General features: G+C 56.1%; 72 protein-coding genes and 1 pseudogene (1 of these 73 only partly in view). 38 read left to right on the forward strand and 35 right to left on the reverse strand.

All coding sequences use genetic code 11. The features are described 5' to 3' along the window. Positions 1-290: 290 nt before the first annotated feature. A complete protein-coding gene (locus tag AC50X9_RS16135; protein ID WP_494894999.1) occupies positions 291-1112 on the reverse strand; it encodes a hypothetical protein in 822 nt (273 codons plus the stop codon). 509 nt (positions 1113-1621) lie between these two features. Here AC50X9_RS16135 and AC50X9_RS16140 point away from each other — a divergent pair. Next, positions 1622-1792, forward strand: coding sequence for a hypothetical protein (locus tag AC50X9_RS16140; RefSeq protein WP_494895001.1), 171 nt, complete (start codon positions 1622-1624; stop codon positions 1790-1792). A 490-nt stretch (positions 1793-2282) separates the two neighbouring features. Here AC50X9_RS16140 and AC50X9_RS16145 read toward each other — a convergent pair whose 3' ends face one another. Continuing rightward, a complete protein-coding gene (locus AC50X9_RS16145) occupies positions 2283-2687 on the reverse strand; it encodes a hypothetical protein (RefSeq protein ID WP_494895003.1) in 405 nt (134 codons plus the stop codon). Positions 2688-2906: 219 nt separating this feature from the next. Beyond that, the gene (locus tag AC50X9_RS16150) at positions 2907-3494 is read right to left on the reverse strand and encodes a hypothetical protein (RefSeq protein WP_494895005.1); all 588 of its coding nucleotides are present in this window, start codon (positions 3492-3494) and stop codon (positions 2907-2909) included. Positions 3495-3793: 299 nt separating this feature from the next. Between AC50X9_RS16150 and AC50X9_RS16155 the strand changes: the two genes are divergently transcribed. From AC50X9_RS16155 to AC50X9_RS16165, 3 genes are all read left to right on the forward strand, one after another. Further along, the gene (locus tag AC50X9_RS16155; RefSeq protein WP_494895007.1) at positions 3794-4150 is read left to right on the forward strand and encodes a YraN family protein; all 357 of its coding nucleotides are present in this window, start codon (positions 3794-3796) and stop codon (positions 4148-4150) included. Positions 4151-4313: 163 nt separating this feature from the next. After that, on the forward strand, positions 4314-4910 hold the full coding sequence (locus AC50X9_RS16160) for a DUF4365 domain-containing protein (protein WP_494895009.1): 597 nt from the start codon (positions 4314-4316) through the stop codon (positions 4908-4910). 41 nt (positions 4911-4951) lie between these two features. Continuing rightward, the gene (locus tag AC50X9_RS16165; RefSeq protein ID WP_494895011.1) at positions 4952-6076 is read left to right on the forward strand and encodes a hypothetical protein; all 1125 of its coding nucleotides are present in this window, start codon (positions 4952-4954) and stop codon (positions 6074-6076) included. A gap of 108 nt (positions 6077-6184) precedes the next feature. Here AC50X9_RS16165 and AC50X9_RS16170 read toward each other — a convergent pair whose 3' ends face one another. From AC50X9_RS16170 to AC50X9_RS16215, 10 genes are all read right to left on the reverse strand, one after another. Beyond that, complete coding sequence (locus AC50X9_RS16170) at positions 6185-6466, reverse strand: hypothetical protein (RefSeq protein ID WP_494895013.1); 282 nt, start codon at positions 6464-6466, stop codon at positions 6185-6187. Between the two features lie 236 nt (positions 6467-6702). Then, positions 6703-6987, reverse strand: a complete 285-nt coding sequence (locus AC50X9_RS16175; RefSeq protein WP_494895015.1) for a hypothetical protein — start codon at positions 6985-6987, stop codon at positions 6703-6705. Next, the gene (locus AC50X9_RS16180) at positions 6987-7358 is read right to left on the reverse strand and encodes a terminase (protein ID WP_494895017.1); all 372 of its coding nucleotides are present in this window, start codon (positions 7356-7358) and stop codon (positions 6987-6989) included. Before AC50X9_RS16180 ends, AC50X9_RS16175 begins: the two co-directional genes overlap by 1 nt. Before the next feature lie 154 nt (positions 7359-7512). Continuing rightward, the gene (locus tag AC50X9_RS16185) at positions 7513-7905 is read right to left on the reverse strand and encodes a hypothetical protein (protein WP_494895019.1); all 393 of its coding nucleotides are present in this window, start codon (positions 7903-7905) and stop codon (positions 7513-7515) included. A 596-nt stretch (positions 7906-8501) separates the two neighbouring features. Next, positions 8502-9326 carry a hypothetical protein gene (locus AC50X9_RS16190; RefSeq protein WP_494895021.1) on the reverse strand — a complete coding sequence of 275 codons (825 nt, stop codon included), beginning with the start codon at positions 9324-9326 and terminating at the stop codon, positions 8502-8504. A 285-nt stretch (positions 9327-9611) separates the two neighbouring features. Beyond that, positions 9612-9878 (reverse strand): hypothetical protein, encoded by a 267-nt coding sequence (locus AC50X9_RS16195; RefSeq protein WP_494895023.1) that lies wholly within the window; start codon positions 9876-9878, stop codon positions 9612-9614. A gap of 87 nt (positions 9879-9965) precedes the next feature. Beyond that, on the reverse strand, positions 9966-10937 hold the full coding sequence (locus AC50X9_RS16200; protein WP_494895025.1) for a major capsid protein: 972 nt from the start codon (positions 10935-10937) through the stop codon (positions 9966-9968). Positions 10938-11430: 493 nt separating this feature from the next. After that, positions 11431-11847, reverse strand: coding sequence for a hypothetical protein (locus AC50X9_RS16205; protein ID WP_494895027.1), 417 nt, complete (start codon positions 11845-11847; stop codon positions 11431-11433). Positions 11848-12364: 517 nt separating this feature from the next. Then, positions 12365-12508: a hypothetical protein gene (locus tag AC50X9_RS16210; RefSeq protein WP_494895032.1), complete on the reverse strand. Its 144-nt coding sequence runs from the start codon at positions 12506-12508 to the stop codon at positions 12365-12367. Beyond that, positions 12501-14015, reverse strand: coding sequence for a recombinase family protein (locus AC50X9_RS16215; RefSeq protein WP_494895036.1), 1515 nt, complete (start codon positions 14013-14015; stop codon positions 12501-12503). The genes AC50X9_RS16210 and AC50X9_RS16215 overlap by 8 nt, the downstream gene beginning before the upstream one ends. 16 nt (positions 14016-14031) lie before the next feature. On the opposite strand from AC50X9_RS16215, the pseudogene AC50X9_RS16220 reads away from it, so the two are divergent. Beyond that, positions 14032-14961 (forward strand): annotated as a pseudogene (locus AC50X9_RS16220) (ATP-binding protein); the annotation flags it as partial. On the opposite strand, the gene AC50X9_RS16225 reads toward AC50X9_RS16220, so the two are convergent. After that, complete coding sequence (locus AC50X9_RS16225; protein ID WP_494895038.1) at positions 14951-15193, reverse strand: hypothetical protein; 243 nt, start codon at positions 15191-15193, stop codon at positions 14951-14953. The pseudogene AC50X9_RS16220 and the gene AC50X9_RS16225 overlap by 11 nt on opposite strands. Positions 15194-15275: 82 nt before the next feature. On the opposite strand from AC50X9_RS16225, the gene AC50X9_RS16230 reads away from it, so the two are divergent. From AC50X9_RS16230 to AC50X9_RS16245, 4 genes are all read left to right on the forward strand, one after another. After that, a complete protein-coding gene (locus AC50X9_RS16230; protein WP_494895040.1) occupies positions 15276-16214 on the forward strand; it encodes a TIR domain-containing protein in 939 nt (312 codons plus the stop codon). A 205-nt stretch (positions 16215-16419) separates the two neighbouring features. Then, the gene (locus AC50X9_RS16235; protein ID WP_494895042.1) at positions 16420-17139 is read left to right on the forward strand and encodes a DUF8548 family protein; all 720 of its coding nucleotides are present in this window, start codon (positions 16420-16422) and stop codon (positions 17137-17139) included. A gap of 53 nt (positions 17140-17192) precedes the next feature. Then, positions 17193-18107 (forward strand): toll/interleukin-1 receptor domain-containing protein, encoded by a 915-nt coding sequence (locus AC50X9_RS16240; protein WP_494895044.1) that lies wholly within the window; start codon positions 17193-17195, stop codon positions 18105-18107. Positions 18108-18364: 257 nt separating this feature from the next. Continuing rightward, the gene (locus AC50X9_RS16245; protein WP_494895046.1) at positions 18365-18685 is read left to right on the forward strand and encodes a hypothetical protein; all 321 of its coding nucleotides are present in this window, start codon (positions 18365-18367) and stop codon (positions 18683-18685) included. A gap of 141 nt (positions 18686-18826) precedes the next feature. Here the strand turns inward: AC50X9_RS16245 and AC50X9_RS16250 are convergent, their stop codons facing one another. From AC50X9_RS16250 to AC50X9_RS16330, 17 genes are all read right to left on the reverse strand, one after another. After that, entirely contained in the window at positions 18827-19312 is a 486-nt protein-coding gene (locus tag AC50X9_RS16250; RefSeq protein ID WP_494895048.1) for a DUF3846 domain-containing protein, read from the reverse strand. A 65-nt stretch (positions 19313-19377) separates the two neighbouring features. Continuing rightward, the gene (locus AC50X9_RS16255; RefSeq protein WP_494895050.1) at positions 19378-19776 is read right to left on the reverse strand and encodes a VRR-NUC domain-containing protein; all 399 of its coding nucleotides are present in this window, start codon (positions 19774-19776) and stop codon (positions 19378-19380) included. A gap of 583 nt (positions 19777-20359) precedes the next feature. Further along, entirely contained in the window at positions 20360-20977 is a 618-nt protein-coding gene (locus AC50X9_RS16260; protein WP_494895052.1) for an HNH endonuclease, read from the reverse strand. A gap of 92 nt (positions 20978-21069) precedes the next feature. Beyond that, positions 21070-21867 carry an ArdC-like ssDNA-binding domain-containing protein gene (locus AC50X9_RS16265; RefSeq protein WP_494895054.1) on the reverse strand — a complete coding sequence of 266 codons (798 nt, stop codon included), beginning with the start codon at positions 21865-21867 and terminating at the stop codon, positions 21070-21072. Then, positions 21857-22228 carry a hypothetical protein gene (locus tag AC50X9_RS16270; protein WP_494895056.1) on the reverse strand — a complete coding sequence of 124 codons (372 nt, stop codon included), beginning with the start codon at positions 22226-22228 and terminating at the stop codon, positions 21857-21859. Before AC50X9_RS16270 ends, AC50X9_RS16265 begins: the two co-directional genes overlap by 11 nt. Beyond that, on the reverse strand, positions 22225-22482 hold the full coding sequence (locus tag AC50X9_RS16275; protein ID WP_494895058.1) for a hypothetical protein: 258 nt from the start codon (positions 22480-22482) through the stop codon (positions 22225-22227). The genes AC50X9_RS16270 and AC50X9_RS16275 overlap by 4 nt, the downstream gene beginning before the upstream one ends. Then, complete coding sequence (locus AC50X9_RS16280) at positions 22457-22783, reverse strand: hypothetical protein (protein WP_494895060.1); 327 nt, start codon at positions 22781-22783, stop codon at positions 22457-22459. The genes AC50X9_RS16275 and AC50X9_RS16280 overlap by 26 nt, the downstream gene beginning before the upstream one ends. After that, on the reverse strand, positions 22776-23300 hold the full coding sequence (locus tag AC50X9_RS16285) for a hypothetical protein (protein ID WP_494895062.1): 525 nt from the start codon (positions 23298-23300) through the stop codon (positions 22776-22778). Before AC50X9_RS16285 ends, AC50X9_RS16280 begins: the two co-directional genes overlap by 8 nt. Beyond that, on the reverse strand, positions 23297-23515 hold the full coding sequence (locus AC50X9_RS16290; RefSeq protein ID WP_494895064.1) for a hypothetical protein: 219 nt from the start codon (positions 23513-23515) through the stop codon (positions 23297-23299). The genes AC50X9_RS16285 and AC50X9_RS16290 overlap by 4 nt, the downstream gene beginning before the upstream one ends. Further along, on the reverse strand, positions 23512-23673 hold the full coding sequence (locus tag AC50X9_RS16295) for a hypothetical protein (RefSeq protein ID WP_494895066.1): 162 nt from the start codon (positions 23671-23673) through the stop codon (positions 23512-23514). The genes AC50X9_RS16290 and AC50X9_RS16295 overlap by 4 nt, the downstream gene beginning before the upstream one ends. Further along, positions 23670-23807: a hypothetical protein gene (locus AC50X9_RS16300; RefSeq protein ID WP_494895068.1), complete on the reverse strand. Its 138-nt coding sequence runs from the start codon at positions 23805-23807 to the stop codon at positions 23670-23672. Before AC50X9_RS16300 ends, AC50X9_RS16295 begins: the two co-directional genes overlap by 4 nt. Beyond that, on the reverse strand, positions 23800-24177 hold the full coding sequence (locus AC50X9_RS16305; protein WP_494895070.1) for a hypothetical protein: 378 nt from the start codon (positions 24175-24177) through the stop codon (positions 23800-23802). The genes AC50X9_RS16300 and AC50X9_RS16305 overlap by 8 nt, the downstream gene beginning before the upstream one ends. A 1251-nt stretch (positions 24178-25428) precedes the next feature. Further along, positions 25429-25863, reverse strand: a complete 435-nt coding sequence (locus AC50X9_RS16310) for a hypothetical protein (RefSeq protein WP_494895072.1) — start codon at positions 25861-25863, stop codon at positions 25429-25431. Beyond that, positions 25864-26130, reverse strand: a complete 267-nt coding sequence (locus AC50X9_RS16315) for a hypothetical protein (protein WP_494895074.1) — start codon at positions 26128-26130, stop codon at positions 25864-25866. It abuts the gene before it with no gap. A 102-nt stretch (positions 26131-26232) separates the two neighbouring features. Then, positions 26233-27018: a Rad52/Rad22 family DNA repair protein gene (locus tag AC50X9_RS16320; protein ID WP_494895076.1), complete on the reverse strand. Its 786-nt coding sequence runs from the start codon at positions 27016-27018 to the stop codon at positions 26233-26235. Beyond that, positions 26981-27250, reverse strand: coding sequence for a hypothetical protein (locus tag AC50X9_RS16325; RefSeq protein WP_494895078.1), 270 nt, complete (start codon positions 27248-27250; stop codon positions 26981-26983). The genes AC50X9_RS16320 and AC50X9_RS16325 overlap by 38 nt, the downstream gene beginning before the upstream one ends. 392 nt (positions 27251-27642) lie before the next feature. Beyond that, positions 27643-28284 carry an HNH endonuclease gene (locus AC50X9_RS16330; RefSeq protein WP_494895080.1) on the reverse strand — a complete coding sequence of 214 codons (642 nt, stop codon included), beginning with the start codon at positions 28282-28284 and terminating at the stop codon, positions 27643-27645. A 214-nt stretch (positions 28285-28498) separates the two neighbouring features. Between AC50X9_RS16330 and AC50X9_RS16335 the strand changes: the two genes are divergently transcribed. The 5 genes from AC50X9_RS16335 to AC50X9_RS16355 all read left to right on the forward strand — a co-directional run bounded on the left by AC50X9_RS16335 (position 28499) and on the right by AC50X9_RS16355 (position 32176). Then, a complete protein-coding gene (locus AC50X9_RS16335; protein WP_494895082.1) occupies positions 28499-29212 on the forward strand; it encodes a replication-relaxation family protein in 714 nt (237 codons plus the stop codon). A 104-nt stretch (positions 29213-29316) separates the two neighbouring features. After that, positions 29317-29454: a hypothetical protein gene (locus AC50X9_RS16340; RefSeq protein ID WP_494895084.1), complete on the forward strand. Its 138-nt coding sequence runs from the start codon at positions 29317-29319 to the stop codon at positions 29452-29454. Between the two features lie 1127 nt (positions 29455-30581). After that, a complete protein-coding gene (locus AC50X9_RS16345; protein WP_494895086.1) occupies positions 30582-31334 on the forward strand; it encodes a hypothetical protein in 753 nt (250 codons plus the stop codon). Next, positions 31331-31618: a hypothetical protein gene (locus tag AC50X9_RS16350; RefSeq protein WP_494895088.1), complete on the forward strand. Its 288-nt coding sequence runs from the start codon at positions 31331-31333 to the stop codon at positions 31616-31618. The genes AC50X9_RS16345 and AC50X9_RS16350 overlap by 4 nt, the downstream gene beginning before the upstream one ends. 3 nt (positions 31619-31621) lie before the next feature. Continuing rightward, positions 31622-32176, forward strand: coding sequence for a GIY-YIG nuclease family protein (locus AC50X9_RS16355; RefSeq protein WP_494895090.1), 555 nt, complete (start codon positions 31622-31624; stop codon positions 32174-32176). Positions 32177-32199: 23 nt separating this feature from the next. Here the strand turns inward: AC50X9_RS16355 and AC50X9_RS16360 are convergent, their stop codons facing one another. Then, positions 32200-32586 carry a hypothetical protein gene (locus AC50X9_RS16360; RefSeq protein WP_494895092.1) on the reverse strand — a complete coding sequence of 129 codons (387 nt, stop codon included), beginning with the start codon at positions 32584-32586 and terminating at the stop codon, positions 32200-32202. 969 nt (positions 32587-33555) lie between these two features. Between AC50X9_RS16360 and AC50X9_RS16365 the strand changes: the two genes are divergently transcribed. The 3 genes from AC50X9_RS16365 (at position 33556) to AC50X9_RS16375 (ending at position 34782) form a co-directional block, all read left to right on the forward strand. Further along, positions 33556-33768, forward strand: a complete 213-nt coding sequence (locus AC50X9_RS16365) for a hypothetical protein (protein WP_494895094.1) — start codon at positions 33556-33558, stop codon at positions 33766-33768. Positions 33769-33956: 188 nt separating this feature from the next. Continuing rightward, positions 33957-34160 (forward strand): transglycosylase SLT domain-containing protein, encoded by a 204-nt coding sequence (locus AC50X9_RS16370; RefSeq protein WP_494895221.1) that lies wholly within the window; start codon positions 33957-33959, stop codon positions 34158-34160. A gap of 274 nt (positions 34161-34434) precedes the next feature. Then, positions 34435-34782: an HNH endonuclease signature motif containing protein gene (locus AC50X9_RS16375; protein ID WP_494895223.1), complete on the forward strand. Its 348-nt coding sequence runs from the start codon at positions 34435-34437 to the stop codon at positions 34780-34782. A 35-nt stretch (positions 34783-34817) separates the two neighbouring features. Here the strand turns inward: AC50X9_RS16375 and AC50X9_RS16380 are convergent, their stop codons facing one another. Then, positions 34818-35072, reverse strand: coding sequence for a hypothetical protein (locus AC50X9_RS16380; protein ID WP_494895096.1), 255 nt, complete (start codon positions 35070-35072; stop codon positions 34818-34820). A gap of 76 nt (positions 35073-35148) precedes the next feature. Between AC50X9_RS16380 and AC50X9_RS16385 the strand changes: the two genes are divergently transcribed. Then, the gene (locus AC50X9_RS16385; protein ID WP_494895098.1) at positions 35149-35715 is read left to right on the forward strand and encodes a hypothetical protein; all 567 of its coding nucleotides are present in this window, start codon (positions 35149-35151) and stop codon (positions 35713-35715) included. 2 nt (positions 35716-35717) lie between these two features. On the opposite strand, the gene AC50X9_RS16390 is transcribed toward AC50X9_RS16385, so the two are convergent. Continuing rightward, on the reverse strand, positions 35718-36506 hold the full coding sequence (locus tag AC50X9_RS16390) for a biosynthetic peptidoglycan transglycosylase (protein WP_494895100.1): 789 nt from the start codon (positions 36504-36506) through the stop codon (positions 35718-35720). A 356-nt stretch (positions 36507-36862) separates the two neighbouring features. On the opposite strand from AC50X9_RS16390, the gene AC50X9_RS16395 reads away from it, so the two are divergent. The 3 genes from AC50X9_RS16395 to AC50X9_RS16405 are packed head-to-tail and all read left to right on the forward strand — an operon-like array spanning position 36863 to position 38019. Further along, on the forward strand, positions 36863-37270 hold the full coding sequence (locus AC50X9_RS16395; RefSeq protein WP_494895102.1) for a YopX family protein: 408 nt from the start codon (positions 36863-36865) through the stop codon (positions 37268-37270). Next, positions 37263-37775: a CAP domain-containing protein gene (locus AC50X9_RS16400; RefSeq protein ID WP_494895104.1), complete on the forward strand. Its 513-nt coding sequence runs from the start codon at positions 37263-37265 to the stop codon at positions 37773-37775. Before AC50X9_RS16395 ends, AC50X9_RS16400 begins: the two co-directional genes overlap by 8 nt. After that, a complete protein-coding gene (locus tag AC50X9_RS16405) occupies positions 37768-38019 on the forward strand; it encodes a hypothetical protein (RefSeq protein ID WP_494895106.1) in 252 nt (83 codons plus the stop codon). Before AC50X9_RS16400 ends, AC50X9_RS16405 begins: the two co-directional genes overlap by 8 nt. Before the next feature lie 10 nt (positions 38020-38029). On the opposite strand, the gene AC50X9_RS16410 is transcribed toward AC50X9_RS16405, so the two are convergent. Beyond that, positions 38030-38989 carry a hypothetical protein gene (locus AC50X9_RS16410; protein ID WP_494895108.1) on the reverse strand — a complete coding sequence of 320 codons (960 nt, stop codon included), beginning with the start codon at positions 38987-38989 and terminating at the stop codon, positions 38030-38032. Positions 38990-39113: 124 nt separating this feature from the next. On the opposite strand from AC50X9_RS16410, the gene AC50X9_RS16415 reads away from it, so the two are divergent. The 17 genes from AC50X9_RS16415 to AC50X9_RS16495 all read left to right on the forward strand — a co-directional run. Then, positions 39114-40631, forward strand: a complete 1518-nt coding sequence (locus AC50X9_RS16415) for an Eco57I restriction-modification methylase domain-containing protein (protein ID WP_494895110.1) — start codon at positions 39114-39116, stop codon at positions 40629-40631. Further along, positions 40606-41622, forward strand: coding sequence for a BsuBI/PstI family type II restriction endonuclease (locus AC50X9_RS16420; RefSeq protein ID WP_494895112.1), 1017 nt, complete (start codon positions 40606-40608; stop codon positions 41620-41622). The genes AC50X9_RS16415 and AC50X9_RS16420 overlap by 26 nt, the downstream gene beginning before the upstream one ends. 28 nt (positions 41623-41650) lie before the next feature. Then, entirely contained in the window at positions 41651-41782 is a 132-nt protein-coding gene (locus tag AC50X9_RS16425; RefSeq protein WP_494895114.1) for a hypothetical protein, read from the forward strand. Between the two features lie 114 nt (positions 41783-41896). Next, the gene (locus AC50X9_RS16430; protein WP_494895116.1) at positions 41897-42778 is read left to right on the forward strand and encodes a hypothetical protein; all 882 of its coding nucleotides are present in this window, start codon (positions 41897-41899) and stop codon (positions 42776-42778) included. 62 nt (positions 42779-42840) lie between these two features. Continuing rightward, positions 42841-43566 carry a hypothetical protein gene (locus AC50X9_RS16435; RefSeq protein WP_494895118.1) on the forward strand — a complete coding sequence of 242 codons (726 nt, stop codon included), beginning with the start codon at positions 42841-42843 and terminating at the stop codon, positions 43564-43566. A gap of 40 nt (positions 43567-43606) precedes the next feature. Then, on the forward strand, positions 43607-44041 hold the full coding sequence (locus AC50X9_RS16440) for an HNH endonuclease (RefSeq protein WP_494895120.1): 435 nt from the start codon (positions 43607-43609) through the stop codon (positions 44039-44041). Between the two features lie 3 nt (positions 44042-44044). Beyond that, positions 44045-44557, forward strand: a complete 513-nt coding sequence (locus tag AC50X9_RS16445; RefSeq protein ID WP_494895122.1) for a terminase small subunit — start codon at positions 44045-44047, stop codon at positions 44555-44557. Next, positions 44529-45929, forward strand: a complete 1401-nt coding sequence (locus AC50X9_RS16450; RefSeq protein WP_494895124.1) for a hypothetical protein — start codon at positions 44529-44531, stop codon at positions 45927-45929. The genes AC50X9_RS16445 and AC50X9_RS16450 overlap by 29 nt, the downstream gene beginning before the upstream one ends. 16 nt (positions 45930-45945) lie before the next feature. Further along, entirely contained in the window at positions 45946-47856 is a 1911-nt protein-coding gene (locus AC50X9_RS16455; RefSeq protein WP_494895126.1) for a 2'-5' RNA ligase family protein, read from the forward strand. After that, on the forward strand, positions 47831-48643 hold the full coding sequence (locus AC50X9_RS16460) for a structural protein (RefSeq protein ID WP_494895128.1): 813 nt from the start codon (positions 47831-47833) through the stop codon (positions 48641-48643). The genes AC50X9_RS16455 and AC50X9_RS16460 overlap by 26 nt, the downstream gene beginning before the upstream one ends. Before the next feature lie 61 nt (positions 48644-48704). Continuing rightward, entirely contained in the window at positions 48705-49985 is a 1281-nt protein-coding gene (locus tag AC50X9_RS16465; RefSeq protein WP_494895130.1) for a phage protease, read from the forward strand. Next, on the forward strand, positions 49986-50357 hold the full coding sequence (locus AC50X9_RS16470; protein ID WP_494895134.1) for a hypothetical protein: 372 nt from the start codon (positions 49986-49988) through the stop codon (positions 50355-50357). Positions 50358-50376: 19 nt separating this feature from the next. Next, a complete protein-coding gene (locus AC50X9_RS16475) occupies positions 50377-51303 on the forward strand; it encodes a hypothetical protein (RefSeq protein ID WP_494895136.1) in 927 nt (308 codons plus the stop codon). Positions 51304-51325: 22 nt separating this feature from the next. Beyond that, entirely contained in the window at positions 51326-51604 is a 279-nt protein-coding gene (locus AC50X9_RS16480; protein ID WP_494895139.1) for a hypothetical protein, read from the forward strand. Between the two features lie 2 nt (positions 51605-51606). Next, positions 51607-51978, forward strand: a complete 372-nt coding sequence (locus tag AC50X9_RS16485; protein WP_494895141.1) for a DUF7210 family protein — start codon at positions 51607-51609, stop codon at positions 51976-51978. A 343-nt stretch (positions 51979-52321) separates the two neighbouring features. Further along, entirely contained in the window at positions 52322-52828 is a 507-nt protein-coding gene (locus tag AC50X9_RS16490; RefSeq protein WP_494895144.1) for a hypothetical protein, read from the forward strand. A gap of 6 nt (positions 52829-52834) precedes the next feature. After that, positions 52835-53334 carry the 5' portion of a carbohydrate binding domain-containing protein gene (locus AC50X9_RS16495; protein ID WP_494895146.1) on the forward strand. The gene runs 136 nt beyond the window's last position, so the window shows 500 of its 636 coding nt (coding positions 1-500); its start codon is at positions 52835-52837; its stop codon lies beyond the right edge, outside the window.

Here is a 53334-nt window from a genome sequence, read left to right on the forward strand (position 1 = left end):
CCATCCTGGAAATCGGAAGTCATCCACCGATTCTTCCAGCCCCCACGCCAAGGACCCGGAATATCACCCGGCGTTTTAACGACTACTGACCCACGCTCCTAGGTGGCGCTCGGGCGGACCTACTCGGTGGCCCTCGTGGGCCTGAACGGATGCATCGTTGACGTGGAGGCCGACATCGGCCTGCCAGAGCACTAGAGGACACATGTGTCGCCGGTAGGATCTCGGTTCGCGGCGGCCAGCCGCGACATTACCCCAGCAGGTGGTCCCAATGGCTATGGCTTGGCAGCGCCTTACACGCCGCCCAAAGCGTTGCGCATTGTCCAGAGTGCGGACGTGCGGGCCCGCTGGACCTTCGGTCGAGAGAGTCCGAGGCGGTGTCCGATTTCGGAGTCGGGGATCGCGTCGTCTTCGGAGAATCCGTAGGCGAGACGGCAGACGTTCTCTTCCAGGTCGGGGACAGCGGCGAAGGCGGCTTCGACAAGGAGCTTATCCTCGACGTCGTCGTAGCAGTCCCGGCCGATGATGGGTACGTCGAGTCGATGGGGGCCATCGCTGGAGCCGTCGGAGTCGTCGCTCGGGCCGGCCAATGGCTGAGGGCTCCGAACGGCCGTAAGAACGGAGATGAAGGTCTCCACGCTCATGCTGTACTGGGGAGCCAGGACGGCGCCCTTGATCGCGTCGCCGTCGGCCTTGCGGAGGATTGAGAAAAAGCGCTTCAGGGTCCGTCCGGGTACGTTCATGCAGACCGGTGCGACGGCGGCTGTACTCATGGAGTTAGCGACGTAGCCCTCCATCGTGGCGGCGAGCCTGGAGTGAGCGCCGTCCAGGTCGAAGGCGTAGACAGCTTCCAGGAATCCCTCGACGGCGGCCATGCGGAGGTCTGCCGCGAGGTCGGAATATCCGGGTCCGTCGGCCCAGGCGCCGCCGGCGTGACGGTACATGCCGGAGGCCTCTCGGAGCGTATAGGCGTAGGCGTAGAGGAGCTTTAGGGTAGCTGTCTCGTCGCCTGACTGCGCCGCGTAGATCGCCTCACGTTCCTCTTCCAGGTGAAGTCCGCCGGTCGTCACGCGGCGGTCGAAGATATCGGAGAGGGCTTTATCGAAGGTGGACATTTTCCTTTTCCATTCTAGCGCGAGGCGCCTTACGTGAGATTACCGGTAAGTACTGGTGATTGTGTTGTTATTGATACTTGAGAGGATATGGGCGTATGGCGCCTTGCGCTAGTGGCAGTAACGAGACTTGGAGCTGAAACCTTTCCGGCGCTCAGCGGCGGCTTAGGGCTGGCGGCGGCAGGGGGTGGTGAGTACTGCTGGGACGCCCCTTGCCGGCGACCTTTCCGCGGTCGGAGATGGCGAGCCGGGGGCTTGCCTGCGAGTCGTCAGGGTCGAGTCGATGGACGAGGTGGCCGTCCGGAGTTATGTCGGCGCCGTCAGGAGAGCGCGAAGGTTCGAGAGGTCACTAGGCGCTCCTGACTGGGTGGAGGGCTCGGGGAGATCTCAATGAAGAAGGTGTCGGGTTGGACCCTAGTACTCGCGCTGCTCGTGGCCTAGAATTGCGCCGAGAGCTCATGCAGTAGGGCGCCTCACGCAAGAAATATCGGTACACCTGGGGGGTATCACCGATGAACGAAATGGAACGGCCGGAGTCCTCTCGCGAGTCCGCGGAGGACGACCATGATCTGCTGGACAAGGTTCTTGATTGGTACGTCGTCCTCCCCGTACCCGAAGCTCCCGGCCACTGGATAGCCGTCTTTGCGGACGGCTCCTACGTAAGGAACTGGGTACCGTCCTAGGCGGCGGGCAACTTCCCCCGGCGTCGCGGCGGCATCGTCGTCGTAGAATTCCCCGGGGGCGTGCTTCAGTAGGGAATGCTCTGTCGACGAAGCCTCACGAGGAGCCTAACGAAGGTCTCGACTGTCACAACCGCATAGCCACCGCCGACGGGCTTCCGGATTCTTTCACGTAGGGGACGCCGCGGGCTCCCTGCCTTGACCGGCTGCTTCTCGACGCCGGCGCCGCGAGTCGGATGATGCCGCCCCGGACTCGTAGTTCTTTGACCCACCAACAAAGGGCAATATGCCATGAAGCTCGACGGCGTCGTTGCAGCCTTCCTGGTCGCGAATTGGCGACCATCCGGGTCAGCGGGCGTCACCCGCCATCCTGACAGTGCGGTCGGTGGTTGTTCCCGGGCAGTCCGGGCAGAGCCGGCCGAGGGCGCCGTTCGCGAAGGAGCGAAAGGCTCCGGGTTGCACAGGCGACCTTGCCAGCCTCCCGTAAGTCGCCTTACGCATATCCTCCCGGCTTAGGATTGCCGGGGGGCCGTGTCATGCGGGGGCCAGGAGCCGAGGCGCCCCGCTTCGAGGCCGCTGCCTGGGCCGGAAAGGCAATGACGCCAAGAATCTCGGCAATCTTAGCTGAACGGCGAGCGCCCATATGGGGCAGGATTTCCCGCATAATCTCGGCAGCCCGGAGGCCGGAGATTTCGGAGTGCCAGGTGGCCTTGACCGGCGCGGGGTGAAGGGACAACCGGAGCTTCGTGTCCATGAGGGACGCCGCGTGTCCGACGACGTCGCGGTCCGTCATTGCAAGGCGGATTCGGGGATACTTTCCGCGGTGGGCGTCGAAGGTGCCTTCGCCTTCCAGGAGCCCGGCCAGCCAGAGGAGATCGTCTCGGTCGCCGTGGATCATTTTGTGGGGTCCTTTCGGGGTAGCAGCCAATGGTCCATGCCAGGATGCGGATAGCATCGGCGGCGGTCGCCGTGACGTGGACGCCGTCCCTTTTTGTCGTTGGTGGGGACGAGCAAGAAGGGGGCCAGGGAAGGTCTATCTGCTCAGCCAGGGAGGGCCGGAGATCGATAGAGACGAAGTGACGCACTTACAACATTGCGTCACTTAGTCGTTCGAAGGCTACCTCCGCCGGCGCTCTGCTTCGCCGGCGACGAGGCTGGCGCGTTCAGATATATCGCGAAGGGCCACGGCGATCCGCTTGCGGTCTTTCGCGGCGAGGTCGTCAATGGCGATTCGGCGGAGGAAGGTCTGAACCAAGGCGGCGGCAGACTCGACGACCTCCGGGTCTGAGATAGGGGCTCCAGCACCGAAGAGGGCAAGGGTTCCGCTGTTGCGCTCGCGCTTCTCGACGGACCGCTCGCGGGGGCTCGCCGAGCGGAGACCAAGCTCTTCCAGGGCGTCGTCGTCCAGACGATCGCGAAGGACGTTTCCTGTGTGGTAGCGGATAGCCGCCTGGATTGTCGAGAGGTCGTCGCCTGGCACGCTCGCCTGACTCATGACCTCGCGTACCCAGCTCCGGTAAGCGTAGGTCCGGCCGAGCCAGTCTGGAGTTCCCTCGCGCGTGAAGAAGTGCTCCCGGGCCGATATGAAGGCGCGAGCGGTCTCACGGAGTGTCTCGGTCCGCTCGTTGGCCGCGACTGTGTAATAGCGTCGCAGTGAGCTGACGGCCTGGCTCTGCAAGTCGTTTAGCGCGGTAGTGGAGTTCATGTACCCACGGTAAACCGAGCGAGGCGTCTTACGCTAGTCGTCAAGACACGAAAAGCGACCCGTCGTAGCCCACAAATAGGAAGCAGGAGCGGGACATTTTTCCAGAGATCCAGTAGATGGTCGGGACGTCGCCTGCTTCCCTTGCCAGAGTCCGGACCCTTTCAATGGATCGCAGGTAGGGGCTACGACGTCGACGGGATTGTGGTCTTGGTCCCGCGTCTCCCGGCAATTTTCCGGGGTTACCCACATAGCGTCCCGGACGCCTGCGCCGGGCCCCTTCCGCCGCGCAAGCTGGAGTCATGAGTGCTAAGGAACTGCGGGGCCGGCGCGGGGAGGAACCCGCCGCCGGCTACCTCGAAGCCCAGGACAAGCGGATTGTTGACGGTCAGTGGCGGTGCACCGAGGGCGACATTGACTTTGTCGCACTCAACGGCGACACCCTGGTGATCGCCGAAGTGAAGACACAGAAGTCCCCAGCCTGCGGGCATCCTATTGAAACGGTGAACGTAAAGAAACTGGAGCGGCTGCTCCGGCTGGGCTCCGCCTCGTGCCGCGCCTATGAAACCCGTGGGCGACTGCGTCGGGTCGGCGGGATCGCCGTGCTTGACGACGGGCCCGGCGACCCCGCCGTGGAACATCGCAAAGAGGTGGGCTAGGTGGCGCTCGGCAGGACCTACTCGGTGGCCCTCGTAGGGCTGAACGGTTACATCGTTGAAGTGGAGGCCGACATCGGCCAGCCAATGTCGACTAGATGACACATGAACTGCGAGTTAGGGCGAGTTGCCTGGCTGTCGTAGGCAGATCTTACGCTTCTGTTGAGTGGCTGAGGATGCGGAAGCAAAGGGCAAGCCGTTGGAACTGTACTATCTCTACATGACTGGGGGCGCGCCGACGACGGTGCTTAGAGGATCGCCGCAGCGTGGCTTTAACTTGATGGAGCAATTTCAGCTTGGCTACATCAACGCTATTGCGGCTGCTGCCGGATGCAACATCGCAGGGACACCGTCAATCGACGAGGGAGTTGACCTTATACTCTCCCATCGGTCGGATTCTCATCTTCGGACGGGCGCGGTGTACTTGGAGCTACAGCTCAAGAGCACAAGTCAGTTCGTCGATCAGAATTCTGATCATGTCTCGTCGAACATGAGAGCCGATCGCTACCAGGAATTTATCAGCAACAACCCCAGCATGGACCGGATCGTTGTGGTGATGTCGCTGCCGTCGGATCCAGCGGAATGGATGGAAGCTACTCATGATCAGCTAGCACTTAGGCACTGTTGCTACTGGGTAAATCTCCGGGACGCTGATCCGTCCAGCGCGGCCAGACCCACGTTTCGCGCACCAAAAGCCAACATCTTTGATGATGTTGCACTGTGTGGCATTATGCAGCGCATAGGACAAGGCGGGCAGCCATGAATGCATTCGTACCCTCTGACAAGGTAAATAGCCTTTTGTCCATGCTGGAACGCTTCCACTGGTTCCGTGCTGAGGGCGCGCCCGGGAGGTTTGACGTCTGGCGGGAGGCTGAAGGCCCGGGCGAGATCGTGGTTCCTTTGGACGCCGAGAGGCCGGACTTCGATCGCCTGCTTGCGAGGGCGGAGGACGAAATGGTCCTACGCTTCGGTAGCGAGGCAAAGCACGTTCAGGAGCTCTTTCGCGTCAAAGAATCCGCTGCCCTCGATGAATCGCAGTGGCAAAAGGAAACGCCATTCGACGCCGGGCTAATTCGTTGGAGCGACGGAGAGCTTCTCTACGCTTCCGCCCGATCGATGCTCATTGCCTCGGCAAAGTCGACGCGAGAGGCGCGGATGTACCACGGAAACGCAAGCGCCTTCATTGCTAAGCAGTTTATTGATGACTCTTTTATGGGTCAGACAGCAATCGGTAGCTACATCATCACGGCCCACACCCAAGCTGCGAAGAAGTTCTACCTGACGAAACGCTCCGAGGACGTTTCAGTTCAACGCCCCCGCCTTGCGGAAGCTGTAAGTGGACGGGAGATTCTGAATACGTTTGAACGATCCCTGGACTTGGCACGCCGTTGCCTCGACGAGTACAGGTCGAAGCCGGTCACTGACATGTTCGTCGAAGCTGTCGATGAGGGTCTTTCCTACGAGTTCGTCAAAGCGCTGGGCGATGTCACTCGGAATAGTGCCTCAGGGATTCAGGTGCTCCGTTACAGCAGCACAGGTCCCCGGCCCGTGAAACGGGAGTTTGAGTTCATTCCATCAGAAGCACAAGTCCTTGACAGGGTGGCGGTTAGGTTCGCACAGACCCCCCAGTCGCAAGAAGTAACCCTCGTTGGAGAGGTTGTTCTACTCAGCCACGCTTCAGCTACTGACGTGAGGGTGATTCGCCTTGTCATAGAGAGTGGCTCTGCGGCGAAAAAGGCGCGTGTCCGGCTAACTGCCGAACAATATCGAGTAGCGCTGGCAGCCCACGCAAGCGACGCGATGTTGAAGGTTTCCGGCCGCTTGGAGCGAGAAGGAAATTTTTATTGGCTATACGACGCGGCGCAGGTGGAAGTTGTGCCCAACGAAAACGCCGACCGAGTCGACTATGAGCATGGAACTCTCTTTTAGGTCCTGCTGACCCGGCGACGTCAAAGCACCGCAAAAAGGCCCCTCTCGCGGCCCAGGGCATAATGCCTGGGCTGGGAGAGGGGCCTTTTGTTATGGGCGGGGAGGGGCTTAGCCCAGGTCGTTAGCGGCGGCCTCAATGTCGTAGGGGTCGTATGCCTCTGCTTCCTGGTCCTGGTACTGCTTCTTGTTCCCGTACTTTGGCGCGATCGTGGCTTTGATCCGCTGGACCTCGGCGAGCGCGGCCCGGCGCGCTTCGTCGGCGGCCCGGTCCTGTTCGATATCGGCTTCGTCATTTATCCATGCCAGGTGGACCTCAATCCAAGTGTGCAAAGCTCTGGTATACGCCTCAACGGCGGCCTTGTGCTCTTCTGTTGCTGTAGTTGTAGTCATTTGGGCATCATGCCACAGGGCATGTCCTCCCCTGACCACTGCGGGGCGTTTGTGTCTTGGCTCGTCTGTGTGGCCGCGTCAGTGCGGGCGGTAAGCCAGGCTTCGTGCCGGGCGTTAAGCTTCGTGCAACGCCGACAACGGCTGTTCAGGCGGCCGCCTGGGCGGGTCCGGAACTGAGACCGGAGCCTGGGCCCGCACTGGGCGCACTCTTTGATCTCGGGAGGGGCGTCGGACATTTAGCCATTCTCCTTCAGGGTGGATGCGTAGTGTTCGGCTGTCCGCTGGGCCAGGCGGGCCACGGCGCCCGCGTGGGCGTCCATCACGTCCTGGCCGCGCCCGCGAGCCGCCTCACGCGAGCGGGCGACGTCTGGGTCGTCCGAGATCGCGTCGAAGGTCGCCCGGAGGACTCCAGAAGACGCCAGGGTGACGGGGTTGACGGGGATCGAGGCGAGCCCGTCGAGGAAGTGGAAGTCGCCAGGCTGGCCGACCAGGGCCCGGCCCTTCGTCTTGCGGCCCGCCATTAGTTGCGGCCGCCGTACTTGCGATCTCCGGCGCCGTAGGTGCCACGGCTCCGGCCGCGACGCTGGGGCTTCGAGTCTTCCTCGTCGGGGAGGCGAAGGGACGCGACCAGGCGTGAGAAGACCACCTGCTGGTGACGGCCCTCGACGATTGCGGGGTGGGCCTTGACGCCCTGGGGGCTCGTTATGGTGACTCCCTCGGCGCGGACGACGACGTCCAGGGCGTCCAGGCGATCTTTCACTCGGCAAGCCTCGACCAGGAGGACGGCCTCCTGAGTCTCGAAGTCGAAGCTCTCGGAAAGCTCATTCCAGAGGGCTAAACCGGCCTCGCCGAGGTCTGCGGGCGGGGGCGGCGTGGGTGTTTCGGGGTCCATGTCGGGCCTTTCGTGGGGGAGGACGGAATAGGGCTAATAGGTTCAGATCAGGTCGACGGCGAGACGCTGAGCCCATCCGGGAACACCGGAAACCTTTAAGGAGTCCTCCCCCACGTAGGGGTCGGGGTCTCGGCGTCTACGTGGCGGCCGGGGGCTAGCTGGAGTACGCGCTCGGCGTGCGGACCGAGCCGACGTACCCGCCGCTCATGCCTGACGCGGCGCGCTTGATCTGTGCGACCTCGCGCGCTGTCAGGTACACGCCCGACGTGTCAGTCAGGCCAACACTGTGCTCGCCCAGGCTCTCCTCGGTCATTCCGCGAGGGTTGTCGAACTCACGGCGCGCGGCCTTGAGTACGACGAGCACGACGACGGCGGGCGCCGAGGTCGACCAGGTCTCGCCGAGAGAGGGCGAGACCTCAGCGAGAGCCAGCGTCGTGGCGTCCTCTAAGGCCGCCGTAGCGCGGGCCTGGGCCTCAGCGAGGAGGGTGCCCTCTGGTACGCCCAGGCGGGCCTCTAGGGCGGCGAGGGGTGGGGGCAGCGCCGGCATGGCGGGGGGTCCTATCAGTAGATCCAGCGGGGGATGCGGTAGAGCGGGGCTGGGGGGTTGCTCACGTCGCGCCCGCCAGGGCAGCCAGGAGGCGAGGCGTGGGCCGGGGGCCGGTGAAGGTGGGCCGGGGCGCCGAAGCGGGAGCAACGGGCCTGGGGGCCGGAGCGGCAGGGCCAGGGCGGGGAGCGCGGCGAGGAGCAGGGGCGCCGTCGCGAGCGGCGTAAGCCCCGGCCGCGCGCGACCGGTGGAGGTCGCACTTGTAACGCTCGCCGATCGGCCCCTCGCATCCGCGAGCCTCACAGATACCCGTCCGGATCGCCTTCTGGCGGAGCGCATGATTAGCGCCGCGACGGCAACTCAGGCAACGCGCCTGGGGGCGCCAGGTCTCGACAGTGTCGTGGCCCTCCTTGAAGTGATCCTCCGGCCAGAATCGGCGGCACCTAGGGCACTGGAGGAAGCCCTCGCGGGCAATGAAGGCCGGGGAGGTCTTTCGCTCGACGGCGGCCCAGACGATCTCCGGGTAGGAGTCGGACTCGATGTTACGGACGTGGAACTGAGGAATGGTCATGGTGTAGAGCTCCTAGGGGTTGGGAGGGTTAGAACGGGCGCACGGCACGGGCCGGGCGATAGATGAAAGTGCCTTGGAACTTGCGCGGCTGGCCCCAGCGGGCGGAGGCCGCCGAGCGGAGATCCGTCGTGGAGAGGTCGCCGGGATGCCCGGCGGAGGCGTAGAGGTCAGGGAGGGCACTCCGGAGGAGCTTGTCCTCGCCGTCCAGGGACGCCCAGAAGGGCTCCAGGAGCTTCTCCAGGGGGAAGACGTCCAAGTCCGTAGGGGCCGGGAGAAGGGCACGGAGAGCCTTCAGGAGGAGCACACGAGCGCCGGACGAAGCGCGGACGTCGCGGGCCGTCGAGGCGAGCGCGGAACGGTGGTCGGCCCAGTCGTCGGAGTAGCCGGTACGGTCCTGGGCCAGTGCGTTGGGCGCGTCCACGGCGACGCGGATACCCTTCGCCAGAGCACGCGCGCCGATGGACGACGCCTGGAAGATCTCCTCGGCGACCTCGTAGTCGTCGGCGGCGGCGTGGGCCTCGGCCTGGAGGCGGTCCGTCTCAGCGTCCAGGAGGGCCTCGTGGGCCATGAAGAGGTCCGAGCGGGATCTCGTCGAGTGGAGGGTCTCAGCGGCCATCTGGAGGGTCACAGAGGCGAGCCTGGCGACCTCATGGTCGTCGACGGGCTCGTCCAGGATCGTGAAGCCGGAGCGACGCTGGTAGCAGAGGCCCCGGCGGGAGAGGTCCTGGGCGAGCGCGCGCATGGGGAGCAAGCCGACGGGCCAGGAGCCACGGCGGAGAGCTACCAGTGGGGGGAGCGGGGACGGCGAGGAGGACGGGGCGGCGGCCCAGCCGAGGAGGGAGGGAGTAGACATTGCGGGGTTCCTTCAGTAGGGGTTGGGCGTTGCCAGGGGCTAGAGGAGCTAGCCACAGCTAACCGGGAAGGCTCCAGGGCACTACGGCCGCTGGCCGCCTAAGAGGCGGAGCCTCTCCGGCGTATTGCAAGTTCATTAATAGGGCGAGATCGAAAGGGGAAAGTGCCCCTCTATGCCCCTTGCGTGCCCCTCGTTTAGGCCCTAGATCTAGTGGAAAGGGGCAAAAGGGGCAGGAGGGGCAGCTATGTAGAGAAAACAAGTAGAACCAACTCAGATAGGTACTAGTTACGTCACTGCGTCACTGCCGAGAAGGGCGGCCGCTTCCCTGGAGAGCGCCGAGAGGATCGCCGGGTCGGCGCCGACGGCGAGGGCCTGGGTCTGGCGGGCCAGGAGATCCTCGACCAGGGCCGAGCGCGTGTCCGCGAGCTCCTGGGCGGCGGCATGACGCTGGCGCATGGCACGGTGTTTACACGCTGGGCGGCAGTACATGGAGCCGAGGCGCTCGGCTTCGTAGTCCGTGCGGCAGAGGACGCATTTTTCGAGCAGGGGCATGGGTGCCTTCCAGGGTCGTGCGACCCGTAGGGGGTAAAAGGGGGGCTGGGGCCCCTCCTGGAAAGGAAGGGCCCCAGCCTTGACCGACTAGGCGGTCGTGTTGACCTTTACGACGGCGCCGCCCGGAACTTCAGTCACGGTTGCGGAGCCAGCCACGAAGCCGACGTCGCCCTGCTTGGCGCCGACGTCGGCGGTACGCTCGGCGCGGTACAGCGGGAGGATGCCAGCGCCCACGAACGTCGAGACGATCGACCGCTCCTGGGTCATGTTTGCGTCGTAATCGCGCAAGTAGCGGAGGGAAATACCTTCGCCATTCACGGTCTGTCCGAAGGCGACGCCCGACGGGACGACCGGGGCACGGTGGGCGAGGTAGAGGGCCTCGCGGGTCATGAAGATAACCTCGCCCGGCTGGACGCGGCCGCTCTCTACCGTCTCGAAGCCGCGCACTCGGCCGAGTGAGCCGCCGCGCAGAGCGTCGGCGCTACCGGTCTTGTCGAAGTCCAGGGCGCCGGAGTCGAGAAGGTCGTCCGCGACGTCGGAGCCGATAATGGCCACAAGGTCAGCGGCGGCGACGTCGATGCCTTTGGCGCGGAGCGCGGCGCGGCCAGCGGTGAACAGCTTGATCGGGTCAGCGGCGGAGTAGGTGATCGCCGGGTCCTCGGCGATACCGGCCAGGACGGCCTCGATCGTGGACTCGATCTTGTCCACGACGGCGTCGACCTGAGGCTTCAGCGCCTGGCGGGAGAAGTCCTGGATATTCAGGGACAGATCGTACTCGGAAATACCGATCGCGGAATACGCGTGAGTATCGAGCTTTACCGGCTCCTGGCTCTCAGCCAGGGAGTCCAGGACGATCGCGTTGGTGACGTCGTCCAGGGCGCGGGAGTGGGCAGTGAGGGCGCCGGGCACGTTCAGGAAGACAGTGTCGCCACGGCCTTCCTTGAAGGCGGACTCGTCGTACTTGGCGACCAGCGAGGCGAGGCGGAAAGAACCCTTGGCGAGGGCGACGGCTACGTCGGCGACCTGCTGGGCATTGTATGGGGCAAAGGTGTTGGACAAAATGGGCTCCTTAGTGAGCAGGGGGGGATGGGGTGAAGAGGGGTTTCCGCACTCGCGGCGACACTCCACGCCCGGACCGGCCATGACGGGAGAAGTCGAAAGGGTGCGCCGAGAACGACGCGGGTACGCCAGGGGAGGCGCGGGTCCGGGCGACGTGTCTGGGAGCGCCGGGCTCCCGCCGCGAGACCTGCTCGCGTCGACGTCGTTCGGAAATATGGGGCGGGGTTGGAGTTGAAGACGCGGGCGGCGCTCGACGATCGCCACAGGGCAGAAACGATCGGAGCAGACACGCGCCCGCGCCTTCATTGCTTGCCGGGCACAACCCCTAGAAGGCCACAGGCAAGCGCACCCGTCGCTGGAAGGAATAACGGCGACGGGAGGGCGGGGCCCCAGGCGCGCCCGCTTCGCGCTGGACGAAGGTGTGAGTGCGGCGGGCGAGCCTGGGGGCTGGAAGAGCTAGGCTCTCCCCCTCCATAGGAGGAGATGGGAACCTTTATTCGTCGCGGGCCATTCGGGCGAGACGCCGGGCCTTGGCGGTCGCGGCCAGGGCCATGCGTTCCTCCTGGGAGAGCTTCGCGAGGCTCTCAGAGAGCCGCTGGCGGGCCTCCAGGCGCTCCTCCTGGATCAGGCCCGCCTCGTATGTTTCGACGCGGTTGCGGGCCGCCTCAGACTTCTCCCAGGCGGCAAGCCGGTGCAAGAGGGGCTTGCCGTGGACCTCGTCGAAGGCGCCGGAGACGGGGACGATGTTCTCCTCGAAGGCGAGCTCGTCGGAGGCGTACCTGGGCGACGACCAGGAGAGGTCGGCGGAGCGGTCGGCGATGAGGCGGTGAGCCTGGCGGAAGCGTTCGATGCGGTAGGCCAGGTGGCGGCGGTTGTTGTAGCGGCGGCGGCACTCGCCGGGATGGGTCACGGCGGGGCGGCCGCGCTTACGGGGGTTGCGAGGGGGGAGGGCGGCGCCACAGTAGCGGCAGAGTAGAGGGTCCATTGTGTAGAAGTCGATTCGGGGGTCGTCGAATGGGTGGGCGGGGAGACCAAAGCTCCCAATAGAGGAGGGGGACGGGGGCCTCCAACTACTCAGGGGAAGGGGCACTTTCTTTTTAGAGGAGTGAAAGTGCCCCCATGTATAGAGAGGGCCAGGGGCTCGCGTCTGCTCACTTTTCGGGCAACGAGTTTGGGTTTTTCTCGGGCGGCGGGCCCGCGAGTGACGCAATGACGGAAGTTACGTCACTTCGCCTCAGTTGTTAAGAGAGAGAGATCCTGGAGGGCTAATACAAAGTGACGTTCGTTCCGTCATTGCGTCACCGGAAAAGCCCTTCTCGGCGTCGGCAATGTGTTTACACGCCTCCGCACGCGGCGCCGACGGCGTCTCCGGCGTTTACACGCGGGCACGACAAAGCCCCGCCTCCAGGAAGGTGACGGGGCTCTGGTTATTCAGTCTGGGCGGCGGCCTCCCGAAGGATCTGCTCGGCGGCCCGGACCACGCCGGAGAGCGGGCGATCCATCGGGGCGCCTTCCGGCGTCCATCTGGGGTGCCTGGGCTCGGGGGTGGGCGGGATGCTCGGCTCAGTCATTACGCGCGGCGTCCGCTAGTTCCGCCTCGACGTCGGGTTCGCTCCAGCGCCAGGGAATGTCCAGGCGGTCCCAGTCGATGATCTTCGACTTCGTCAGCATGGGTCGGACAACGATGGGGCCCACGAGCGCCGAAGCCAGGAGCGCTCGCCGACCGTGGACGTCGCGGGCTTCCCAGGCTTCGGCGAAGCTCTCGCCGGTCTCGACCTGCTCGACGACGGTCTCGACGGGGATCGTCTCCAGGAGCTCGCGCCTAGCGCGGAGCATGGTCATACGGTCGACCAGGGCCGCGAAGTCCGCGTCCGGGGCGCCCATGAGGGCGGCGGTCTCCTGGATCGCTTGCTCGACCTCGGCAAGCTCGCCGGTATCGCGGGAGGACTCCCGGACCTCGACGACCTCGAAGGAGCCGAAGACTGCCAGGAATTGTCCGGCGACGTACTCCTCCGTCCGGTCGGCGGAAATGCTCACCTTCGCCGGGCAAGCGCCCATAGGAGCGCCGCAGACATAGCGGTAAGCCTTTGAGCCGTCGGCGCGCTTGTCGCCCTCGCCAGCCCGCATAATCCGGCCGCAGGAAGCGCAAGCCAGGTGCCCGGAGAGGAGACGGGAGGCGCGCTTGCGGCCAGCGCGGGCCGTCCGGCCCCAGTCGCCACGCGAGCCCAGGAGGGAGCGGACCTGGCGCATATCGTCCGTAGACACGATGGGCGGCCAGACCTGCTCCGGGAGGCCGTCCTCGCCGAGGAGGGGGCGGTGCGTCCGGGAGGAGTCGCCCTTCAGGCGGTGCGTCATGTAGCCGAGGAGGCCGTCGCGTTGCATGACGTCGGCCACGGTCGAGCCGGTCCACTTCTCGGCGCGGCGAGGGCGGAGGCCCTCCTCGTTCAGGATCTTCGCCGTCATATAGGCCGACTTGCCGTCCAGGATCAGCTCGAAGGCCCTTCGGATCGTCTGGGCCTCTTCCGGGTGGATCTCCAGGGCGCGGCCGTCGCCGGACTCGTGCGGGATGGGCCGGTAGCCGAAGACGGGCTCGCCAGAGTGGCGGCGGGTCTCGCGTTGGTACTTCCGTGCGGAGCTCACGCGGGCCTGGACGTTCTCCCGCTCCATCCGGCCGACCTCGGAAACGAGGGAGACGTGCATTCTCCATATCTGGGCGTCCGAGCGAATGCCGTCGCCCATTGCCACGAAGAGCGCCGGATCGCCGGACGCGGCGCGCTCGTCGATCACGTCGACCAGGTCGGCGACGGCGCGGACGCCCTGGCGGCTCCAGCGGTCGAACTTCCAGACTGCGATAACGTCGGCGGCGCCCTGGCGGAGCATATCCAGGGCCAGGTCAGCCTTCGCCCGGCGCTTGCCTCCGGAGAGTCCGTCGTCGGTCAAGACTCGGACGACGTCCCAGCCCTCGCGGACGGCGAGATCGCGAAGGTCCTTCTCCTGGCGGACAATAGAGGTGGACTCGTCCGTAGTTACGGAGAGACGGAGATACAGGACGGCCCGTTGCGGGGCGGATTTGGTCATGTGTCAACTATGAGGCATCGGCCAGACCTTGCCGGCCTTCATTATCCTGGGTCTGCCGGACGCCTCGCTTAATGAGGCCAAGGAACGGATCCGCTCGGCCGCCCAGAACTCCGGAATTCCACTGAGTCGCCGGAAGATCACGGCCAACCTCATTCCGGCGTCGTTGCCCAAGCGAGGCTCCGGCTTTGATCTGGCCATCGCCATGGCCGCCCTGCTGGCTGCCAACGATGTGCGGTCCACCGGCCGGACAGTGTTCATCGCCGAACTGGGACTGGACGGCAGGCTGCGCCCCGTCCGCGGGGTCCTTCCCGCCGTCATGGCTGCGGTCCGGGCCGGCTACACCGACGTGGTCGTGGCGAAGGCAAACGCCGCCGAGGCGGAGCTGGTGCCCGGTGCGCGCGTGCTGGGCTACGCCACGCTTGCCCGCCTGGCCTTCGATTTCGGAGCCGATCCGCTGGCGCTGGCGCTGGACTTTGAACCCGAGCCCGAGCCCGGTGAGGCGGATGCCGCCGACTCGCCGTCCGTCACACCGCCGGATATGCGGGACGTCTCCGGGCAGGGGGACGCCCGGAAGGCTTTGGAGGTCGCCGCCGCCGGTGCCCACCACCTATTGCTGACTGGACCGCCGGGAGCAGGAAAAACGATGTTGGCGGAACGACTTCCCGGGCTCCTGCCGGACCTGGCGGACGCCGAGTCCATGGAAGTGACGGCCATCCATTCGCTCTGCGCAGTGAACTCAGCCTCACTTCAGCTCGTGCGCAGGCCGCCATACGAGAACCCGCACCACACCGCCACGGCGGCGGCGATCATCGGTGGCGGCTCCGGGCTGCCGAGACCAGGGGCCGCCTCCCGGGCCCACCGGGGCGTCCTGTTCCTGGATGAGGCCACGAATCTACTGCACCCCACGGTGCAGGTCAACAGTGGGAGGCCCCCACTCATAGCCTAGATAGAGCAAAGGCGCTGACGGCGGAGATCAGAGAGGATGCCATAACGCTAACGAACGTTATTGCCAGATCGCCTTCCAGTCCGAAGAGCTTTGGCGGGTCGCGAAAGAGACTTCCAGTTGAGCGCTCCATCTTCTCTAACAAGCGCTTACGTCGAATCACCCTGAGCCAGACGATGCCAGCGAAGAACAATACGCCTGTTAGGCTCGCGACAAATATCATCCAGATGTCCATGACTGTAAGGGTAAGCCCAGACCTGAGCTTGACGCGGCTACTAATCCACCCTGTTGGTACTCTTGCTTGAGGATTCATACCGATGATGGGGGCAACCTTGAAGGTCTTTATTAGTTGGTCTAAAGAGCGCAGTCTCATCGTGGCGAAGGCGCTCCAAGACTGGCTCCCTCAAGTGATCAACCAAGTGGAACCATGGATGAGCGCCGTCAGTATCGAATCAGGGAAGCGATCACTTCACCAGATAAGCGAGGCCCTTGAGGCCACGAATTTCGGCATCATCTGCGTGACGCCGGAGAACCAGCGCGAAACCTGGTTGAACTTCGAGGCCGGCGCGCTGTCCAAAGCCGTAGAGGAAGCAAACGCGAGTGCGATCCCACTCTTGATTGGTTTTAGTGACTTCAAGACTCTGGTGTCGCCACTGAACAGCTTTCAAGCCCATATGGGCAGCAAGGAAGACCTGAAGAAGATCGTCCATGCTATTAACAACGCTCTCGGTCCGGATAAACGGGAAATCGCGCCGCTAAACAAAGCCTTCGAGATGTGGTGGCCCGAGCTGGAAGTAGAGCTGGAAAAGGCGACCGACTGGAAAGAGCCAGACAATATCGATGCTGATCTCGTAGAAGCGGATGCGGATCGACGTGTTGACCAGATGGTCGAAGCCGTAAAGACGATGCAGCTTCAGATGGATCAGATACTCAGTCTCCTTCACTCTTCGCCTGCCATCTACAATCCCAAAAGGGCTGCCCTTATCCGGATGCTTCAAGAGGGTCGATTTACACCGGAGATGATTCAGGAAGCATCTGTCTCCGATCACGAGCTCAGAGAACCGGACTACCAAGAAGTCCGGAGAATCCTCCAGGAAGCAGGCCACGAGGAATGCACGATGTACCCACAAGCGGGGGCTATCGGTTTACAAACGAAGGCACCGGTGGATGCTGACACTCAACTGAAGGTGACGGACTTCCTTACCGCCGCCCAACCTGATGTTCGCACCGTCAACTTCCTGCTTTACGAGGTGTAGCCATTGCTAGATGACGAGAGTGCAGCCGGCGATGAGCCCATAGACGGTGGAGCATCATCCATAGAGAGCTGGGGGAGCGAACCGCTGTGTACGTTCGATCCAGAGACAGGCTTCCAGATCAATCCGCGGACAATTAGTGAGCTTCGCTGGTACACACACTTGAGTCGTGCCGATGACGGCGATGAAAGCTTGCTACAGTCCAGAAATGACGACTGACCTTACGGCTGAAGCAGACAGACTCGCTGATGTATGCCGCGCGACCTTCGGCGATGAGACTAAGTGGATCTCAGCGGACGGCTATCCCAACAGTTTGGCCCTGTGCATCATCGACTCCCTCTTCTCTACCGGGTCGCATTACACGAGCGTCATCAACGTGGTCGCTGAGTACTGCAAGTACCGAAGGAGCCAAGGCGGCGATCCGTACAGGGATGGAACGCAGGAGTTGTTGACTACCTTCGAAGAAGCAGGTGGCAGTGCCGGGTGGGCAAAACTTGTAGACAATCACAAGCCCGCTCACACCAAGCCAGGCGCGCTTTTGAAAGCTGAAGTTATCCTCCGGGCCGCCAAGACTCTAAAGGCTCTCGAAATTATGACGCTCACAGACCTTCGCCAGCGGCACGCTCAAGATGACTACCTCACATCAGTTAAGAAGGCGTGGCTAAGGCTTCCGAGTCAGTCGTCAGGAGTGACGTTCAACTACTTCCTCATACTTGCCGGCTTCCAGTCCGTGAAGCCTGACCGTATGGTGATCCGCTTCGTTGAAAAACACGCTGGCCTTGAGGGCAAGCAGCTCACGCCGATGCAGACGGCCGAGCTTATTACACGGGTAGCAGAGCTGTACCCGACGCAACCCAGAAGGCTGGACCACATCATCTGGCGGCACGTTTCGGGGCGAGAGATCTTCCGTCCGGATGAGCTGAACTAGCGCACCTGGTTGGTAGCCTTACCTGAGTTGTTAGAGCGAGCATGGGATAGGTCTTGAAGGTTTTTATTAGTTGGTCCGGTGAAAAGGCAAAGGACTTCGCATTAGAGCTTCGTGACTGGCTGCCGTTCGTGATCCACGATCTCGATCCGTGGGTGAGTGATGCAGATATTGATTCAGGCTCTATGTCGATGCAGGACATTCACACGCAACTCGCCGAAACAAAGTACGGAATCATTTGCACGACTGCAGAGAATCAGGCGAAACCTTGGATCAACTACGAAGCTGGAGCCCTCTGGAAGTCCGTAGATCAGCAATCCCGAGTGGTCCCGCTCCTCATAGATTTAGAGATCGCAGACGTGCAAAGTCCTCTAAAGAACTTCCAATCACGCGTCATTACCCATCGGTCGACGCGGCAAAGTGAGTTCCGCAAACTCATCGAATCCGTCAACAATGCCCGGACGACCCCCGTCGCTGCCGCTGTCCTTCAAGAATCGTTCCTGACGCAGTGGTCGAAGATGGAAACCATCATCGACCGGATCGCCAATAATAACTACGCGTACAAGGCGAGAATGAGCGCTGTAGAAAGAAAGCTCGAAGACATCAATCAAACTGTCCTGAAGATCGCAGAAGAACAGCGTGTGGCGGCTCGCGCGACGACCGACAGCCTTGATCAAGTACTGGATCGGAAGTCCACGCTCGCCTACGGTTCGTTCTCAGAGCAGATGGCTGGTCTGCGTGCAAAATTGGAGAACGTCGCCAACAACAGCCTTATCGCTCGTGGTTTCAACAACCGGGTTCATGTCGAGAGGGTAGATTCGCGCAACTACGTCGTCTATTCGGCTGACATGTTGCCCGATGAGGTGAAACGCGCCTTATCAGATGCGGCGAAATCAGTTCCACATCCTGTGAACTTTGAGTACCTACTGACTATGCGCGACGAGCCAGATGAAGACCCAACGCACTTGTGATCCTAGGATCTGGTTGTCAGCATGGCGCTGATAGCAAGGAGTGCCGCAGCTTTCGAAACTTTCAACGAAACACCACTGGTTTTAGTGGACTTCTCTATGTAGGTGATGAGGCTAAAGCTTTGCATTGCCTAGTCTACGAGTTATATATGTTCTTCATTGCTATCTATTATATCAATTATCGTATTGACAATAAATAGCATTCCCTCATAATGACGGCATAAACATTTGCACCGGGCATTTGTTTGCACATTAGGAGAGTGATTGCATTGGCCTACGTGTCGAAGCGCGTAAGTGATCTGACTGGGATTGAGGCAAACGACAACGAGTTCATTGATCTCGTTGTGCGCGCCGCTCCTGGGCTTGACCAGCCCGTAAAGCTGGATGTCCTGCCCGATGAGATCAAGGGTCTCAAAGGCGCAGGCGAACTGGTCATCCTTGAAGTCGGTAGGAACGGCGACAAGGACCAGCTCATTGTCACGCTGGCGGAGTGGAAGAAGCTCTCGCCAAAGATCGACGAGATCGTTGCCAACGCACCCGGCCTGAAGGGTCGCCGCCCAGGGTGGAAACCCGGTGCTTAGTAGGAGGTGATCTATCTACTGGTGATTCGTCACCCTCTAAAGCGGCCCTGTCCTTGCGTTTTGAGTTTACTCACGCAGGGGCAGGGTCTTTTAAATTGGCCAAGAGAAAAGCCCGCCATATAGACGGGCTATCCCACGATCTTAAGCAGCGGCAAGACGAACAGCCGTGACCGCCATCCAACGCTGACTCAAACTGACGCCGGCAATGCAGGCCTGGAACGGATCATCAAACCTCTGTTGGTTCGAGCTCCAGTGAACGTCAGAGTCTGCGGTCTGCACCTCAAACTTGTACGTCTCGGTTTCCAGCAGGAGCCTCACCAGCTCGTCGGGGACACTTGTGGTGTCTCCTTTGCTGTCAGGCCGTCCTGTGATGAAGCAGTCGCCTCTGAGCAGCGTGTAGTTGGCGTGACGCAGATTTCCTACCCACAGCAGCAGTGTGGCGCGGGCGTTCTGCGGAAGATCGATGTTCTTACCTTCCTCATTGCTCCAGATTGAAGCATCAGGGTTGTCGACATCGAGTACTTCCACGAAGCCGCCGACGACATCCTGCATTTCATCGAGGCCGTCGAGTTCCTTCTTGTAAAGGGGCAGATCCTTGTCCGCCGGGATAACTATTACACTGATCACCAGGTCACTTCCTTAATCGTGAGATGTGCACTGCGCACGACTTGCGCGCAGACTTCAGCTCGCGATTAGAACGGTGACGTCGGTCCTGGCTTGATGATCTTGTTTACGTGGTCAATAGCCTCTTGCGCTCCCTTGCAGACCACTGCTCCAACACTGGCGCTGGACAGGCCGTTGATAGCCGCTATCCAGTCCTTCTGTACGGCTGAGACAGTCCCGCCCTGGCGTCGCTTCATCTCGATGCACAGCATGTGTCCTAGGCCGTCCTTGGCCCTGTGAGGGGGCACTAGAACGACGAGATCAGGGAAGCCGGCACGCAGACCTGTGTAGTAGTTCTTAGACTTCTGTTTCCAACTGCGGGTAAAAGTACTGTTTGGAACAGACGAGAAGCGTAAGCCGACCAGCTCAAGCCACTGGACGAACGCGATCTGTTCGTCATCTTCTAGCGGCACTGGGATGGTTGTCATGCGTGTTTGTCTCGTTTAGATAATGTCTGCTCACCTCCATTGGGTCGATGTCACTTGGACACCTTGGGGATTCTTCGCTGCCACCAGGAACCGCACCGGCAGTAGAGATGAGCGTTGAACGGACGAAAACAGGTGCCTGAAGGTCGTCCGTCCATCACCAGCCGCAAGCGAGTTGTGGGGAGTGATGGAAGATTAAAGATACTTGTGGAGCCAAAGACCAGAATCGAACTGGGAGGTTGTGCGCTAGGCCGCACCTCGGGAGCCAACCCTTCTAACATCATTCCTCGCTTGCGCTAAGAGTCAGTCCTAGGTTTTCCTCTATTTCTTCGGCCTCACAACTATCTTCAATGTCAATGTACAAGGGTAAGGTTGCCGCTAGTAATAGCTCGGTCTTACACGTTGGTACTGAGCGAACTCAGACGGGCAACTTACTCAGAGGTTTCTTCTTCGCTTTGATACGGGCTTTAGACGCCTCATGCCGGTCGTCTGACTCTTGCCATTCGTAGTAGATTCTAAGCTTCTGTAAACTGTTCATCTTCTAGGGCGGTATTATGAGCGAAACGAGCTATTTATTCAAGAGCTTCTAAACGTAATCGAAGTTCAATCGTGCGTATTCGCCGTGCAGCTCGATGGCCCACTGGTCGCGCATCCAGGCCGCCTCTGCTGGATCGTCTGATGTTCCAGCACATATCTGTTGGTTGTTGATGACTAGGTAAGCCCTCCATCGTCCGATCGGCCGCTGCATGGAACTTACGCCAACATACCCTGAGGCTCCCAGCCGGCGATTGCGTTGGTTGCACATATTTTGCTTGCGTGAAGCGAGCCGTAAATTGGAACGACGATTATCAAGAGGGTTTCCATTGATGTGATCTACTTCCTCCAACCGATGTAGAAGCCGTCCAAGCACTCGTTCCACCACTTCGCGGTGCATGCTCGTATGGCGGTTACTCTTAGCGGCGCGTTTGGCGTAGCCGTACGTGGTTGGCACCCACCCATATACCCGAAGATGTTCGATGTCTTCCGGACTTACCAGACACCAGGTGCCATTAGATAGCTGGATGGCACCATCACGTAGCTCGCGGTCACGCGTCCTGTACTGGTAGTGACATCTCTGAGAACAGTATTGTGGTATTCCACGGACAGATAGTCGACCAATGAACGGGCTACTACAGTGCTTACAGATTTTTTCTACTTTTGTCATAAACCTCCTTTCCTGATTGGAGGCTATATCTTATAATAAAAGATGTAGCCCTGAGCGCAATTCAGGGTTATTTTATTTGTGTCTTTATTATATTAAGAAGCCTCTTTTAATTCAATGGTCGATTCTTCTCGGCCCGCTTTGATTATGCGCTCCGCAACAGTGAAAACCCGCCTTATTGAATCCTCGGGCGGTCGTTCATCTCTGAGCCAGCTAGATATGTAGTGTCGACTCTCTGCTGCATCGAATTGGTCTGTTACGCCTAACTCGTTGAGTACTAGATACGCTGTGCCCTCTGCCTCGAACTCCTTGACTCCACGATGAGTCTTGTACTCTGCAAGCTGCTCAGGCGACGTGTGACCTGCTTGGACGTGACCGCACTCGTGGATAAGCGTCTTGAACGGGTATGCAGCCACGGGCGACACCGCTACGTTCCTGTCGTAGCTCATTCCTTGGATGTTTCCGTTGACATGTTCAAACGGAACCTCTTGGATGGCCAGAGAGCCGAGTGCCCGTTCCTTGCTCCACGTTGGTGGCTCGTACTCTGGTAGATCATCGCCCTCAGTGTCAGAAGCACCGAACATGCAGTTGACCAGCTTGAAGCCTGATAGCCGTTTGTCTTCTTTGCCGTCGTCTTTCTCTTCCTTACGGAACATCGGCACGTAGATGGCTTTGGCTTTGCTGCCCTTCTTGACTTGGCGGTTCAAAGCCGTCCATCCCTTGTAAGTCTCCTGTGGTTCTACGATCTCGCTCTGCATCATCAGGAGGGCTTGGTTGCCGAGACTTAGTGTGCGGAAGCGGGAATAAGTTTCCCCGGCCCTACCAGGAAGGTTGAGAGCTGTCTCTAGTACTTGTTCCCAATGTGGGGGAGTGGTGAGTCGCTCAGGAGACATCACCGGCCTCTTTGGTAAGGATGTTTTTCTTGAATAGCTCGATGGCTAGTTTTGCGGCGGCGTCCTCAGGAGTATCGCTTCGCAAATCCTTGGAGCGTATAACTTCATAAACTTCTACGCTGTGTTGTACTGAGTTACCAACATTGAACGTGTAGCCCTTTGCTCCTTTATAGAGTGAGACGCCAAGTGGCATCTTCCGCAGGAGATAACCAAGGTCGTAGGCAGGGAATGATGGCTTACCATTGTCGATGTCATAATCCTGATGTGCCTCTATCCAGCAATACCAAGCTGTAGTTGCCCCAGCGTCCCAGCCACTCAGTTCATGCAGCTCCTTGCACAGTTCTAGTGATGCAACGTTCATAACCGCACACCCTCCGCGTTACGAACTTCCATCTCACTAAGCAGATAGTTCAAGATGCTCTGGCAATCCTTGCGCTGCCCTGGCGTGAGATCGGTATCTTCTAGCTCGATGTAGTACTCGGCCTTAGCAATGAGATCCGCCGGCCCCAGATCGCCGTAGTCGTCCAGCTTGCGCGCTTCGAGGCGTAGCTCTAGTGATAGGGATGGTGTTGCTTCTTGTTGTTCACGGTTATGTAGGTGTAATAAATCGCCCATGGGGTGTGTTCCTGTTGAAAGTTAGTGTGTATGCCTCTTCTTCTAGCTGTTGGCGAAAGCTGGGGCTGATCTTGTACTCGATGCGTGTCAGTAACGCTTGGCAGACGAAGTCCACGAGTTCGCGCTGTTCAACCGGGAGCTGCTCTTGCTCCAATTCATGGAACTTGTCGTAGCGCTGCACCAGTTGGATCTCGTCAAGCTCGATGTAGCGGTCCACTCCAGCTAATTCGTCTTTGAGCTCAGTGGTGCGGCTGCTGGCTTGCCTGGACTGATCGCGGATGGAGACGTAGTGCTCACCCATACACCGCCTTCGGACGGCCAGCATCGATAATCGTTTGGCTAGCTGAGAAGATGCTCCGCTTGACCTCGGTGTCTGGCATCTCTTTTCTAACCATCGACTTCATAACAAGCCGGATTCCTGGTACGAACATTTGATCCGCAACACGCAAGTCGTGCATGACGACATAGGCGGTTGCGTCTGCAGTGAACTCGTCCCATTTCCCCACTACAGGGGTGAACGTGTGCCGCAGTACGCAGTGAGCCATTTCGTGAATCAAGGTGAAGAATGGATCTCGTGCTGTTGGATTCACGGCCAGGTCGTAGCCGTCGCTGTAGCCAGCCAGCCGGCGGTTCCTATTTTCGAATGGGACTTCACGTATAGATAGGTGATCCAACGCGCGGCTCTTGCTCCAGTCCCACGGCTCAACCATCGGATGGTGCTTGATGGGTTTGAGCAGCGACCTCCAGCTCGTACCGTCTGGCTGAGTGATGGCGTCCTCTAAGAGCTGTTCCCATCGTGGGTTGATTCGCTCACTCATGCTGCTTCCCCCTGGTCATCTCTATGGCCTTTATAGACAAAGCGCCATAGTCCACCCTTCTCCCGGATGCTGAGAATTATCCAGCCTTCCAGTCTCAAGTCAGCGATTCTGGCGCTATATCTATACGCGATATTGTTCAGCTCGTGGTTGGTTGCTTCACCCTTGGTCTTGAGTAGGCGGAGTATCTTGGCTGTCTGCGATAACTTCTCGCTCATGACTGCTGCTCCCGCTTCTCAACGACAGCGACCGCTACGGTTACAGCAACACATAGTGCAGCCATTAGAAACGTGTAGATGTCTATGGTGCCGGTGATGATGTCCCATACGACGAAGGCGAGGGCAACGGCTACCAGGATGAGGTAGACGACTTTCATTCCTGATTCCTCCCGTAAGCGAACCAGTAAGCGACGGCTAGCAGGACGCCCACCAGGGCGAGAGGATGAACGGTCAGGCCAACGATGATGCTGACTGCTGCTATGAGGATGGTGGTGGTGCGTGAGCTATTCATTAGAAGCCTTGTAGGTCAGCACCGGTACATATCCATCGGCTCTAAAGTCCTCTATAGACGGACTTCCACTGCTTGACCCGTTCCAATAGACGCGAGGTTGAAAAATGTTTTGTTCAACGTACGCCGATAGATCGTCGATGCCGTGAACCTCTAGCTCAACACCGACCTTGGTAACGCTGTGTGTGAAGACGAATACCCATCTTCCATCACGTTCTTCGTTTGTGTCCGTCACTTCGATCTCAGCGAAGCCCTCTTCGGACATCGAGGTGTAAAACCATTCGTACGCGTAGCGCTTCGCTGTATCGTGCGTGTTGGTCCATCCGACTGGGTTTGCCGAGATAGACGAGCCAGGATTAATTATAAAAGTCATTCATGTATTTCCTTGACGGCTAACCGTCGTTACTTGTTGGGTCGTAACCCATGCCGCCCGCTGGGTGTAAATCAGCTATTTGTTAGTTGTCCAACGGGCGGCGTGAGCGGCGAAGCTTAGGTTGTGGAAAACTCCACGTTTTGGCGTTGATGCCATGTTCCTTGACGACGTACCCCGTTTGATTGTCTCGTAGCGAGCGAGACAATCGTTTGGTGGTCTGCGCAAGACTTTTAGGGGTCTTGACTTTCATTTATCCAATGTTCCGATATGCTTTTTAGCTTTTGACCTCTGGTCATGTGTCCGATTTATACGTCTGACAATCACGGCTGTGGGGCGCACACTATCGCGAACTACGTCGATAGTTGATTACCATCCTGTCGAAACAAGCAGCGTGGAAGACATACGTGATGGTTGTCTTTTTCCGCTTCACCCGCATTTCAATCGGAGGAGTCCAGGAGAACCAGAGCCTAGTGGATTTGCGCGTGTCTGTGATGCCGGTCTGGTGTTGCCGCACAACGCTGGCTGATTCCAAACAGTCGCTTTCTGAGATCTCTTCGCCGCATAAATCGCACGCTTCTATCCACACTGGTTTGTCGATTTGTTTATGACTCATATAGTCCTTTGTGTTATTAATGGTTATATATGCCAAGACGTCACTACGATCTCGATGAAGTACTTGCTCTAGCCGAAGCCGGCAAGACTGCTGCTGAGATTGTCGAAGAGCTTGGTCTTGCGGTGGGGGAGCGGGCAATACAGAAAACTGTCAATAAGTTTCTGGGTCCGCGGCCTGTCCGCCCACCTGCTTTGTCCGGTGATCGTCTACGTCGTCGTATCGTCGCCTGGATGATTGCGAGCGGACTTGATGACCACTACTGCTTTGAATGCGAGAAGTGGTCTGCATGGCCTTGCTCCATACGTGAGCTGAAGCAGGACGATGATCTAGGCTCGCTGGTCTTTATATGTCGGCACTGCGTCCGCCCTGGTGATGTTTAGGTGCGGCAGGTGAGCGCCCAGGTGCCTAAGCGCTCTCAACTGCCTTGTTGCGGCGACTTGTCGTGCCACCGATTGCACCAGCGCACTGCGCCTTGTGATGTCGTCCGCTGATTCGTTTACAGAAGCAGTCCACATAGGCAGCGAAACCACCTGTGCGACCGTTCGCACCACCCTTGGCTCCGATCTCGGCGTAGAAGTTGGGGTTCTTAGCTAGGTTCTTGGCTGCGGCTTTTCGACCGCCTGCCTTAGTACCCGCCACTATTTGCGCCCTCCAAAGATACCGAGGAACGGATTGCGTTGTTTCTGATCGATCATGCTGTAGAGACGGCCAAGCTTGCGGTTGAGGTATTCCCACTCAGAGACAGTGACTACCTTGATCTCTTCAGAAGGTAGAGGACGGATCTGGTTCTCAGGTGCTTGGGTGATCTTGTCCAGCTTTACCTCAGTAGGAACGAGGCTTTGCTGTACGGGGACTGCCTTGATCGGTGTGCCGGCCACTCGTGCCAGGCGACGATCATTACGGACCTTCTTCATAGCTTCGAATCGAGGCCAAGTCTTAGCGTTCTTGATACTGCGGACAGTCTCTATGCTGATTCCGTGGACAGCGGCGATGTCTTTCGCCTTGCCGTGAATCTTCAGATCGCGGTTGATCGCGTAGAACTTTGATTTCGTTAGTCGTGTGCTTTTGGACATTTAGTTGTTCTCCGAGGTTGTCACCTCTTTAGTTGTTTCGTTTTCTACTGCTCCGCGGGCCTTTGCTATCTCATTGAGCTCCCAGGCGACGCTGACGTCGTTGATGACGCACTCAGTGTCGAACCAGAGAGCGAGGATAGGTTCAAAGTCCATAGCAGCGTTCGCGGGATTGGCTGGCAGAACTGTCAGCAGCTCGTCGAGGGTATCTACGGACATCGCTTTCGTTGACCGGTAGATCAATTCCTGAAGGAGTTCGCGGTCAGTCATTAGTAGTCCTCCGCCATATCTTCAAGTCGATCCTCTCGATCCTGACGCTCTTCTTGCTCATAGAGTTCGCGCTGCATTGCTACTTCGTCATCGAGGTAGGCGCTACTCATTTGATGCCTCAGATTCCTCAAGCTTTGCCTCTAGGGATCGGATCGCCTGACTCGCCTGAACGTCAGTCTTGATTTTCTCAATCCACTCTTCGCGCTTCGCCTGGTCTGCTCCTACTTTCGTATAGAGCGTCTTAATCCTGAGTAGCTGCTTTCCGGTGGGTGGATTGTCGATGGGAGCCTCCACAGCTGCTGCTGTGCCTGTTATGAGCGCTGCAGCCGGCGGCTGGACTGGTTCTTCTAAGCTGATAGGCAATGCCCAAGCTGGGAGCTTAGGAGCGTTCCAGTAGCCGGTGATGTCCTGCTTGTTACCGTCCTGTTTGATCTTTATGTAGTTATCGCCGGTCGAATACACGCTGCAGTAGACGGATTCGAGCTTGTACAGGTAACGGCCAATGCCCCACTGAACGCTTGCACGTTTCATGGCGTCGGATAGGCCACCCTTGACGGCTTCTACCTGGGTGTTCTCGGCTCCGTCCCACTTAGTAACCCATTCACCGTTGAGGAAGATGGAGATGCCGCTTAGGACTCCGCCAGCGGGGCCGGCGGCGAATACGTTCTTCCACTTATCTGCGCCTACGACGTCGTCTAAGCGGTTCTGGACGGCCCGGTTGTCGATATAGGCAATTGCTTGCACCCACCCGTTCTGTCCCTTGACGCCTGAGCGCTGTACACGCCAGTCAATGTCTTCGGGTCGAAACGGTGCGCGGAGTGCATTGAGGTCGATCTGTCGTGTCTGCGTACTACTGTCGCTTGATGCCGTCGATGTACTTTTGGCCATGTATCGCCTCCTTTTCGAGTCTTAGTTTTTTCTGGTGTTCATCACGAAACTGTTGGTAGAAGGAAGTTACTAGAACGTTGCCAGCTGACACTAGGTGTCCCGAGGTCTCCGTCTGACGGTCTGCGAACTCCTGGATGACGATCTTGTCGATGGGATCAACCCTGAGAAAGAGCGGTGCCATTGCTTGACCTTTTACCTTTGTTACTTTTTTGAACTCGATTGATTTTTTCATATTGTGAATCCTTTACGATGATTACTTACCCCTTTGTTAGTGATGATTATCGGGTTGCTGCTGGCAGTAAGCGACAATAGGCGTGTAGAGGCGCCTCGTTTTACTTGACCTGAATGCCTTCCTCCGCTTCGGTACACCGGGTTGCCCCGTCACCCTCTGCATCACCAGCCTCAAGCCTTGGCTCCTCGTTTAGGGACTACTCCACTAGTACAAGCCAAGCTCTCGTTCTTACTGCCATGAGTAGCCCGATAATCTGAGTTGTTAAAGTCTTGCAGCTAGTTGCATAAGCCCTAATAATTGATGGCTTGCGTTCGCTGTGCATCACTATGAATCATTAGACTCAAATAAGCAATACTATTATTTGATAATAGGCTGGCGTATCTGTGGATAAACTAGAGCACGTTCAGATATGCATACTCGCCGTGCAATGCCAGCGCCCACTGGTCCCGCATATAGGCTGCCTCGTCTTCCGTATCAAAACGTCCTAGTCTCCTCCCAACACCCGCAACATGAATGCGAGCAGTCCATCTACCACCTTCAAAGTAGACGCCCTGATAGCGTGACAGGCCAGGTTTCAATCTTCGGCGGTTAGCGATATTTTGTTGGCTAGTGGCAACGCGCAAGTTCTCACGCCTATTGTCGTGCGTATCCCGATTAATGTGATCGACCTGTTCGCCTTTCACTAATGGACGGCCTAAAGAGCGTTCTAGGACGACTCTGTGAAGAAATATCCAGCCTCCGTGCTTACGTGACCTCGGATAATTGCCGCTCACATACCACCTGTAGTACTCCAGGTCTTTATCAGCTGGAGATATAAGTGCGTTTCTGCCATTCGTTACGATAAGCTCAAAGTGACCGTCGGGATGGGCTATGGACTCACGCGGCTTCTTAGGAGCGCGGTTTCCTACTCTTTTACACGGCATCGAGCAGTATTTAGACCGACCGATGCGGTTTCCTTTGTCCTGGTAGCTTACTGAGCAGTTGTTGCAAGTTAGTGTTATTGGCATATACCTCCTTTCCGATAAGAAGGCCATGCTTTATAGTGGAGCTTGGCCCCGCTGCAATCGGGGTCTTTATTGTGTCATTTATTATGGACTATCGCGGCGACTTTTGATATAGAAAAACGCTCTATTATTCGGTATGCCCGTCGCTATGCCCATACTGTTGACATCGGTAGCACCTAATCAGCGCCTGACCTGCGCAAACGTTGCTACTGACACGCGTACTGATTCCCTGTATCATGCACACATGATCCCAAGCGACCGCGACGCCCAAATAATACGGCTTATTGCTCGCTTCAATATGCTCTCTTCCGGCCACATAAACGAACTGCTGTTCCAGGCAAATACAACGTCAAAGCCCTGCAGCCGTGTCTTGGCAAGACTGACTAGAGACAAGTACCTTGCATCCATTCAAAAAAGAACTGTTGGAGGCAACAAGGGTGGTTCGGGGCAAGGAGTTTTTCAACTCGGCTCTAAGGGCTGGGCGTTCATGCGTAAGCAGACGCGGTACTGGCCGTTCCGCTCTATCAACTACCACACGCTTGCTATTGCGGATGCCTACGTTGAGATAGCCAAACTAGAACGTGACAACAGAGTGGAAGTCATCGGCCTGGCTACTGAACCCGACTGTTGGATGACAGTGGCCGGCGCTGACCTTCGCCCTGATATGCACCTCGAACTATCCCTGCCGGAAAAGCGCATGAACGTCTCACTTTTTATCGAGGCGGACATGGGAACGGAACGCCAGAAGCAGCTCAAGGAAAAACTCGCCCGTTACTGGCACGCCTACCAACACGCGACCGAAGCAGACATGCCAGTCTTCCCGCATGTGGTGTTCCTGGTGCCCGATGATGAACGCCTGAAGGAAATAACGTGGCTCATCAATAGCGGCCCTGAAGAAGCTAAGGAATTGTTCAGGGTTCAAAAGCAAGAAAGCTTCCCGCAGTTGCTGCTGTCTTGATGTTGTTTTAACTACAGCTTAAAGAACGCAAATAGTATTGCTTATTTATGGGGGTAATCTTATAATAGAGAAGTAATACAAAGGGTAAGCAAGGAACAATACAAATGAATACGATCAATCTCAACGGAGCAGACGCGCATAAGATAGCTGAACTAATCGGCGGCACGTTAGTCCTGTGGAACATCACTGACGATACAGCGCTGATTTCGGGCGGTGATCTCACTAAGCTGGAGGTCGCGTAAGTCATGAGCTGCGACCACTCCAACTACGATGATTACTTCGAAATGTGCACCGACTGCCGCATGACCGGAAGCCAAATACACCAGCAAGACTGTACGTCGCAAGAGGACTTCACCCTCAACGTCGCCGGCTACTGCGATAAGTGCGGAATGAGCCCTCATGGAGAGTAGAACCAAACAGGCCGACACCCTGGCAGAGGTCGAAGCACGTTTAGACGAGCTCCGCCACCTAAGCGCCGAATATAGGCAGGGCTCAATCTCTATTGAAGTGCGGCACTCGTCCGGCCTCACACTAGAGGAGAGAATCAAAGTCTTGGACGCCAAGCGCGAGCAGCTGTCGTGATTGTCCCGACGACTGCCGGCCCGACAAACACTCGGACCGGCGAAATCCTAGACTTGGCCCCACTTCGATATAAACCGCGTGGAAGCGTGAGACGTCCTACACGACGCTATGCAAACCGACGTGACTCCACTATCAACTCGTGGCATTTCCTTGCCCTGGTTAGCACCCTCGGCATGTGGATAAGCCTCACGAGCTAAAGTTTGCGAGTGACACCAATGTCACCCACATAAGTAAAGCCGCCCAGGATAGGCGGCTTATTTTGTGTGGAGTGTTTTGTTGTGTTGTTGTAATTGAGTGGGAGGAGATCCCAGCGGCATCTCTGCCGCATCCATAGAAGGTGCGAGACTATCAGCGAGTTGACCCAAGCTAGTAATCTGCCCTGATTGTAACACTAAACTTTCGGGCGGGGCAGATAGATTTTGCGTTTAGCGTTTTCTTTTAGGTCGGCCAGGATGGAGGACTTAGGGCGCGGCATGATGCTGAGAGGGACGACGTAAATCTTATTCAGTAGTGGGCGTAAGTCGTGTTTGTCTGTCGTTGGTTTCATAGGCAGCATTATGAGCGATCGCCACCCTTTTGCATAGAGCGTTTTTGTAAGATATTTCACTTTTTCTGTTGCAAAACAAAGCGCGACACTTCATAATGGGCGACGATAGCAGAGACTTCTTACAACCTCTGCAATCAATTAACAATAAGTTATTGACGGTAGGGGCTTTAGTTGCTTAAATAGAGACGTAAGAAGTCTCGCGCGCCCCCTCCGTCAAGGAAGGGGCTACTTTTTTGCCTTATGAAAACAGCAATACTCAAAACAAACCTGTGGGACGATGACGAGTTCTACGAACTGAACATCGACACCAAGCTTCTCTACCTGCTTCTCATGAGCGCGCCTGAGCGCGGCGTCTCGGACATCTATAGTGTCAGCGACCGAATCCTGTCAGCCCGCAGCGGCCTGGCAGACAAGCAGCTATCCCTATGTAAGAAGCAGCTGCAAGAGCGTGGGCTCGTCATGTTCAGCGGTAAGTTCGTGAAGCTCGCTGGATCTGCCTACGTACTCCCAAAGAAGGGCCGTTTCACCGAGCAGGCCCTTGAACGCGAGTATGACGAAGTACCTGACGAAGTATTGAAGTCTTTTGCTGGTCTACCAGAGATGAGCACTAATAGTAGTTTAATAGTAGAACACTATGACGTCACTATTCATAAGGATAAAGATGTAGATAAAGATAATGATGTAGATGTAGATAAGGCCGCGTACGGGAATGCCGACATCAACGACCTGTTCGACTTCTGGGAAGATTCCATCGGCTACAAGCTGGACGGCAACCGCCAACGTAACCGCAACGCCTGTAATAACCTCATCAAGAAGCATGGCAAGGATGGGGTCCAACGTCTGATTAGCGGCGTTGCTAGGGCGAACAGCGACCGTTACGCTCCGCGGATAAGCGACTTCATACAGCTCCAGTCCAAGTACAACGACCTCATTGCCTGGGGAAAGCGTGAGATAGCCGGCGGTGGCAAAGCGCCTAAGGTGGTCCGCGTATGATCATTGCATTTCACGACGGATCTACCGTCACGGTCAGTGACGCCCGTGGCGAGGCGATCAAAGCTGCTATCCGTTCCGGAGTCGAGTTCATCGACATCGACGACGATATGTACACGGTCTCAGGTATAAAGGCAGTCAAGAGTGCTTCAGTGACCAAGGCTAAGTTGCCAGAGAACAAGCAGCTGGCGGCTCCGACGACAGAGCTGTCAGAGGAACGCCGCCAGGCTAACTTGAAGCGAATCAAAGGGATGCGCCGCCTGTTTCGCAATCGCAGGTCGTACTAGGTAATGCCAATCCTTACCGTCTCCGGTGCGGTAGTGGCCCGCCTTACCAAGCTCAGGAGGCAAAAGCCCCGGATGGATTACCTGGGCAAGAACGTCCATGCCATCAAGCACAGTCTCGGCGTTACCGATGAGGTAGCCAGGGGGATAGCAGCCAAGCGACGACGTAGGCGGCCTAAGAAGTCGAAGCTGGTAGTACTGGTCCGCAAGGCTCAGCAAGCCAGTCGCATGCGTACTTTCCAGCTCTATGCTTTGAAGCTCGCTGATGATAAGTACTACGTCGGCATGACCGCTTACAAGGACGTAAACGTGCGATTCAAGCAGCACGTTAGCGGCATTAGGGGTGCGCAGTGGACAAAGCTCCATACACCGTTGCGCGTTATAGAGACTCGTAAGATTGGCTACATGTCAGAAAGCGAAGCAGCTCGCCTTGAAACTGAGATGACTGTTGAGTACATGGTGAGGTACGGAACAAGCGCCGTCAGGGGTGGTGACATGTGTCAGCTCAGTGAGTACTTAGTGAGTCAGAGGTTCGATCGCCATTCCACTCGGCTGTCTTAGCAGGGGATAGAGGAGCTAATTGTCTACACAAAAAACACCATGTACATGAGAGCGGTTAGCGCAATAACGAAGCAAACCACTGGAGTTTTGATAAGCCTGCGGAATCCTTTCCAAAAGGCTTTCGGATCATAGCTATCCCAATTCCAGTGGTTCACATACGAGGAAACGGCGAACATTTGGAATAACGTGATAGTTATGAAGACGCCGAATATGATAATGAGTACGCCCCGCAAGTAATCCGGCTGCTGAAGGTAACCAAGCCCCACCGCTGAAAAGTAACCCATAACGACGACTAGGAAACCCGCTATGGTTCGACTCCCTACATCGCGCCAAAACTTCTCATCCCGCATCCACTCGCTTGGCCACTCCCAGGGCTTGGAGACTTTCGTTTCTTCCACGGGCTCACTCATGCCCTCATCTTAGACGCGCTTGATGTCGCCAGTCGGGAACACTCGCCAGTGCGGTGGGCTGGCGTCTATGACATGCAGCTGACACCTGCCGTCTGACCCGGTCTTGACGATCTAGCGGGTGAGGCGCATATTCAAGGCAAGATGTCAGAGCATGAACCAACAGACAACTCATCACTGGAAGCTTTTGTAGACCGTCTCTATGACGAGTCCGACCGTATCGTCGTTGAATTGTTTAGCCGTTTCATAGACCGTATGCGTGCAGAAATAGCGGAATAAGCAAATAATCTTTCGGCTAGTTCCACCTCTGTTATGCGCTACCTTTCCACAGCTTTGGCTAAAAAATAGTATTGCTTATTTATTGAATCCGTGCTTAAATACATGCAGTTCATTACGAACGAACAATTCAACCGCTCCTACTGAACAACCAGCTCACCCGTCTGTGAAATGCAGACCACGAATCGAAACGTAAGATTCAAAATGATGTCGAGGTGTTCGGTCGAAGCGGTTGAACGAGAACATTCACAATCAGGTTCACGCGCTTCCATGTGGCCGCATCAGAAACAAAATAACTAACGTTAATTTGATTAATTCGTACTGATGCGGACTTCATGGCCGCACCAAGAAATAATAAAACAAGCACTAAGTGCATGTTTTAGCTATTGTTTAGTACTTGGTGCGGACTACATGGGCATATAAGTAGTCGTTCACAAAAAGTTGTCGTTAAATGCCAGCGTGACAGCCTGGACGAGACGACCTAAGAATCCTTACATGTTCAGCTAGTAGCAAGTCGTAAAACAATCAACTAACCTTGAGCGTCTTAATTACTCTTCGTGCTACTAGCGCCACGAAACCGTAAGAACGTCTGTAGATCGAGAACTGAGTAGGTGAAGCCCACCCTTACCTGCTCAGTTCTGGCTTTACAGCCAAACAAACATAAATAACGCTCCAAGTGAGCAGGGTAAAAGTAACATGACAAACAAAGAAGCAGCAGTAAAACCACAGATTATCGAAGCACCTAAGACAGTGAACCGAACCACGTTCTACCTATCAGTAGCTCTCACGTTCTTCGTAACGTTGGTAGTAGCGACCGTCGCCAACTGGTTCCTCTACACGAACATCCACGGCGACGCACGAGCGGCAGTTGTTGCCGATATGCAAGTAGTTGTAAAAGACCAGCAGTAGTCCCTCCCGCCCAGGCTACTGACATACTCAAGGCGGATATAGCAGAACCCATAGCTGAGGCTGCGTCTAAGCACGTTGCAGACAACGGAACGTGCCGAGGTGCAATAACACTCGCATGGCCGGCTGCACTCCACACGCAAGCTCTCACGGTATTAGAACATGAGAACAGACGCGAGAATCCACAGGCGATAGGAGCAGTGAACAACAACGGTTCCGTTGACTATGGATGCTTCCAGATCAACGATGCAGCGCATCCACGTTTTTTCAGCACACAAGATTGGAGCAATCCGGTTGCAAATGCCACCTATGCTTACCAGATTTATCAAGACCGCCTATCTGTTGACGGTATTGGCTGGACAGCATGGTATGCAGTTGATGGTATTTTATGGTGACATTTAGTAAAATAGAAGGATAAGACGGCTACATAAAAAAGTAGCCCCTTATGCCGACTAAAGCTAAATAAGGAACCACTATGTGAATCATTGTACCTTCGATGGGTGTATTAGAAAAGTAAAAGCGCAGAGGCTGTGCAGTTGGCACTACGTAAAGCTTCGGCGTCGGGGTGAACTCCCAGTCATGACTGTGACGGAGAGATTTTGGAATAATCTTACAATTTCCGATGGTTGTTGGAACTGGCGGGGCAATGACAACGGACGAGCATACGGCATGTTCAGCGCGGATAATAAGAGATATCCCGCCCACCGGTACTCATACGAGCTGAACATAGGGCCTGTACCTGATGGTCTGGTTGTAGATCATCTTTGTAGGAATCGACGCTGCGTAAATCCTGACCACCTAGAAGCTGTGACCGGCAGGGAGAACACGCTTCGGGGTGAATCTCCCGCGGCAATCAATGCTAGAAAAGCGGCTTGCAAGCGTGGTCATCCATTCACTGCAATAAGAGTGTGCAATCTGTGTAGGCGGATTATGAGTGCCGAGCGTAAGGAAGAGACCGGCGTATCTGATTCCGTTCGAAGGCGACAATCTGAGATCCGAAGAGGAATACGTCACTAGCGACAGATGACCGGCCATGCGAGAGCCGGTCATTTTCATGCCTGGACGCGCTTGATTTCGCTACCTAAGAACCACTGAAAGTGCAAGCCAGCCTGGTCAGTCCACTCCACCAACCCGTAGTGCCGCGTGTAAGCCACGGCAGTGCCACGCATGTTGCCGACTTGAACTACGGGAGCCTGGCCACGAGGGAAGTCGATGATGGCTCCGTCGTCAGGGTCCGGACGGGCAAGTTCCGCTTCTAGACGTGCCACCATCCGGTTCATATCGTCAGCAGAGCCATGCTTGTTCACGACTCAAGTATAGAACATATGTTCGAAGGCCTTATGGAAGGCCGGGATTGAACCGAGCCACTGCTAGCATCTGGCTATGAGCATCGATGACGAGTTGAACGAACACCTAAGCGCTTTGCAGCTGTCCGGCGCCAAGGAGCCCAGAGAAGAGCGCGAGGGTGAGCGGTTGGTTCGTGAGATACGTGAGACGTGCGTGCAGATTGCTCGTGCACTTTGGGATCGCCGGATACCTGTAGAGCCCATCATGGTGCGGTCGCCGCAGCCGGCTTCTCGGCTTGTCCACTTCTTAAAAGGTCCTGACTCAAACCCTTTGGTCAAGGTGGCTGACGGGTGGGTGATCATTCCGTGCATCTCCATCGACACGACAGGCAAAATCTGGCAAACGGGCACCGGTGACGATGAGTGGGTCGCCGCCGACGTTGCATGGTGGGAAGACGAGTTTTCTCGGGTCATGAATACTGAGCCGTTCGTGTCTATCTCCGGTAATTACTTGACCAGGAAGATCGACGACGACGGGGAGCCTTGGATCGAGATGCTAAGGATGACTTTCAACAACCAGGGGCATAGGGATCTAGAACCGCTGCCAGTTCGCGAAGCATTACTGAAGGGCGCGGCTGAGCTGATAGCGCAACATTCGGCCTAAGATCACTCGCTTATCGGAATACCCTCGCGGTTGTAGCGTTCAATCACGGACCTAGGCCAGGTTGAGCAGGAGTTTGGATCGCTCGGATTAGCGTCGCGTTCCGCCTGGTAGTCGGAGGCGAGGTCGTGGATGCCAATAGTGGCAACTGCGGCCTCCCATCCACCCATGCCTGCTATTTGCTTTGGCACCCATACGTTAGCCGCGCCATTTAGGTTGTCCCAGGTCTTCGGGTGTGTGGCCTTGTCTACAAAGGCACCGCCTTCCGGCGCACGCTGTATGAGACTTGGGAAGGGCACGATGCCCATCAGCAGGGCGGCTTGCTCCTTCGTCATAGACCAGGGTGGCGTGTTGAAGTAGTACCAGCTGGCCGCACAGACGCCATAGAGCTCTGGTCCGAACTGGGCATAGTTCAGATAGAGCTCCAAGACGCGCTGATCTGAAAGCGTGTAGGCAAACTGTGTAGCGAAGCCCGCTTCAATCCCTTTTCTAACCGCGTTCTCGTGGGGCGTGAGGTAGATGTTCTTAACGAGCTGCTGCGGAATAGTAGACCCGCTCGGATCATCCTCGCCGGCCATGTACGCCTCGGCTCTGGCTTTGAAATCCTCTATATCGAATCCGCCAGCACGAGTGCCAAGTTCCTGATCCTCATGGGCGATAGTGGCAGCGACCATATACCGGCTCACGTGATCGAGCGAGACGAACTGGTAGGTGACGGGCTCACCCTCCAGCAGCATGTACATGGTTCGCGGCGGCGTGATCCAGATGAAGGCGACGGCCACGAGCTGGCTCATGACGAGCAGCGTACTCAGGAAAATCGCGAACCTGGCAACCCACTTGCGCAGCCGGTGCTTACGGCGCTTGGGAGTAGGGCGCGATGCCGGTTCGGGTGGCGGCGCGGGAGTCGCTGTGACAGGTGGCGGGGCCGTCTGCGGCTCAAGGACAGGAATGGGATTGGTGATAGCGGGGGCTGTTGCATCCATTGCCGTACTTTCGCGAAAAGAATGGTAAGCGAATTATACGCCGAATGGTAAAAGCCTGCTTATAGATCGAGCCTGTGGATAAGTAGTCTGACAGGTAAAAATAGTATTGCTTATTGTGCGTCTATGCCTCATAGTGAACCGCAGAAACTAAGCAGGAACAATTGAATATGAGAGAGATCAAATATAGGGCGCACTATCAAGGCAAAGTCTTAGATGTGTTTGCCGTCAACCCGACGAACCACACCGTCTATCTGAGTCACCAGCAAGTATTCGGTGCCCCAGGTGATGACGTGCTTGTGCGGTGGAACGACGGCATTGAAGAAGAAGGGTGTGACTTAGTTCAATACACCGGCCTCAAGGACAAAAACGGTGTGGAGATATACGAGGGCGACATCATTGCTTCAAAGTCTTGGCCTAACAGCCCAGTTGAGTTTGTTGCAGGACGATTCGTCGGCATCTACGCTGACGGCTCGGGCGATGAATGGGAAACGAATCTCTGGAACTTGCGGGGCGAGATTCACGTCATCGGCAACATCTACGAGCATCCAGGGCTACTAAAGGCTGGTGATGCGTAATTTTGTGTTTTATATCGCGTGTTTTGCTTTCGGATGTCTCATTGGACACTTCCTAAAGGATGTTGGGGCTCCTCCTCCAGCCACCTCATCCATAGTCTCAACCGTTCAACCGACAGAGCGCCTACCTGGCATCCTCGCAGCAGTAAACGACTACCGCTCAACCAAGCACCTGCCACCGCTGACTTTGAACAGCCAACTCAACAGCTCGTCTCAGGCAAAGGCTCACGATCTAGTCACCAACCATTACTGGAGCCACACCGCACCAGACGGCAATACACCTTGGGACTTCATGCAAAAGGCCGGCTACGACTACAAGACAGCAGGGGAGAACCTGGCTAAGTGCTACGACTCAGCAGATGCGGTGGTGACGGCATGGATAGCCAGTCCTACGCACGAGGCAGTGCTCGTGGCTGACTACCAGGACGCAGGCTTCGGTCTACAACATAACGACAAAGACAACTGCGATTACGTGGTTGGACACTTTGGAGGCGTGATAGATGAGTGATCTCGATAAAGAGCTGCTGATAGCTCTAGCCGACTATTCAAATGACTTACACAACCTGAAAATGCGTGACTGTGAGCTACCTGCAAACGCCGCTACTAAGCGGATCAAGCAAGCAATTGATAAGTATGTGATAGGTGAAGACGAAGCAGTGCCTACCGGCCCACGTGCAGTAGGTAAGACTTATGCCATCGTCTATAACCGGATAAAGGAATCAGAACGCAAGAAACTGCGAGTGAGCAACTAAGCTCCCTCTTTCATTCTTTGACTACCGGATCTCCAGCCGTCACCAGTACGAGAGGTCCGTTAAGTTCATCTAGGCGTACCAACACACTTGATTTGATCGTCTCTATTTCGAGTGCAGTGATGACGCTGTTTGTCGCTTCCTGGCTCTTCGTCCACCCCTTCTTGAAAAGGACGAATGCAGAGATGAAGCCCGCCAAGGCCATAGATGTGTTTAGTGTGGGGTTACTGGACAAACCCATCACGAAGATGAGAACACTTGCGGCAGCGATAGGAAGAGCGACGCTCATCCGGAACTCGGCCTCTGCCTTGTCCTTGCTGTAAGCATCGTAAAGGTCTTTGTTCTTCTCTTGCAGCTTCGTCGCCATGGTGGGGATCTCTGCCTCCATGTCGGATAGCAGGATGGGGGCAACAAATCCCAGACCATCCTTTCGCAGCTGCCTGTCTACTACATCGGGGTCGCCGGAGGCATTGACGAAGTACTCCGCTTCCTTCGCCGTGTCCGGATGATCGATGTCATATTCCTTGTAGATCGTCTCCCAAGGAACTTCTCGCTTTTCGACGCGTTTGAAAGCGTCCCACAAGAGCCGGCGCATGGTGCTTCCGGAGCTCGTACCAACAAGACGCTCGTAGTCCTGCACGTTTGCATTGCGGGTGAACTTCAGCTTCGGCCGCCCCTTGGCGGTCAGACCACGTCGTGTAGTCCAGCCGTACCTCTGGACCAGCTGGGAAACAACCTTGATGTCCACAGCCAACAGGATGCCAACCAGGTAGGCCACGAAGCTAAGCACGCCCACGATCAGCAGCGGCGACAGGTACTCGCTCAGGGCGTTCACCATCCCCATGAGCCCGTCCTTCCGCGCCTTGGACGGGATGGGCTTACCCAACAAGATCCACAGGCTTAGGAGCCACAAGTACCCAGTAACCAGGGGCGTACGGAAGTCACGGAAACCTGGCAGGATCTGGGCAAGCATGTAGGTCTCACTTTGAATGTGGAGGGGCGGGAGGCTTGATCGTAACATCACGAAGACTTGCCCTCGGTTTCCAGAACAATAGAACATATGTTCGAATCGACGTTTCTGCAGTAAACTGGAACCCATGCTTGCTACTGAACTCTTGGTCCAATCTGAACAACGTCGGCAGGACGTCATCCGCCAATTGGACCCAGTTGTTCAGTCGACCTTGGGTCAGTTCTTCACCCCGCACGCTGCGGCTGATTTCATCGCATCTCTTCCTACTCTGCCGACGAGCGGGACGCTAAAAATCCTAGATCCAGGAGCCGGCACTGGCTCGCTAGCCGCGTCGCTAGTCGCCAGGATCATTCGAGAATCGCCGAAGCTAGAAGTGCATGTCGTAGCAGTTGAACTCGACGCTCAGATTGCCGAGTCTCTTCGACATACGCTGGACGATATTGAGACCTCTGCCGCAGCTGCTGGCGTCGCTGTGACTACAGAGATCGTTCAGGACGACTTCATCGATCCAATGCGCGAGTTCGCCAGTGATTTCGACATCGTCATCATGAATCCTCCGTATGCCAAGCTGCCAGCAGCATCGCATCATCGTGCCATCATGTCGCAGCGTGGCGTCCAGGCGCCGAACATCTATGCAGCTTTCCTCGGTAAGGGAGCGCAGCTGCTCAAGAACGGCGGCCAGCTCGTTGCCATCACACCGCGAAGCTTCATGAACGGTGTCTACTTCGAGTCGTTCCGAACATTCCTTCTCAACATGATGGCTCTGGATCGAATCCACGTCTTCGATAGCCGCTCCACCGTCTTTGCGGACACGGGCGTCCTTCAAGAGAACGTCATCATCAATGCCATCAAGGGCAAGCCTGGCGAGTCCGTGAAGCTGTCCATATCTGTCGGGCACAAAGACGAAGTACGCATCAAGGATGTTCCTTACGCGAGCATCATCCGCCCAGGGGATAAGCGTCGGTTCATCAGCATCCCAGTCGGCGAAGAAGACGACTCAATTGTGACCAAGATGCTCGACTTGCCAACGTCGCCCGCGGATCTTGGGGTCACGATTAGCACGGGCAAGGTAGTCGACTTCCGGTCAAGAGAGAACCTGCTGCCAGAGTCCACGACGGGTTATCCTATGGTCTACCCGGCAAACGTGCGCGGCGGATCGGTGGAACATCCGAAAAGCCAGAACAAGCCTCAGTGGTTCAATGCAGTCAAGCCTGGAGATCTGACTTGGTTAGTACCGGCTGGAACCTATGTGCTTGTAAAGCGCTTCTCGTCCAAGGAAGAACGCCGACGTATCGTCGCTGGTGTCTGGACGGAAGAGAACAGTAACGGCAACGCTGTCGCCTTCGATAACAAGCTCAATTACATCCACCACAAAGGCGCCGGCCTTGATCGCGAGCTTGCGGCGGGTTTATCTCTCTGGCTTAACAGCAGCCCCGTCGACCGCTATTTCCGGACCTTTTCCGGTCACACTCAAGTGAACGCTACAGATCTGCGTGAAATGCGCTATCCAACAGCCGAACAGCTTCGAAAGCTGGGGTATGGTCAAGCCAGTGAGCTTCCTGAACAGGAAGTCATCGATCAGATGGTAATGACCATCCTTGGCTGGGGGGAAGACCTACGTGACGATTGTGGACGAGTCGATTGATGAGCTTGATGAAGCGCGGCAAAATCGAGTAGATGAAGCAATCCAACTTCTTCGTCAACTTGGATTCGACAAGGGCCGTCTGAACAATCGCTCGGGAATGATCCTGTTGGCCCTTCTCAAGCTCACGGTGGACACGCCCTGGTCCGATGCGGTAAACCCAATGCTCGGAACGTCCGAGATTTTGGATTGGGTCAACGCGGAGTACTACAGCAAGACTTATGCACCCAATACTCGTGAAACGTTCCGCCGTCAGACACTCCACCAGTTTGTTGCAGCGGGGCTTGCTCAGCACAACTTCGATAAGCCTGACCGGACACCGAACGATAAGAACAACAACTACCGGGTCTCTCCCGAGGCGCTGGAGGTTATCCAGGCCTACGGGACTCCTGCGTACGAAGAACTGCTTACGGCTTATCTCGTGAGCGCGCCTGGGCTTGCCGTTCGCTACGCCGCGGAGCGTGAAATGACACGCCTGCCCGTGACGATGCCTGACGGTACTGAGTTGCGGTTGAGTGCTGGCGGCCAGAACGTTCTGATCAAGAGCATGGTCGAGGATTTCTGTTCGCGGTTCACGCCTGGTGGCCAGGTTCTCTACATCGGCGACGCTGATCTCAAGTGGGGTATCTTCCACGGGGAAGAACTGGCCAAGCTGGGCGTCGAGGTAAATCTCCACGGTAAGTTCCCTGACCTCGTTGTTTATATGCCGGACCGCAATTGGCTGATCCTCATGGAGGCCGCTAGCTCTCACGGTCCAGTTGATGCCAAGCGTTACGACGAACTCAATGAAATCTTCGGGTCTTCGACAGCGGGCCTCGTATACGTCTCTTGCTTCCCTGACAGGGCAACGATGCGTAGGTTCCTGAGTGAACTGGCATGGGAAACCGAGGCCTGGGCTGCGGATGAACCCAGCCACATGATTCACCTGAATGGTTCGCGTTTCCTGGGACCATACGAAGATGATGAGTTGAGTGAGTCTGACGTGCATCAGTAACATCGCTAAGTCGTGCTTAGGGTGGCCCATGAACTTTGTCGACCGCATTGCCGCCGAGATAAAACGCGGCCCTATGCGCAACCCCGATGATGAAGAGATCAGTCGCATGGAGTGTCAGTTTCCCCAGGACGGGACGGACACCGAAGAGCCTCTGAAGTAGTCGCCAACGATGCTCTATCCGTCAAGGCAGCAAGAGAAATATTTGCGTCAGCTGAAGTCCGAGACCATTCCAGACATTATGATCACCTCATAACACTACGAGTGGGGGACTTCGATGGAGCAGCGTCTACTGCCCGAAACGGCTGTACCTAAGAAGATGAGCAGGGGCAAGAAGTGGGCGATATGGGGTCTCACTGCAACCGGCGTGTTTATCACCTTGTCGATCGTCACTGTTAATGCACTGGTCTCGGGTATTTCCAATGCAGCGAACAAAGACCTGCCGCCTGCACCTGGAACCAATAATTCAGGCGAATTGACACCTGGCAAGTCCGAGACTGCTGCTACGTCCGTTCCCCAAAATCGTGGAGGCCGCGGCACTGCTACCTACAAGTTCACGACGGACGGCGGGAAGACCTTCCAGTCTCACGCTGAGCTCGTTGCGTCCATCAAGGTTCCGGTAACAGGGTACCCGGATAGTCTCAGCGCACAGGTTCAATTTTATGAACTGATGGAAAAGCGGGCGAACTACGAGCCTACCGAAGAGGAAGTACGAAACAACCTCAATATGCCGGCAGGGCAGCAGCTAGAGATTGATGACTATAGGGATGCCGCGAAACTCTACCGCGACACCTATGTCGGCCTCTTCGAGAAGGAATCAGGCGGACTGTTCAAGTTCATGGAGCAGCTTGGTAGCGACGTCTTTGATATCCAAATGTCCAATTATGGTGCATCCGAGACTGGGGTTCCAAAAGTAAACTACCAAGTAAATCTAGAGTTTCCTAAGACCCATGCTGAAGTTATTGTCACTGACAATGTCGCAGAGACCGAACTAGTTACGAGTGTTGTCGGGCTAACCGCCAGAGACGTCACAGGCTTCCTGACTGGAACGTACGAGCTAACCTTTACCGGCTTCGGCCCGGAGAAGGTCACCGAGAATAAAGAAGAAGTATGGAAGTTCGGCGACCGGGTAGTCATCACCAAGAAGCCTGAGGCATAAGTGCCTGTCAGCTTGGGTGTGAGCAGTGTCAGCGCCGTCAATTACAGCGAAGGGGGAGAGTCGTGAAGGCACCGCTGCTAGTCGGAACTTTGGCGCTCAGCGTGCTTTTAGGCGGGTGCGCGGCGCAGCCAGCTTCGGTGCCGCAGTCGCAGGCGCCCGCTGCCGGCCAAACTCCAGGAACACAAGAAACCACTTCTGCTACTGGCGCACCAGTAACGAAAGAGCAGCTGATTGCATCCCTTGAACTATCAGCTGAAAAATATCCTGATGTTGCCAGCCTAGGCAAGGCAATTATGGTTGATCGTTATACAGCTTGGATGAACGCTGGTGCGACTCAAGAAGCTAGGGATGAGTTTACAAACCCAAGTATAAACCCAGACAAAAGTGCCGACGACTTCGCACAGGAAAAAGTCCTTGAAGACGCAGACGTTTTCCCAAAGGCTTTATTTGTTGCAAACTACCAGGAAATACCTTCATTAGTACAAGATGCCGACGAATCGACTAAACTAAGCGGATCAGTCCTTGGGCGACGATTAATTACATGGAACGATGACGCTCCGTATGAACGATCGATAACGCTTTCGGCCGAACCGAAACTTGTTGCCGGATCAATAGAATCAGGCGAAGTAACGTTCGCTGTTTCTTTGATTGATTCTAGCAATGCCGCAGATAACAAAATCGGTACCAAATATGACCCAAATGACATACAACCATACGTCGGTACGCGCACAATCACAACAGTGAACGTTGACGGCACATGGAAGATCTCCGACATCAAGTTTCAGTAAGCCTTTTATTTCTGGGCCGTTTGTGCATAAATAGGGGCAGATGACGAATTTCAAAACATCTCTGAGCTACGAGTACGTGAAGTACAAGAAGCCCGCTATAGATAGGCGGCGTCTTTGGGCTCGTCAACTGCTTGGTGGTGTCTGTTCTTCATGTGGCACTTCAGAGCAGCTTGAGTTTGATCATGTGGATCGTTTATCTAAGTCATTCAACATAGGTAGCAACCTGCTTAAGAAGAAGCAGGAACTGATCCAAGAGCTAAAGAAGTGTCAGTTGCTCTGCCATCCCTGTCATGCAGAGAAGACGAAGAGCGAATCACAGGCGCTCTATTCTGGACCGCGACCAGAGACCATGCACGGAACGCTCACCATGTATGCGTGGCACAAATGCCGCTGCGATCCATGCCAAGAAGCAAACACGGCGTATCACCGTGAATATCGAAAAAATAAGAAGCAGCCGCAATTGGAGGCGGCTTAGATTATGGCAGTCAAAGAAGAGAAAGACGACAAACGACCAGTAGGACGACCGCTCAAGATCCAGACCGTCGAAGAGCTATCCCAGAAGATCGAGGAGTACTTCGGTAACTGCGATCCCCACGTCATCAATGTCAAGGTGCGTAGAGAACGAGCCGACGGTACGGCCTACTGGGCTCAAGACGAGACGATCAGCGAGCAGCGCCCGTATACGATGGCCGGATTAGCTCATGCGCTCGGGATCTCCCGTCAGACGTTGCTTGACTACGGTGACAGAGAAGAATTTCTGGACACGATAGAGGATGCAAAAGAGAAAGTTCATCGCTTCGCCGAAGAACAGCTCTTTGGTAGGGCTTCATCTGGTGCTGCCTTCTCACTCAAGAACAACTGGGGTTGGAAGGATAAGCACGACTACGATCACACCTCTGGCGGCAAACGTATCGAAGCCCCTGCTATCTACGTGAGCGACATCGCTCCGCGGGACAACGGTGATGCTCCAGCTCAAACCGAAACAGCTTGAGGCCGTCCAGGCGGTTAACGATCCAACGGTAGACACGTTGGTTCTTCTTGGCGTTGTCGGGTCAGGTAAGACCGACGTGGCGGCTCATATCGACATTTCGATCGCGCTCAAGTTCTCTAAGACGTATTGGCCTGTCTTCCGTCAGAACATCAGCACGGCCATCAAGACGATCATCCCCTCCTATTTAGAGATGGCGGACAAGATGGGGCTGGAAGAGGGCAAGGACTTCGTCTACAACCAGCAGACCAAGACGCTCACCTTCCCGAACAAGTCGGTCATAGTCTTTGTCGAAGCCGATCCAACCAAGGACCGCGGCGGCAAGAAAATCAAAGGTATCAACGCCAGCGGCAATCACATTGATGAGGCCGACGAGCTTGAGTTTGAAATGTTCATCCAGGCCACGTCACGCAGGGGTCGCCGCAACGAGAATGGTCAGCCGTCCATATCTATCGTCACCATGAACCCGAACGATGGGTGGGCCAAAGAGCTGTACTACGACCGCTGGAGAGCCGGCACGCTGCCGCCGAACGTCAGGGTCATTGAGTTCGATCTCTCTGACAGCTGGCTATCCTCACGCGACGTCGCAGCTCTGAAGACGAACCCTGAATGGTGGACGCAGCGCTACCTCTATAACAACTGGAACTACTCTGACGAGTCGAGCTCCCTTTTCAAATCACGATTCTGGGCTGCCTCCCTGACAGATGAGCTAGATGGTACTGCTCCAAAATCTGCCGGCTACGACGTTGCCAGGTCCGGAACTGACCGGTCAGTTCGAGCGCTTCTGGTCGGAACGACAATTGCAGACATCCTGATCGTGAAAGACAAGAAGGACCAGATCGATACCAGCATCCAGGCAGACACTCTTGTCGAGGATGCCGGGGAGAACGAATACGGCCTTCAGAACATGGCAGTCGATGCCGTGGGGCTCGGCGTCGGCGTCGTTGATGCGCTCTCTAAGCAGGGCTACTACGTCCGCGAGTACATGAGCGGTGCGAAGCCAGATCCCGATGTAAGCCTCTCTAACGATGCGGCAACGGCGGTGAACTTCGACAACTTACGATCGCAGATGATCTACCTTTACGCCCGCGGCGTCGAGCTAGGCGTCATCAAGCACTTCAAAGGCTGTCCCTATGTGCGCGAGTTGCAGAAGGAAGCTATGGTCCACAACTACGAAATCACCGACAAGGTTCTTAAAGTCGAAAGCAAGGACAAAATCAAGAAGCGTCTAGGTACCAGCCCTGACTTACTCGATGCCGTGGTAATGGCTCTTTACGTGGCACTTAGGCCTATTCAGGAGTTCAACTACGACGGGGACGAAAGTAATAGCAGTACAAGTCCAATAACTGCAGGCTTGTTAAACAGTCGCTTCTAGCTTAAATTAAGAGCAGATGGCAGACAAACCAAAAAAGAATAAAGTTCTCGTCTCCCCTGAGATCGGCGACTCCGGTGTCAACATATTCAATGGCATTATTAGTGGCGAAGAATACAACCGCAATCTATCCGGTCGCCAAGCACTGAAGATCTGGGATGAGATGCGCCGATCGGACGCCAGCGTTGGCGTCTCCTTACGAGCGGTCAAGCTCCCGATCAAGTCGAGCAAGTTCTTCACGACGCCGGCTTCGGATGATGACATCGACGTTGAGATCAGCGAGCTTGCAAAGTGGAACCTATTCGAGCGCATCAAATGGAAGAAGACGCTGGGGGAGATCCTCACGCATCTGGAGTTCGGCTTCGCTGTCTTTGAGATGGTGTTTGAGCCCGAACTAGTCGACGGTACATGGCGCGTCGTCCTGACGAAGCTCGCTTACCGCAAGCCGACCACGATAGAAGCGTGGCAGTGCCAAGACGGTTCACCAGGCATCACGCAGCGTCTCAGTAACGGCAAGCTCGTCTCTATTCCACTGGAACGGCTATTGGTCTTTACCAACGAGCAAGAGGGCGACAACTACGAAGGCCGCAGTATCCTACGCACCGCCTACAAGCACTGGTTCTATGTGGACAAGTTCTACCAGATCGATGCTGTCGGCGCGGAGCGTCAGGCACTTGGTGTTGTAGATATTGCCTACCAGAAGGGCACAGATCAGAAGACGATCGAGAGTGCCAAGCTCGCGGCCAGGAACATCCGTGCGAACGAGGAATCATCTATCGCGCATCCTAAGGATCTAGAGATCACTTTCCTGGACATGAAAGCGTCCACCTTGAAGGACCTGCAGCCGTCTATCAGCCACCACGACCGCCAGATCACTAAGAACGTTCTGGCCCAGTTCCTGGAGCTTGGTTCAAGCGGCGGTGGAGGCTCACGAGCTACCAGCGAAGACCACCACGAACTCTTTAACCAGTCGGTCCAAGCCGTCAACGACCTTATCGCTGACACCCTCGGCTACGTCGTCAAGACCATCGTCGACCTCAACTTCAACGTGGATAAGTACCCATCTATCGGTACGAGCGACATCGACCAGGGCAATATTTCCTCCTTGGCTGAAACCGTATCCAAGTTTGAAAGCGCTGGCTTCCTGACCGTCTCTGATGAGGATGAGGCTCACGTGCGCAACCTGATCGGGTTCCCAGAGAAGAGCAATGACGTTGCGGGCAAGGTGAAGAAGACCACTGATAAGCCCAAGCTCGACGCTGATAGCAGGCGTAAGAAGCACGTTGCTGCTCAGGTGAGCTCAAGGGACTTCCCTGACCTGTACGAGGGCACTGACGTTGATCCCAACGACCTTGGTTGCATCATGGTCGACACTGAAACGCTCCCTATCTTGAAGCACGTTCCGGATGAGTTGCACAGCGAACTTATCGACGCGACTACTCGTCACGACCACGCGATGGGCGCAGTGGCAGAGACAGAAGCGCATGTCACTTTGCTCTACGGCCTACTTGAGAATGGCAATGTTTGGAAGGAAAAGGTCGACACCGTTCTCAAGGACTGGTCTCTCAACGAAGTGACCATTGAGGATGTCGGATACTTCGAAACGCCAGACAGCTTCGCCGTCATTGCTCATATCGAGAAGACCCCCGCCCTCATCGACGGGCATGAACGCCTAACCCTCTTGCCGCATATCCAGACGTTCAGCGAATACCTGCCGCACCTGACACTGGCATACGTCAGCAAAGAAGCTAACATCGATGATTGGGTGGATTATCTAAGCACTGCCTACAACGGCAAGACGATCAAGACCAAGGGCATCAATTACGGTGACCTACCTGAAGACGGCGTCGAAGCAGACGTGGCTCAGGCGAAAAAACTTCACGCATCCATAACGAGTCAGCTCTATGGCAACACGCAAAGAGCTGCTTAGCGCCCGCGAACAACTCCACGTGGCCATTCACGCCGCGGAGGAATGGCAGGACAGCTACAAAGCGAGTCCTGATACGTTTCGGCAGTTACTCAGCCTGGAGGCGGCTTTAGAAACGGCCGCAGCGGAGTATCTGCACGAGCTGGCAGCCCGAGCGCCTAAGTATGTGGACTGGTCCCGTATGCCCGAACCGATCAAGGCTGACGCCGGCCCTGTCGCTAACAACGACGATCCAGCATGGAAGCAAGAGCAGATCATTCTGACTGCTGCCGTCATCGACATCATCACTGACCTAGTAGCAACGGGCGCCATGGCAGGGGAGACGCTATACGGCATTCCTGCCGGATACTCGACACTTCACTTCGCCTCTTTAGACGACGCCATCATGGAATCCGCCAGGAAGCTGACTGCCGAGATGGTTTCAAACGTCACTGAGACAACCCGCAAACTCATCCGAGAGTCCGTAGCCAAGAGCATCGCCTTAGGGGAGGACATCAGCTACGCCACCGAGCGAGTCATGCGCGTCATCGATAACCCGGTACGAGCTCAACTGATCGCCAGGACGGAACCCGTGAATGCATATCAGGGCGGACTGCAGCACTATGCGAAAAGCACTGGAGCGAAGGGCAAAAAATGGGATGGCCTTCTTGGAGCTTGTCCTTTGTGCGTCTCGGCCATAAATCAGGGCGAGATAGGCATTGATGAACTATTCAAGCTGTCTAACGGGAGAGAAGTCGAACGCCCAGCATGTCATCCAGGGGACCGATGCGGAGTTATCTATATTTATTAGCTCCATTTATTGATAATGCTGTTGACAGTTTCAATGGCATATAAGATATTCATAGACAAGCATGGCAATCAAATCATTCCGAAACCTAGTAAAGATAGACGCAGACACTCAAGGCAATGCGCCTAAGACTATTGAGCTCCTCCGTACGGGTACATGGCAAACGCCGTGGCACGGAGAATTCGAAATTACTCCTGAAGACATCAAGCAGTTCGTGGTCAACGCGGACAAAGGCATCGGTCTTGTGGAAGCTGATCCGAAGGTCCCACTCAACTATGGTCATGAGTCCTGGGACAAGGCCGCTGGCTGGATACCAAAGGTGTATGCCAGCGAAGACGGCCTCGCACTTCTCGGTGATCCAGAATGGACGCCAGCTGCTCTTCAGGCAATCAAAGACGGAGAGTGGAAATTTATTTCTCCGGAATTTAATCCACGTGACTATCCGTGGGAAGACCCAGAGCAAGAGTACAGCTTCGTGAGCAATGTCATCACGGGGGCTGCACTGACAAACATCCCATTATTCAAGAAGCTGAAGCCAATCACGGCGTCGCGTTTGCCTAACAAGGTAAAGGCTGATGCCACTGGCAACGGTGATAAACGTAACGAAGGAGAACACATGACGTTAGAAGAAATTCGCGCCAAGCAAGTAGCCGACCTGAACGACGAAGAAAAAGCGTTCCTGGCCGACCACAAAGCCGATCTGACAGCTGAAGAGCTGACAACATACGGCCTAGAAGCTGACGACGACGCAGCTAAAGCAGCTGCTGAGAAGGAAGCTGCAGACAAAGAAGCCGCAGATAAGGCTGCTGCGGAAGAAGCAGAAAAGGCTGAGGCTGATGCCAAAGCTGCTGACGACGCTAAGGCTGAAGAAGCAGCGAAGATCGAAGCAAGCGCGCTCAAGGGATTAACACCCGAGCTAGCGGCAGAAATCAAGCAACTACGCGCAGATGCCAAAGCAGCTCATGCGACAGCTACTAAGTTCGAGCGTCAGCTAGCTGAACGCGATGCACGGGAGTTCATCACTGCCAGTGTCAAAGCCGGCCAGATCAAGAGCGGCGAAAGCGAACGAGCGGTAGACATCCTGCTTGCATCAAGTGACAAGCAGCGCACTGAACTAGAAGCCTTCATCAAGGGTCTTCCAGTCAACGCGTCACTTGGCGCTGAGCTTGGCGATGGCGGCAAAGACGTAATCGCTGACGCCCGCAAGGAAGTCGATTCCCGAGTGGCAAAGGTACGCGCTGACGCTAGTGCTGAGGGCAAGTCATTGTCTTACGCACAAGCACGCAAGCAAGTACTGGCGGCCGATACAACACTAAAAGATCAACTCAAAGAGGAGGAACAGTAAATGTCATTTCAACCAGGTGATCGATATAGCGCAGTCGCAGGTGCAGACCTTTCGGCTAAACGCTATTACCTAGTCAAACTAAACAGCAGCGGCGAAGTCGTCCTTGCATCAGCAGCAACCGATGCAATCCTAGGCGTGCTAGATAACACACCTAAGGCAGGCGGTACGGCTGAAGTCGTGCTTCTAAACGGCGTTGGCTCATTCAAGGTCAAACTTGCAGCTAACACCAGCAAAGATGCGTTCCTTACATCGGACGCGAGCGGGTTGGCAGTGGCTACCACTACCGCTAACAACCGTGTCATCGGTCAGCTAGTCCGCACATCAGTTGCGAACGAAATTGCCGAGTACATCAAACTTAACGAGAAATATTAGGAAAGGTTAAATCACCACAATGGCTAATCAAGCACAATACGTAGACCAAGCTCTGACCAACGTCAGCACGGCATGGCGCAATGAGAGTACCGACTTCATCTCGGACTTCATCTTCCCTGAAGTGTTGGTCACTAAGCCAACCTTTGAAGTCGCTACTTACGGTAAAGACGCACTCCGCATCCCATCAAGCAGCGTCCGCAGTGGCGAAGCACTGGCAAAACGTGTGTCACTTAACCGTGGCTACGACAACTTCGGACCGCTTAACGAGCACTCACTAAGTGACATCGTTACCCGAGCTGACTACCGCCTAAGCGATGATCCTTTCAACCCTGAATCTGACGCAGTCGAAAACCTGCACGAGAAGATGGCTTTGATCGACGAATCATCTCTAGCAACACAGCTAGCCAGCACAAGCATCATCACTCAGAACACAACGCTGAGCGGTGTAAGTCAGTGGAGCGACAGTAACTCAACTCCATTCCAGGACATCAAGACTGGTGCTCAAACTGCTTCATTTAAGAAGTACAACACCTTGTTCATGGGCTCAGAAGCGTGGGACGAACTGATCCTGCACCCTGAACTGCTTGACCGCATCAAGTGGAGCCAGACCGGTGTCCTTACGTACGAAGCAGTCCTTGCACTCTTCGCACCGTTCGGCATCACGAAGATCCACGTTGGCCGCGCAACATCTAACACTGGCGCTGAAGGCGTGACTGACACCTTCTCAAGCGTCTGGGGCAAGAACGCGTGGCTTGGCTACGTCACTCAGAAACCAGGTCGCAAAGAACTAAACGGTGGTTACAAGTTCCGTCTTGAGAACAGCCGTGAAGTGACTAAGGAAGTGAAGAACAACCCACCTGTCACTGAGATCGTGGTTCGCGACGAGTACGACCACATCCTCATGAACGCTGAATGCTTCTATCTCCTAAAAGACGTAGTCGCCTAATCCTAGGAAAGGGAAAATCTATATGGCACGAACAGAAGTTGGATTCAAAGGAGCGAAGTTGGTAGGAGCCGTCATTGACGGTCCCGCCAACTTCACGACCAAGACCGTCACAGTCCTAGCGGGCGCTGCAACCGGCACCGCTACGGTGGCAGCCGGCACGATGATCATTGGTTTATACCCAGCCGGTAACCAGGACCAGTTCATCGACAACGTTGCTATCGCTAGCACGACGCTGACGATCACCCTGGCCGCTAACGCGACGGCAAATAATGTCTTCAAAGTAACTGTACTAGAGGGCTAGTCATGGCATACGTAGAAGCTACTGGAAACATCAAGCACGACGGCACTAGCTACAAGGCTGGTGACGTGATCGAGGCTGACCAGGACGTCGCTAGTCGTCTTGTCCTGATCGGCGCTGCCAAGAATGCGAAGACACCTGAAGACGTTGAAGCTAAGGCCAAGGCCGCCGCTGATGCCAAAGCTGCTGAAGAGGCGAAAGCCGCTGAACAAGCCAAGGCAGACGAAGCCGCTCGCGTGAAAGCGGAGCAAGAGGCTCAGGCAGACAAAGAAGCGGCTGAAAAGGCTGATGCTGAGGCGAAAGCCAAAGCCGCTGCGACTGCATCTAAAGCCGCAGAATCAAACCAAAAAGTTACGACGGACAGTAAGTCTAAATAGACTGTAGGACGTCACAGACGATGAGAGAGCGCCTAAACGGGCGCTCTTTTTGTTGAGTCTTTCCTATTCTATTCGTTATCCATACGTGCGATATTAAGAATAGAACTTAAACAGGAAATATCGTATGGGCTTAACAGTCACAGGAACAATCACAACGCAGAACTCGAACCCGACTACGGGCACGGCAACCGTGGGATCATTTATAAAATTAGCTGATAGGGGCTCAACTACCTTTAGGGCAGCAATAGATAGCATCTCGGTCCAAGTCACTGGAACTTATACGGGCGTGCTGACACCCCAAGTATCCAACGACGGCGTGACTTGGGTAGCAGTGGGTCCTCTCATGGTCTACAACCTTGGTACAAACGCCTATTCACAAACGATTGCCTCGGCGGCCGTAGGTGTGTTCAACATCAACGTCGGTGGCGTGAAGTATTTCCGAATCAGCGCTAACGCAGCAGTCACCGGCACAGCGAGCGTCACGATCAACGGCACGGCTCTAACCGGATCTGTTGGCCTTACCGCCTCCGTTACCCTTAGCGACAAGATCGCTGGTGAGGACATTCCTAATGACACGCTGAAGGTAGAAGATCGTTCTTCTTACGTGAACACTGCTGCAAGCGTGCTTCTAAAGACGGGGGCAGGTCGATTGAAGGGCATGATAGTCGCTTCGGCTTCTGCCACCCCAACGATTAAGTTGTGGGATGCCACATCAGCAACGGGTGCAGTTCTAGTAAACACATTCACTCCGGTTGCAGGGACCAACTATGTATTCCCTGACGTTGAATTCGCAACAGGTCTCTACATAACGATAAGCGGTACTGTCGATTGCACAGTATTCTGGAAGTAATAAATCATGGCTGTCCGCCGACCTGTCCACGATAACCTCCGCAAGAACGGAGACTTTGATAATGCGCCGCCGTTTACAGCGGCTACAACCAGCACCAGTGTTTACATTACTGGGACCGCCGCTGGTTCAGCTACGAACGATACCTATTCGTGGGCTACTAATAAAGGTGGGACTGGTAGTGCAATGTTCGATGCCGCTGAAAAGCATTCAGGGACGACGTCGATGAAGGTATCGACTCTGGCGACAGGTTCTTTCATGTATGCGCGGACTGTTCCTGGTACGGCTACTCACCAGAAACTTCGTCTTAATACTGCCCCGATCCTTCCGAACACTAGCTACACGGTTGGTTTCTGGATGAAGACTAGCCTCGTGAGCGGTTCGTCAGCTTCAGGTGCTCGCATGGCTGTTGTTCAGTACAACGCCGCTGCCACGGCTCTTACCACTGTCCTTTCCACGGCAGTAACTACGAGTACTGGTTGGACTGAGTATTCCTTCACCTTCACCAC

This window comes from Pseudarthrobacter sp. HLT1-3, from assembly GCF_059383535.1.

Coding starts and splice junctions, on each gene's coding strand:
- AC50X9_RS16490 (WP_494895144.1), top strand. CDS start 52,322: ATGGTCTACAACCTTGGTACAAACGCCTATTCACAAACGATTGCCTCG.
- AC50X9_RS16320 (WP_494895076.1), bottom strand. CDS start 27,018: ATGGCCAAAAGTACATCGACGGCATCAAGCGACAGTAGTACGCAGACA.
- AC50X9_RS16350 (WP_494895088.1), top strand. CDS start 31,331: ATGATCATTGCATTTCACGACGGATCTACCGTCACGGTCAGTGACGCC.
- AC50X9_RS16390 (WP_494895100.1), bottom strand. CDS start 36,506: ATGAGCCAGCTCGTGGCCGTCGCCTTCATCTGGATCACGCCGCCGCGA.
- AC50X9_RS16270 (WP_494895056.1), bottom strand. CDS start 22,228: ATGAACGTTGCATCACTAGAACTGTGCAAGGAGCTGCATGAACTGAGT.
- AC50X9_RS16210 (WP_494895032.1), bottom strand. CDS start 12,508: ATGACTGAGCCGAGCATCCCGCCCACCCCCGAGCCCAGGCACCCCAGA.
- AC50X9_RS16295 (WP_494895066.1), bottom strand. CDS start 23,673: ATGAAAGTCGTCTACCTCATCCTGGTAGCCGTTGCCCTCGCCTTCGTC.
- AC50X9_RS16255 (WP_494895050.1), bottom strand. CDS start 19,776: ATGACAACCATCCCAGTGCCGCTAGAAGATGACGAACAGATCGCGTTC.
- AC50X9_RS16440 (WP_494895120.1), top strand. CDS start 43,607: ATGACGAATTTCAAAACATCTCTGAGCTACGAGTACGTGAAGTACAAG.
- AC50X9_RS16375 (WP_494895223.1), top strand. CDS start 34,435: ATGTTCAGCGCGGATAATAAGAGATATCCCGCCCACCGGTACTCATAC.
- AC50X9_RS16280 (WP_494895060.1), bottom strand. CDS start 22,783: ATGGGTGAGCACTACGTCTCCATCCGCGATCAGTCCAGGCAAGCCAGC.
- AC50X9_RS16285 (WP_494895062.1), bottom strand. CDS start 23,300: ATGAGTGAGCGAATCAACCCACGATGGGAACAGCTCTTAGAGGACGCC.
- AC50X9_RS16195 (WP_494895023.1), bottom strand. CDS start 9,878: ATGCCCCTGCTCGAAAAATGCGTCCTCTGCCGCACGGACTACGAAGCC.
- AC50X9_RS16190 (WP_494895021.1), bottom strand. CDS start 9,326: ATGTCTACTCCCTCCCTCCTCGGCTGGGCCGCCGCCCCGTCCTCCTCG.
- AC50X9_RS16415 (WP_494895110.1), top strand. CDS start 39,114: ATGCTTGCTACTGAACTCTTGGTCCAATCTGAACAACGTCGGCAGGAC.
- AC50X9_RS16175 (WP_494895015.1), bottom strand. CDS start 6,987: ATGGCGGGCCGCAAGACGAAGGGCCGGGCCCTGGTCGGCCAGCCTGGC.
- AC50X9_RS16135 (WP_494894999.1), bottom strand. CDS start 1,112: ATGTCCACCTTCGATAAAGCCCTCTCCGATATCTTCGACCGCCGCGTG.
- AC50X9_RS16225 (WP_494895038.1), bottom strand. CDS start 15,193: ATGGACATCTGGATGATATTTGTCGCGAGCCTAACAGGCGTATTGTTC.
- AC50X9_RS16265 (WP_494895054.1), bottom strand. CDS start 21,867: ATGTCTCCTGAGCGACTCACCACTCCCCCACATTGGGAACAAGTACTA.
- AC50X9_RS16455 (WP_494895126.1), top strand. CDS start 45,946: ATGGCAGACAAACCAAAAAAGAATAAAGTTCTCGTCTCCCCTGAGATC.
- AC50X9_RS16315 (WP_494895074.1), bottom strand. CDS start 26,130: ATGACTGACCGCGAACTCCTTCAGGAATTGATCTACCGGTCAACGAAA.
- AC50X9_RS16430 (WP_494895116.1), top strand. CDS start 41,897: ATGGAGCAGCGTCTACTGCCCGAAACGGCTGTACCTAAGAAGATGAGC.
- AC50X9_RS16170 (WP_494895013.1), bottom strand. CDS start 6,466: ATGACTACAACTACAGCAACAGAAGAGCACAAGGCCGCCGTTGAGGCG.
- AC50X9_RS16465 (WP_494895130.1), top strand. CDS start 48,705: ATGGCAATCAAATCATTCCGAAACCTAGTAAAGATAGACGCAGACACT.
- AC50X9_RS16235 (WP_494895042.1), top strand. CDS start 16,420: ATGACGACTGACCTTACGGCTGAAGCAGACAGACTCGCTGATGTATGC.
- AC50X9_RS16145 (WP_494895003.1), bottom strand. CDS start 2,687: ATGATCCACGGCGACCGAGACGATCTCCTCTGGCTGGCCGGGCTCCTG.
- AC50X9_RS16165 (WP_494895011.1), top strand. CDS start 4,952: ATGCTGGAACGCTTCCACTGGTTCCGTGCTGAGGGCGCGCCCGGGAGG.
- AC50X9_RS16385 (WP_494895098.1), top strand. CDS start 35,149: ATGAGCATCGATGACGAGTTGAACGAACACCTAAGCGCTTTGCAGCTG.
- AC50X9_RS16450 (WP_494895124.1), top strand. CDS start 44,529: ATGCTCCAGCTCAAACCGAAACAGCTTGAGGCCGTCCAGGCGGTTAAC.
- AC50X9_RS16275 (WP_494895058.1), bottom strand. CDS start 22,482: ATGGGCGATTTATTACACCTACATAACCGTGAACAACAAGAAGCAACA.
- AC50X9_RS16150 (WP_494895005.1), bottom strand. CDS start 3,494: ATGAACTCCACTACCGCGCTAAACGACTTGCAGAGCCAGGCCGTCAGC.
- AC50X9_RS16475 (WP_494895136.1), top strand. CDS start 50,377: ATGGCTAATCAAGCACAATACGTAGACCAAGCTCTGACCAACGTCAGC.
- AC50X9_RS16365 (WP_494895094.1), top strand. CDS start 33,556: ATGACAAACAAAGAAGCAGCAGTAAAACCACAGATTATCGAAGCACCT.
- AC50X9_RS16305 (WP_494895070.1), bottom strand. CDS start 24,177: ATGACTTTTATAATTAATCCTGGCTCGTCTATCTCGGCAAACCCAGTC.
- AC50X9_RS16470 (WP_494895134.1), top strand. CDS start 49,986: ATGTCATTTCAACCAGGTGATCGATATAGCGCAGTCGCAGGTGCAGAC.
- AC50X9_RS16300 (WP_494895068.1), bottom strand. CDS start 23,807: ATGAATAGCTCACGCACCACCACCATCCTCATAGCAGCAGTCAGCATC.
- AC50X9_RS16335 (WP_494895082.1), top strand. CDS start 28,499: ATGATCCCAAGCGACCGCGACGCCCAAATAATACGGCTTATTGCTCGC.
- AC50X9_RS16330 (WP_494895080.1), bottom strand. CDS start 28,284: ATGGCCTTCTTATCGGAAAGGAGGTATATGCCAATAACACTAACTTGC.
- AC50X9_RS16185 (WP_494895019.1), bottom strand. CDS start 7,905: ATGCCGGCGCTGCCCCCACCCCTCGCCGCCCTAGAGGCCCGCCTGGGC.
- AC50X9_RS16310 (WP_494895072.1), bottom strand. CDS start 25,863: ATGTCCAAAAGCACACGACTAACGAAATCAAAGTTCTACGCGATCAAC.
- AC50X9_RS16480 (WP_494895139.1), top strand. CDS start 51,326: ATGGCACGAACAGAAGTTGGATTCAAAGGAGCGAAGTTGGTAGGAGCC.
- AC50X9_RS16155 (WP_494895007.1), top strand. CDS start 3,794: ATGAGTGCTAAGGAACTGCGGGGCCGGCGCGGGGAGGAACCCGCCGCC.
- AC50X9_RS16425 (WP_494895114.1), top strand. CDS start 41,651: ATGAACTTTGTCGACCGCATTGCCGCCGAGATAAAACGCGGCCCTATG.
- AC50X9_RS16325 (WP_494895078.1), bottom strand. CDS start 27,250: ATGAAAAAATCAATCGAGTTCAAAAAAGTAACAAAGGTAAAAGGTCAA.
- AC50X9_RS16180 (WP_494895017.1), bottom strand. CDS start 7,358: ATGGACCCCGAAACACCCACGCCGCCCCCGCCCGCAGACCTCGGCGAG.
- AC50X9_RS16485 (WP_494895141.1), top strand. CDS start 51,607: ATGGCATACGTAGAAGCTACTGGAAACATCAAGCACGACGGCACTAGC.
- AC50X9_RS16400 (WP_494895104.1), top strand. CDS start 37,263: ATGCGTAATTTTGTGTTTTATATCGCGTGTTTTGCTTTCGGATGTCTC.
- AC50X9_RS16340 (WP_494895084.1), top strand. CDS start 29,317: ATGAATACGATCAATCTCAACGGAGCAGACGCGCATAAGATAGCTGAA.
- AC50X9_RS16360 (WP_494895092.1), bottom strand. CDS start 32,586: ATGAGTGAGCCCGTGGAAGAAACGAAAGTCTCCAAGCCCTGGGAGTGG.
- AC50X9_RS16410 (WP_494895108.1), bottom strand. CDS start 38,989: ATGCTTGCCCAGATCCTGCCAGGTTTCCGTGACTTCCGTACGCCCCTG.
- AC50X9_RS16460 (WP_494895128.1), top strand. CDS start 47,831: ATGGCAACACGCAAAGAGCTGCTTAGCGCCCGCGAACAACTCCACGTG.
- AC50X9_RS16260 (WP_494895052.1), bottom strand. CDS start 20,977: ATGACAAAAGTAGAAAAAATCTGTAAGCACTGTAGTAGCCCGTTCATT.
- AC50X9_RS16395 (WP_494895102.1), top strand. CDS start 36,863: ATGAGAGAGATCAAATATAGGGCGCACTATCAAGGCAAAGTCTTAGAT.
- AC50X9_RS16345 (WP_494895086.1), top strand. CDS start 30,582: ATGAAAACAGCAATACTCAAAACAAACCTGTGGGACGATGACGAGTTC.
- AC50X9_RS16405 (WP_494895106.1), top strand. CDS start 37,768: ATGAGTGATCTCGATAAAGAGCTGCTGATAGCTCTAGCCGACTATTCA.
- AC50X9_RS16140 (WP_494895001.1), top strand. CDS start 1,622: ATGAACGAAATGGAACGGCCGGAGTCCTCTCGCGAGTCCGCGGAGGAC.
- AC50X9_RS16290 (WP_494895064.1), bottom strand. CDS start 23,515: ATGAGCGAGAAGTTATCGCAGACAGCCAAGATACTCCGCCTACTCAAG.
- AC50X9_RS16230 (WP_494895040.1), top strand. CDS start 15,276: ATGATGGGGGCAACCTTGAAGGTCTTTATTAGTTGGTCTAAAGAGCGC.
- AC50X9_RS16355 (WP_494895090.1), top strand. CDS start 31,622: ATGCCAATCCTTACCGTCTCCGGTGCGGTAGTGGCCCGCCTTACCAAG.
- AC50X9_RS16445 (WP_494895122.1), top strand. CDS start 44,045: ATGGCAGTCAAAGAAGAGAAAGACGACAAACGACCAGTAGGACGACCG.
- AC50X9_RS16215 (WP_494895036.1), bottom strand. CDS start 14,015: ATGACCAAATCCGCCCCGCAACGGGCCGTCCTGTATCTCCGTCTCTCC.